Origin of the sequence: Paraburkholderia sp. BR10937 (genome assembly GCF_040965695.1) — a bacterium.
Lineage (GTDB): Bacteria > Pseudomonadota > Gammaproteobacteria > Burkholderiales > Burkholderiaceae > Paraburkholderia.
The window spans coordinates 1-55726 of sequence record NZ_JBFRCL010000042.1; the positions used below are offsets into that span (position 1 = coordinate 1).

The window sequence follows — 55726 nt, forward strand, 5'->3', positions numbered from 1 at the left end:
CGGCGTGGCGGCCGTCTGAACGTTGTTTACGTATGTCACGTTGCCGGTGACGATACCGTAGAGGGTCACGCTGCTCTGGGCATAGGCAGCAAGGGGTGACAGTGCGATCGAAGTCAGGGCGAGAAGTGTTTTTTTCATCGTAAATGGTTTTTCAATACAGGACAGCTGCTGGAGAGCTGTTTCAAAATGGTGCAGAGTTTATTAATTCGATATGGACTACGAATTAGTAAATTGAAGCGATTGAATAGATATTTGTTGCAGGTAATTCGCGCAACGGTGACCATTTTCCGGAGTAGTCGAAGCCGTGGTCAAGGCTAATACATCGTCGCTATCGAACGATTTCTTATACTGTTATTTATCCGTGCAGCGATGCGAATGCGGATTTTGTGTATGACTTGAGCGAGGGTGGTCGCGTCTGCTGAATCAGTGAATGCGCGGCTCGGACACGTCTGCTGCTCGTCCGGGCCGCGTTCCGTATGTGTCCATGTATCTTGTTGAACCGGGGCCGCATTCAGTGCTGCACATTCTGCGTTGCCGCGCAAGAGACTGCTCGATGGCGTGGATGCGGCGATACAACACATTGAGATGACACGTCGCGGGGATTTTCGCGCCGCAAGGCCATGATTTACCGCCTCGTCGGTGATATGCCGGTGGCGCGCAGCGGAGTCGAGGCACGACGTTTGTGCTGCCGGGCTGCTGTGCAGCTCACAGCCGCACGCGCAGGATAGCCTCCGCGAACTCGACGAACCCGGCACCACCGGGGCCACGTGTTATCCATCGCGGCGCGACCGGAAGCTCGGGCAGATAGTCGACCACCGTGCTGACACCCACCGTATGCCTGAAAAAACCGAACATCGGCGCGTCATTTGTCGAGTCACCGGAATAGGCAACAACCCTCGTGGCGGCTTCCGGCGTGGTGCCGAACGATCCGGCGAGAACGCGCAGCGACATCGACAGTTTGTCGTAGCCGCCAAGCCAGCCCAGCACCCATAGATTGTTGACTGTTGCGTCCGCGCCGGCGGCTTTCAGCGCCGCCACGATCCGGTCGTCCAGCGAAGTTCCCGTGCGTTGCCAGGCCAGGCTGGCAAGGCGGAACGCCTGGTCGTCCGCGATGCGGGCCTCGGGGATGGCCGCTTCAATACCTCTTGCGATGGAACTGAGCTGCGATTGCATTGCCGTCACGCTCTCCGCGTGAACCCACCATGAGCGCTCGACGCCATGGCCGTTTGCCTCGCGCCTCATGAAGATGCCGCCGTTCTCCGCAATGACGCCATCCACGGGCCACATGCGGGCCATCTGATCGCACCATCCGGCGGGCGCAGCGGTGACCGGAATCACACGGATGCCTGCCGACTGCAATCGCTCGAGCGCGTTATAGGTTTGTGCGGCCAGCCGTCCACGATATGTCAGCGTTTCGTCCATGTCGGTGAAGACAAACTGGACACCGGAAAACTCGTGAAATGGCGCTGACGATAGCGGTTCCATAAGGGTCCCTGTGGCGACTAAATCTCCGATTATGAGGGACGCTGGACGCCTCGTCCAAAGGCGGATCACGCATTGCTTCGCCGATTGCGTGCTAAGGCACACCTTCCGACGAGTGACAGGCCGTTCTGCGCGCGAAGGCGTTGCCTAGCGACGTCTCTGGGAAAGCTCGTGTACCCCATAGACCGCTGCAATCACGCCCAGAAGTATGGCGGTGACGGCAAGCGACTGACGCGTCTGCCCTGCCGAAGTCGCGGCCGTCGCATGACACCACAGGCCCACGCCAGTTACCGAAAGCAGGAGGCCGAAGGCGAGGGCCCATAACGGAGCCGCCGTACGCGAATGTAGTTTATGTGAGAGTTTCATTTGTCATACCCCATACACCGATGCTTCCTGCCAGTCCCGTCGCTGCAGTTTCCCCCGGCTGACGTTTAATAGCGTACGTGGCGGAACTCCTGTCGACAAGTGGAACAAAATTCTTTCGCACCGTCGCATGGAACGCCGCGCCCATCGGAAACGGAACTTTAGACTATAGAAACCGATTGCGAGCACGCCAAATGATCGATTCGCCAATACAACCCACGTGCGTGCTGAAGAGCGTCCGTCAATTCCTTCGTTGCACGCGTTGTGGTGCGGATGGTTTGATGTTCTCCACCCTTGACCACGGAGGACGCAATGAGCACGGTACTGGAGCAGCCCCAATCGCAAGCCGACGGTCATCAGGACCTGCGCGTGCGTCGCTACAAGCCGTTGATCGGCGCGGTGATCGAGAATGTCGATCTCTCCGGGCCGTTGAGCGAAGCGAATCGGCAAACGCTGCGTCAGGCACTCGTCGATCACGGCGTGATTTTTTTTCGTGAGCAGACGCTGTCGCCCGAACAGCATGTGGCGCTCGCGCGCATTTTTGGCAATCCCATCCGCAAGAACATCTATTTGCCTGCTGTGGCGGGCTTTCCGGAGATCGAGGTCATCGCACACAGCGAGAAGACGCGCTCGGGCGGCACGGACAACTGGCACGTCGATGTCTCCTGGCAGCCTCAGCCACCCAAAGCCACGGTTCTCCACGCTCAGGAAATTCCCGAGGGTGGCGGCGGCGACACGATCTGGTCCTCGGCGGCGGCAGTCTACGACTTGCTGGATGCCGATCTGGCCCGCTACTTCGAGAAGCTGACCGCGGTGAATACCTTCATCGCCTCGCCGAAAAAGGGCGCCCTCGCCGAACTGCTGAGCGGCTACGACATTCCGGAAGGCAGCGAGGAGAACAGCGTGGAAGCGGGGCTTGCGCGCGTGCGCGACGCGGCGCAGAAGTATCCGCCGATCGAGGTATCGGTGATCAAGACCCACCCTGAGAACGGCCGCAAGCTCGTGTTCGTCAACGAAGGCCATACGAGCCACTTGCTCGGTGTTTCAAAAACCGCGAGCCAGAGCTTGCTCAACTATCTGTACGACCTCATCAAGACGCCCGAGGTCCAGGCGCGCTTCGAGTGGCGGCAGGGCGATGTCGCGATCTGGGACAACCGCCAGGTGCAGCACTACGCGGCGCGCGACTACGGGTCGGCACGGCGGCGCATTCATCGCATCACGCTCGAGCACGACGGTATTTTCTAGGAAGCACTGGCCGCGCCTATAAGGAAATCCGCGCATGAACCGCAGCCTCCCCCCTGATAGAAAACGTTTCGCCATCCTTTATATCGCAGCGATGCTGGCGACTGCGGCGTCGGTGCCATCGTTCGCGCAGACGCCGGAGAAGCAGGAGCTGCGTTATCAGGGCTGGGCGAGCAAAGTGCTGTATCCCGAGCTGGCCGAGGACCTCGGCTATCTCGCGCCCATCAAGCTCAAATGGGTAGGTAACACGACGAGCGGACCCCAGGACATTCAGGCGGCTGTGACGGGCGACGTCGATTTCGGCGGTGCGTTTAACGGTTCGATCGTCAAGCTGGTTGCGGCGCACGCGCCCGTGAAAGCTGTGATTTCGTATGTCGGCACCGACAAGGAAACCAATGGCGGGCTGTTCGTGCTCGACGACAGTCCGATCAAGGGGCCACGTGACCTGATCGGGCGCCGCATTGGCGTGAACACGCCCGGCGCTTACGAGCAGTATGCGGTGACCGCGTATCTGCAGAAGGCCGGCGTTTCGCGGGCCGACATCGACAAGGTGGTGTTCGTCGCGGCGCCGCCCGTGAATCTCGCGCAACTGCTCAAGCAGAAGCAGCTCGATGCCGTGTTTCTGGAAGATATCCTGAAGGACAAGGAACTCGCCCAGGGCGGGGCACGCCTGCTCACGACTGACTACCAGCTCTTCGGTTCGTTCGGGTATGCGAGTTATCTCTTCACGGATCGATTCATCGCGCAGAACCCGAATACAGTGCGCAAATTCGTCGAAGGCACGGCGCGCGCCATCGAATGGACGCGGAACACGCCGCGCGCGGAAGTCGTCGCGCGGTTGCACAAGATCATCGAGGCGCGCCATCGCAATGAAGACGTCACCATCGTCAATTACTGGAAGTCGCCGGGCGTGGGCGGCAAGGGCGGCCTGATTGTCTCCGACGACTTCACGACCTATATCGACTGGTACGTGAACAACGGCGTGCTGAAGGCTGGGCAGGTGAAGCCGGGCGACATCTATTCGAATCAGTTCAATCCGTTCAACCAGCGAGTCGCGAGCCAGTGAGGCGGCGTCATCACGCGAGGAAAGCGCAATGAGTGCATCGATTAGCGTGCGCAACGTGGTTAAAGCGTTTCATCTGAACAGGCGCGGGCATTTCGTCGTGCTCGACGATGTTTCGTTCGAGGTAGCGGCTGGCGAGTTCGTCGCACTGGTGGGGCCGAGCGGCTGTGGCAAGACTACGCTGCTCGACCTGATCGGCGGACTCACTCAGGCCGATCGCGGCAAGATACTGATAGGCGGACGCGAGATCGACGGGCCGGGACTCGATCGCGGCATAGTCTTTCAGCAGTACGCGCTCTTTCCCTGGAAAACTGCGCTCGGCAATATCGAATTCGGCCTGGAAGCGAAAGGGATCGCGAGGCGTGAGCGCACCGAGCGCGCGCGGCGCTTTCTCGATCTCGTCGGGCTCGGCGCGTTCGCCGACCGCTATCCCCATGAACTCTCCGGCGGCATGAAGCAGCGCGTGGCGATTGCACGTGCGCTGTCCTACGAACCCGACGTGCTGCTAATGGACGAGCCGTTCGCGGCGCTCGATGCGCAAACGCGCGAAAGCCTGCAGGACGAACTGTTGCGCATCTGGCAGCGCACGGGCACGACCGTCGTCTTTATCACGCATTCGATCGACGAAGCGATCTATCTGGGCCAGCGCGTGCTCGTGATGACAGCAGGACCCGGGCGCGTCACCCACACGCTGCCCGTGCATGTGCCTCGCGGCGATCTTTCGGAGGACATCCGTTCGACGCCGGAATTCGTGCGCCTGCGCCATGAAATCTGGCAACTAATCCGGCAACGTCGCGGCAACGCGCAATGGCAGGTCGCACAAGCGGCGTGAGGAGAATCACCATGAGTACGTTGTCCGTTGAATCGAAGCGGGGCATGTCAGCGTCGACCGTTTGGCTGGCAGCCTGGCGGGCCGTGCGCGGCAGCGTCGCCGTGGTCGCATTTCTCGCGCTCTGGGAAGTGCTGCCGCGTGCGGGATGGGTAGACCCCGTTTTCCTGCCGCCATTCTCGACAGTACTGCATGCATTGTTCGAAATGGCCGTATCGGGCGAACTGGGCGCGAACTTGCTGGCGAGCGCCGTGCGTGCAGCGAGCGGTTTCGCGATCGCGGTGGCGCTCGGCGTGCCGTTGGGCCTCCTGATCGGCTGGTATCGCACGCTCGGGGACCTGCTCAACCCGTTGCTGGAGATTTTTCGCAACACGGCGCCGCTCGCGCTGCTGCCGGTGTTCGTGCTCGTGCTCGGCATGGGCGAGACATCGAAGATTTCGATGGTGGTCTATTCCTGCATCTGGCCCGTCGTGCTCAATACGGTGAGCGGCGTGCGCAACGTCGACGCATTGTTGATCCGCTCGGCGCGATCGATGGGGCTCGGCCCGCTTCGTCTGTTCGTGAAGGTCGTTCTGCCCGCATCGGTGCCTGCCGTATTCACGGGCATTCGCGTGGCGGGCGCGTACTCGATACTCGTGCTGATTGCAGCCGAGATGGTGGGCGCGAAGGCGGGATTGGGCTATCTCGTGAACTACTCCCAATACACGTTCGAGATTCCGAAGATGTACGCGGGCATCGTCACGCTCGCCGTGCTCGGCCTCGCGTTCAATCACGCCGTGGTGTTCGTCGAACGGCGCCTCACAGCGTGGCAAGGTATTCGTTAAGGATGGGGCAATGATGAATCGAAGCGGAGCGGTAACGTCGTCGTCCGCGCAGGCATGGTACGACGCTGACGTTCTCGTGATCGGCGGCGGTCCGGCTGGCGCGTGGGCGACCATAGGCGCGTCGGCGCGCGGCGCGAAGGTGGCGCTCGTCGACAAGGGTTTTTGCGGCACCTCGGGCGCCACCGCGCCGTCCGGAACCGGTGTGTGGCACGTCGCGCCGGAGGAGAGCGCGCGTGAGTTCGCGAAGGCGAGCCGCTTCAAGCTGGGCGGCGAACTCGCCGAGCAGGCGTGGATGGATCGCGTGCTCGAACAGACGTGGATCAACTGCGAACGACTCGCGCAGTGGGGCTATCCGTTTCCTGTCGACAACGCAGGGCTGGAGAAGCGCACGTCCTTGCAAGGCCCCGAATATATGCGGCTGCTGCGCAAGCGGGTGAAAGCCAGCGGCGCGCGCATTCACGACCATAGTCCCGCGCTCGAACTGCTGATCGACGAGCGCGGCGTAGTCGCGGGCGCGAAGGGTGTACATCGTCAAACGGATGAAACGTGGATCGTGAAAGCCGGCAGCGTGATCATTGCGACCGGCGGCTGTGCGTTCCTCAGCAACGCGCTGGGCTGCAACGTCTTGACGGGCGATGGTCAGTTGATGGCGGCCGAGGCGGGCGCATCGTTTTCGGGCATGGAGTTTTCGAACGCCTATGGGCTGGGGCCCGCGTTTGCGTCGGTGACGAAATCGCTGTTCTATACGTGGGCGACGTTCTACGACGAAGCGGGCAGCGTGATCGAAGGCGCGGGCTCCTCGCATGGCCGCGGCGTGATCGCGAAAACGCTCGAAACGCAGCCAGTATACGCGTGCCTCGATCGAGCCGATGAAGATATCCGCGCATGGATGCGTCGTGCCCAGCCTAACTTCTTTCTGCCGTTCGACCGGCGCGGCATCGACCCCTTCACGCAGCATTTTCCCGTGACCCTGCGGCTGGAGGGCACGGTGCGCGGCACAGGCGGCCTGCATCTCGTCGACGAAACGTGCGCGACGTCCGTGGAAGGTCTTTACGCGGCAGGCGACGCGGCCACCCGCGAGCTGATCTGCGGCGGCTTCACGGGCGGCGGCAGTCATAACGCGGCATGGGCAATGTCGTCGGGATTCTGGGCCGGGGCCGGCGCTGCTGATTACGCCCATGAGCGAAGGTCGGCGCGCACCGCACGCCGACTCTATGAGGCGGGAACCGTGGCATTGCGCGATGGCGCGAGCCCGGCCACCTTCGACAGCGAGGCCGTGATCCGCGCGGTCCAGCAGGAGGTCTTTCCCACGCAGCGCAACTGGACGCGCCGCGCCGATCTGCTCGAAGACTCCCTCACGCGGCTCGACGCGCTATGGCGCCACGTGAGCGGCGCCCGCTCGGCGCCTGGCGCGCGCGCGGCCGTGCGTGCGCGCGAAGCCGCGGCAATGCTAGCGAATTCGCGATGGATGTATCGCAGCGCGTTGCAGCGCAAGGAGACGCGGGGCATGCATCGGCGGCACGAGTACGCCGCCGCCGACCCGGCGCAGCGTCACCGGCTGTTGAGCGGCGGGCTCGATGAGGTGTGGGTCGAGCGCGTGTATGGTGTAGCCAGCGTGGGGGTGGCCGCGTGATCGAGATCGTCGATTCGTCGCTTTGCACGGGCTGCAATATCTGCGTGCGCGCGTGCCCGACCAATGTGTTCGATGCCGTGCCGGATGGCGTGCCGCGCATCGCGAGGCAGGAGGACTGCCAGACCTGTTTCATGTGCGAGCTCTATTGCCCCGAAGACGCGCTCTTCGTCGCGCCGGAGCCTGCACCGTGCCCGGAACTCAATGTGGACCGGGCGCTGGTGGGAAGCTATCGCCGCGCGGTGGGATGGGGCCGCGGCCGTCAGGCTACGGCAGCCGAGGACGCGAGTTATGAGCTGTTGGCGCGTGCGCATTGAGCGCCAGAGGCAGCGAAAGACGCGTGCCAAGCAGTGCGCGCGTATGGTGATGCCGTGGGTCGGCGAATAGCGCGTCCGTGCTCGCGTTTTCGACGATCTCCCCGGCGTACATGACGAGCGCTCGTGCGCAGAGGATGCGCACGACGTCGAGATCGTGCGAAATGAACAGCATGGCCATGCCGTGACGCTCTCGCAGCTGGTCGAGCGTGCGCAGGACGCCGGCCTGGACCGACACATCGAGCGCGGCCGTCGGTTCGTCGAGGATGAGCAGGTCCGGCTCGCTCGCAATCGCGCGCGCGATGCCCACGCGGGCGGCTTCGCCGCCCGAAAGCTGATGCGGGCGCAACGCGAGCCGCGAACGCGGCAACTCCACGCTGTGCGCGAGCGCGAGAACGCGTTCGCTTACCTCCGCACACGAGCCAAAGCGTGGCGGCAACGCTGCTACGATGGCGTCGAAGGCGCTGGCTCGCGGATCGATGCTGTCTCGCGCGTCCTGAAACACGAGTTGGATGCGCCGCCGCCACGCGGCGCGCGCGCTGCGTCGCGCCGGCGTCGCGGCGATGTCCTCGCCCTCGAAGCGGATCGTGCCTTCGTCGGGATCGTCGAGACGCGCGAGCAGGTTCGCGAGCGTGGACTTGCCGCTGCCCGACTGCCCGATCAGGCCGAGCGTTTCGCCGCGCGCGAGCTTGAACGAGACGCGCTTGACTGCCGCTTGCGATCGATAGTGTTTGGTCAGGCCGGCAACTTCAAGCATGGCAATCCGTCAGGGGCAGGGTGGAAAGCGCGTCGGCCGGCGCAGGGTGCCAGCATCGAAGGTGTCCGCCGCTGGTCGTTTCGACGACGGGCGGCGCCGCCTCGACGCATTGTGGTGTGGCATTCGCGCAGCGCGCGTGAAAGCGGCAGGCGGCCCGATCAATGTGTGCGAGTTCGGGAAGCTCTCCTGGCAAGCCCCGCAATTGCCCGAGTGTGGAGACGAGCGCCGGCGTTGCGCTGATGAGCGCGCGCGAGTAGGGGTGGCGCGCATTGCGCAAAAAGTCGCGCGACGGCAGCACTTCAACGAGTTGACCCGCGTGCATGACCGCGACGCGATCGCTGTGATGAAGCGCCGCACCCAGATCGTGCGTGATCAGGAGCAGCGCCATGCGGCGTGCGCGCCGCAACTCGCCAATGAGTGTGAGCACCTGGGACTGCGTCACGGCGTCGAGGCCGGTGGTCGGTTCGTCCGCGACGAGTAGCGCGGCCTCGCGTGCGAGCGCGAGGGCAAGCGATACGCGCTGGCACAGGCCGCCCGAAAGCTCGTGCGGCCAGGCACGCAGATAGCGTTGCGCGGGCGACATCGCGACCTGTTCGAGCAGTTGCACCGCACGCTGCGCGCGCGCCCGGCGGGGCACGCGCATGGTTCGCAACACGTGGTCGAATTGCTGCCCGATGCGCCGCACGGGATTGAGCGCGGCGCGCGGATTCTGGAACACCATCGCTGCGGCTGGCGCACCGCCGCGTGCTTCATGCCATCGCAGCGCGCCACCGCTCGCGTGCAGCGCGGGCGGCAGCAGGTTCATCACGGCAAGCGCGGTGAGTGACTTGCCCGAGCCGCTCTCGCCGATCAACGCCACGGCTTCGCCGCGCGCGATACGCAGGTCGATGCCGTCGATCAACGTGTGCGTGCGACCGTGCGAGGCGAGTTCAATCCGCAGGTTGCGAATCTCCAGCAGAGAGTCAGTGACGGTTGATGGATCGGTCATCGTGAACGAGGGTCGAAAGCGTCGCGCAAACTGTCGCCTGCCCCGTTGAGCAAGAACACCGCCAGCGCGAGCGCGAGGCTCGGGAACGTGGCGAGCCACCATTGACCCGTCATCATGTACGGCGCGCCTTCGCCGACGAGCACGCCCCATTCGGCCGCGGGCGGCCGCACACCCATGCCTAGAAACGAGAGGCCCGCGCTATTGGTCATCGCCCAGCCCAGGTTGACGGTCATCTGTGCGCATAGCGCAGGCAGTGCGCCGGGCAGGAGGACGCGCAGCAGGATCTTCGTATCGCTCCAGCCGAAGAGTCGGGCGGCGTGCACGTAGTTTGCCTCGCGGCGTGCGGCGATCTCGGCGCGCGCGAGGCGGGCGTAGAACGGAATATTGATGAGCGCCGTCGCGAGCACCACACTGCTCACCGAATTGCCGAGCACGGCAACGAGCGCTAGCGCGACGACGAACAGGGGAAACGCCATGAACACGTCCACCACACGCTGCAGCAGCCGGTCGATGCGCCCGCCCGCGAGGCCGGACGCGGCGCCAAGCACGCTGCCCGCGAGCGCCGCAATGCCGACGGCGCCGAGCGCGATCGACAGATCGAGCCGCGTGGCGACCACGACCCGTGCGAACAGATCCCGGCCGATCGCATCGGTGCCGAACCAGTGTGCGAGCGAAGGCGGCGCGAGCATATGCGCGACATGGGGCGCGGTCGGATCGGCGACGAACGAGGGGCCCGCGAGTGCGACGGCGAGCAAGGCCGCGGGCGGCACGAGCGCGCGCAGTTTGCGTCCACCCGCGTGGCTCCATCGCTGCGCGAGGAAGCTCAGCTTGACGGCGATGCGCGCCGGTGCGCGACGAACGAGCGTGGCGAACATCAGGCGACCCTCGCGCGCGGGTCGATCCACTGAATCAGCAGATCGACGATGAGATTCAGCACCGCGAATGCGATCGCGACGAACAGTACGAAGCCTTGAAGCGGTGCATAGTCGGCGTTGTTCAGCGCGTCGAGCGCGTAGGAGCCGATGCCCGGCCACGCAAAGATCTTTTCGACGATCACGTTGGCCGCGAGCATGTACGAGAACATCATGCCGGACGCCGTGATGATCGGCGCCGCGACCGGCGCGAGCGCGTAAGTCCACAGCACCTTTGCCCGCGAGAGACCGAGGCTGCGCGCGCTGCGCACCGGGTCGGCGGCGAGGCCTGTGAGCAGCGCCGAGCGTGTGATGCGCACGAGCGGCGGCAAGCCGAAGATGGCCATCGAGATCGCGGGCAACACGAGCCGGCGCAACGCATCGAGGGCGGCTTGCACGTCGCCGCTCAGCCATGCATCGACGAAGACGAAGCCTGTGCGTTCGGGCGGCGGCGCGAGCAATGCGTCGAGGCGGCCGGTCGGCTCGGGCGCCCAGCCGAGGCGGTAATAGAACACATAGACGAGCAGCAATGCAACGAAGAAGGTCGGCAGGCAGCTACCGGCGCTCGAGACGGCGCGGGCAAAGCGGTCGATTGCCGTGTCGCGCGCGCAGGCCGCCGCGACGCCAAGCGGGATGCCCGCGAAGATGGCCAGCAGGAAGCCGCTCACGGTCAATTCGAGCGTTGCCGGCAGGCGCGCCAGCAGTTCGTCGAGCACCGCGCCGCCCGTCGTGAACGAGCGCCCCCAATCGCCGTGCGCGAGTCCGTTCAGCCAGTGCCAAAGCTGCCCGGGCATCGAGGCATCGAGGCCCAGATGGCGGCGGATTTCGGCGAGCCCGCGCGCGTCGGACTGCATGCCTGAGGCGAGCTGCGCGGCGGGATCGCCGGGCAGCAGGCGCACGAGCACGAAGGTGAAGACGGCCGCCGCCAATACCACCGGTACCGTGGCCGCCACGCGGACCGAAACGCGCTTGAAGAAAGCGAAGGACATGGTGCGGCGGCGCTACGCGCGCGAGAGCGTTCGGAAATCCACCTGGCCGTGGATGTAGTAGGTGAAGCCGCGCAGGTCGTCGCGCGTGGCGACGTCGAATGCGGGCTGCCACAGCGGTATCAGCGGTACCTGTTCGGTAACGAGCTTCGCGGCGTCGCGCATCAACTGATCGTAGCGGCTCGTGTCGCTTTCCCATCGCGCGGCGTCGGTGAGGCGCACGAGCGCAGGGCTGTCGAACGATCCGAAGTTCCAGCGCCAGTCGCCTTCGAAGAAGATCCGGTAGTAGTAGTCGGGGGCGTTGAACCAGGCCGACGACGAATCGATGAAGAAACCGAGCCGCTTGTCGGTTTGCAACTCGCCCCATTGCGCGCCCGACGATTTGTCGAGCGCCACCTGCACGCCGATCGCCTTCAGTGCGTCCTGGATCAGCAGCGCAGCGGGCTCGGCAATGGCGGCGTCCGTCGCGTTGTAGCTCAGCGTGGTCTGGAAGCCGTCGGGGTGGCCCGCTTCCTTGAGCAACGCGCGTGCGCGTTCGACATTCGTCGCGTAAGGGTAGCGCTGCGGCCACGCGGCCGACGGCGCTGTACCCGCCGCCGCGCCGAACAGCGGTGCGCCCTTGCCGTGATTGACGCCGTCGAACAGCGATTCATAGGGCAGCGCGTAGGCGATGGCCTGACGCACCTTTACCGAGTCGAACGGGGCCAGCCGGGTATTGAACGCGACGAAGCGGAACGTGTTGGTGACCGGAATCGACAGTGCCGCGACGCCGGCTTTCCCTTCCAGGGAGGCGAATTCACGCGGGGGCAGTTGCAGCACGATGTCCGCATCGCCACGCTGCAGCGCGGCGAGCCGGTTCGAAGCGCTGGGTACGGCCTGGACGATGGCGCGCCGGACGAACGGCAAGTCGCCGCTGCGCCAGCCGTCGAAGCGCTCGTAGGCGACCTGCTGTTGACTCTGCCACGCGGCCAGCCGATACGCACCGCCGCCCGCCGAATGACTGCGCAACCAGTTGGTTCCCCACGGATCGCCGGTCTCGGCATGCGACTTCACCTCCGTCGCGTTCAGCACCGAAGCGAAGGTCAGCGCGAGGTTGGGCAACGCGTAGCGGTCCGCGCGCGGCAGATCGATGCGCAGCGTGTGGGGGTTGACCACGACGAACTGCGCGGGATCGGTGAGCGAGCCGGTTGCAAGCTGGCGCTTCGACGCGGGCAGGCTCACCGCGCGGTCGAGCGACCATTTGACGTCGTCGGCGGTGACGGGGCGGCCGTCGTGGAAGGTCGCATCACGCCGCAAATGAAACGTGAGGCTGCGGCCGTCTTGCGTCGACCGGAACGATTCGGCCAGTTCGCCCTTCAGGTGGTCGTAGTCGTAGCGCCAGGCGTCGAGCTTGCGCGCGCTCGCGGAGTCGAGCGCTTTGCGATCGAAGCTGACGAGGCGGTCATAGACATTCGTGAAAAGCCCGAGCGATTCGCGGGACACGCCGTCGCCGTGCGGGTCGAGCGAATTGCCGACGCCCTCGGCGAGCACGCGGACAATTTCACGGCGCTGCGGCGTCGGCACGGACGTGGGCACGGCGCTGGCGGGCGCGGCCGCGAGCCCGGTGAATCCTGCGCCCGCGGCGAGGCCCGTGCCGATCAGGAAGCGGCGTCTGGTGAGCGTTGTCATGTTCGTCTTGCTGTCGTCGTTTGAAGGGGCTTCACGCGTGTGGCGCGTGCGAAGCGTGCAGGTGATGCGGTGGATACATCAGACCGAAGCGTGGCGGGCGGGCTCGGTGCCGTTGAGCCAGTGCGCGCCGACAACGTTGTATTTCCAGCGCACCGGATCATGCACGGTATGCGTGCGCGCGTTGCGCCAGTGCCGGTCGAGCGCGTAGCTGCGCAATGTCGATTGACTGCCGCCGAACTCGATCAAGGTGGTCGATGCGTCGAGTGCGAGTTCGGTGGTCATGATCTTGGCCTCGGCCACGGCGATGGAGGCCGCGGTGACGGCGGCGGCTTCGCTTGCCGGCGCTGCGCGCGCGGCGTCGAGGGCTTGGCCCGCGCGCGTGAGCAGGCCTTCGGCCGCGTGCAGGCGCACGATCAGCGCGCCTACCTTGTTGAGCGTGAGCGGATCTTCGCTCGCGTGTACGGCGCCGCTATCGGCCCACGGACGCGCCTTATTGCGCAGCCAGAAGCGCAGGTCGCTCAGCGCGGCGCGCGCGATGCCCAGATCGATGGCCGCATGCAGCAACTGCGCGAACGGCCCGTGGATCGTGGGGGGCGAAAAAAGGCGGTCGCGCGGCAACACGTGCAGCGCGTCCACGTGAACGTCATCGAGAAGTACCGTGCCGCTGGCCGTCGTGCGCTGGCCGAAGCCGTCCCAGTCGTCGATCACCTGCAGGCCCGGGCTGTTCCTGGGCACATAGGCGAGCCATTGATGGCCCTCGTCGTCGACGGCGGCAACAGGCACCCAGTGCGCGAAGAGCGCGCCTGTGGAGTAAGCCTTGCGCCCGTTCAGGCGCCATGCGCCGCCGCTGCGCACAAGGCGCGTGTGCATGGTTTTCGAATTGGCGGTGCCCGTTTCGGACACGGCGTTGCCGAAACGCCTGCCGGCCAGGGCCTCGCGAAAGAACAGCGCCTGCTGCGCATCGTTGCCGATGAGGCGCACCGCGTCGACGAGACAATAGTGATTTTGCGGGATCTGTCCGATGGCGGGATCGGCTTCGGACACGACGGCGAGCACCTCGGCGAGCGTGACATGCGAGACGGCCGCGCCGCCGTGGCTGCGCGGCACGGTGATCCCCCACAGGCCGGTGCGCACGAAGGCTTCGATTTCTTCGTGCGGCAACGCGCGCTCGCGGTCGCGATCCGCCGCGCTGCCGGCGATCGAGTCGGCAAAGCGCCGGGCCGCTTCGAGCGCGGCGGTATCGTCGGCGATGACGGTGACTTCGGTTGCGTGCGCAGCGATGCCGTGCCAGGTAATCGTTTCGGTGGTCACAGGAAGTCCATGTCGAGATAAGCGTACCGTCACGCGTCGCTGTGCGCGCGGCCCGGATGATTGGCAGGCAGCCGCGCGCGACCTTGCCCAAACAGTTTTTCGCGGTACGTGCCGGGCGCATAGGCTGTCTTGAAGCGACCGCGCGTTTGCAGCTCCGGAATCACGAGCCGTGCGATGTCCGCAAAGCATTGCGGCGTGACGGTGCGCACCAGATTGAATCCGTCGATGCCGGTGCGATCCGCGAAATCGATCAGCCGGTTCGCGACCTCGGCCGGATCGCCCACGATGGGCTCGAAGCGGCCGCCCAGTGGCGCTTGCGCAAGCAGGCCGCGCACGGTCACGGGCTCGCCCGCGCGTGACAGACCGGCAACGGCCGATTGAATGCCGTTGCCGGCGGCGGCGGTAATGGGTTCGTCGAGTCCGTAGCGCGAAAAGTCGATCCCGGTCGCGCTCGCAAGCTGCACGAGTGCGGCCAGCGGCTGCGCGTGGCGGCGGTAGGACTCGTAGCGCTCGAGCGCCTCGCGGCGCGTTTGCGCAACCACAACGACGACGCTCGTGAAAAGCCGCACGTCCTCGCGCGAGCGTCCGTGGCGCATCAGGTGCGCCTCAAGCGCGCGCGCATGAGCGGCCGTCGCGTCGAGGCCGTGATTGGGCAGGAAGATGCACTCGGCGTGGCGCACGGCGAAGTCCATGCCGCGCGCCGACGCGCCAGCCTGATACAGCACGGGCGAGCGCTGAGGTGATGGTTCGCTCAGATGGATGGCCTCGAACGGATGCCAGGGGCCGTCGTGCCGGATGGTGCGAATCTTCGCGGGATCGGCGAAGCGGCCGGTGGCGCGATCGCGCAGCACGGCGTCGTCGGCCCAACTGGTTTCCCAGAGCCGGTAGAGGCCTGCCAGGTAGTCGTCAGCGCGTTCGTAGCGCTCGTCATGACCGATTGCCCCGCCGGCGCCGCTTGCGCGCGCCGCGCTGTCGAGAAAGCCGGTCACGATGTTCCAGCCAACGCGTCCGCGGCTCAGATGATCGAGTGTTGAGAAGCGCCGCGCCAGCAGGTAGGGCGGCTCGACTCCCGTTTGCGCGGTGAGGCCGAACGAGAGATGCTCGGTGACGGCCGCCATCATGCTCACGACGGGAACCGGATCGTTCACGGGTGTTTGAATGGCGTGTGCGAGCGCGGCTTCGGGGCCACCGCCGTAGACGTCGTACACGCCGAGCGCATCCGCGAGAAAGAGCCCGTCGAACAGGCCTTGTTCGAGCACGCGCGCAAGTTGAAGCCAGTACGCGGCGTCGGTGTAGCGCAGGGCGGTGTCGTTCGGATGCGTCCAGAGTCCGTGCGACAGATGACCCGGCGCGTTCATGTCGAACGCGTTCAACAGCAGGTGACGCGGTTCAGCCTGGCTGCTCAAAACGGACCGCTCCCCGCAAGGCTGATGCGCTTGAGGACGCGCCGTTCGCCGGAGTCGAAATCGTCGCGGCCGTGCAGGGTGGCTTGGTTGTCCCAGAACACAATATCGCCAACGCTCCAGCGGTGCCGGTAGGCGAATCGCGGCGAGAGGATATGGGCCCGCAAGGCCTCGATGAGTTGCGCGCCTGCGCCCGGCTCGTAATCGACAAGCTCGACTTCGGTGCGCGCGCCCAGATAGATCAAGCGGCGGCCGCTTTCGGGGTGGGTACGCACGAGCGGGTGATCGATGAACGGACGCAGCGGCTCAATGCCGGGATGCCGATAAAGCGGAATGCCTTCCGGCAGCGGATGTTTGCGCCGAAGGAACGGGTTGTACGTGATGAGCCGCAGGCCGTTGATCTGCGAGCGAAGATCGGCGGGCAACGCGTCGTACGCCGCCGCGAGGTTGTACCAGGTCGTATCGCCGCCGTTCTCCGGCACTTCGAGCGCATAAAGCAGCGAGCCCGACGAAGGTTGCGGCGTCCAGTGGTGATCAGAATGCGCGGGTAGCTCGATGTTGCCGAGCACGCCGTCGTCGACATTCGAGACGAGCACGATGTCCGGGACAGTGCCGTCGTCATGCGAGCCGAGCACGGGCGCATCGCGGGGCGGCACGTAGACGGAGCCGAACCACGACGCGAGCCGTCTGAAGGCCGTGTCATCGAGTTGCTGGTTCTTGAAGATGAGAATGTGATGGTCGCGCAGCGCCTGCTTGAGCGCAAGGATCTGCGCCGCGCTCGCGGCACTTGCCCCGTCGAAACCGTTCACTTGCGCGCCGAGCGGTGCATCGAGCGGAGCGATCGTGAAGGCGTCCGCCCGTGACTCATTGGTCGAGATGTCTGTCATATCGATGGAATTGGCGCGTCGTTTGTCGATTAGGTATACGACGTAATTTGAGAAAGTCGAGTGTAAGTTCGCGCGAATCGGAACTGGAAATTATTTTTTTGTATAAATAAAGCACGAACAGGGGTGCGCTTACGGCTTATTGGTGTATTCGCCGATATTGCGCGATGCGACGACGCAGGCGTGTTGATATGGATGTTTTTACGCCAATCTGCATTGACGTAAATGAGGGGCTTCGATATATATTTTTGTGGTTGCTCGTGCAACCATATTGAAGAAGCCGTGGTGGCGAAAAGGCGCATCGCGGATGCGCCTTCGGGAACTGTCAGCGAAGCGCGATCGGCGCGTCGATTGCGCGGCGCGCGTTCTCAAGAAGCGGCTTGCCGGGGCCGGCCAGCCATTCGTCGAAGCGAAGAAGCGGACCGAATTCGCGGTCGAGTGCCCGGATATCCGCGTGGCCGGTGAGCCGATCTTCGTCAATCAGGCTCGCCAGTCGGCCAAGGAACGGGTTCTGTTCCAGCAGACTGTCCGCAAAGCGGTGATAGGCGATCGGTGTGCCTGCGGCGCGGCTAAGGCTTTCCCGCAGGCGCGCGGCGGTGAGTTCGTCGCCCGCGATTTCGATGGTCCGTCCAACGTAGCGTTCCGGTGCAGAGAATATCGTGGCGACGATCTTGCCGATGTCCTGAACGGCAATGATCTGTCCGCGTTGCTCCTCGCGAAGGAAGAACGTAAAGATGTCCTTGTCTAGACCCATGCCCGGCAGCATCAGCATTTCCATGAATCCGGCGGGACGCACAATTGTGCTGTTCAGATCAAGACGACGGATGTGCGCTTCTATCTCCGATTTGCTGTCGAAATGACCCATTCCGGTCTTTTCTTCGCCGGCCGCATTGACCGACGTATAAACCAGGTGCTCGACACCCGATTCCAGCGCAATGTCCGCAATGGCCTTGCCGTAGCGGATTTCCTCCTCGTCGGACACCCCGTACACTGCGCCTTGCCCTGAGCTTGGCTGCACGCTGAAAACGCCATAAATGCCTTTCATCGCGCGTCGGATCGACGCGCTGTCCGCCAGGTCGCCCACCGCCATATCCGCGCCTAGCGAAGCCAGCGACTTCGCTCTGGCGCTGGCAGGATCGCGGACGAATGCCCTGACTGCCCATCCATTCGCCCTGAGCGCAGAGGCGACCGCTCCTCCCTGTTGTCCCGTTGCGCCAAAGACGAGCACGGGGTTCCCGCCGACACGGTTCCTGGAGACCGGGCCGCCGGTTTTCGGATTGACTGACATGTTCACTCTCCTCGTTAGCAGAGGTGATTCATGGTATAGATTTGAAACCTGAACGCAATTACGCACCTGAACGCTACCAGGTACCCCGGAGGATCCCATGTCCGCGTCATCCCATGAAGACCTCGAACTGAATCGCTTCGTGCTTGAAGAGATCACGAGCAAGTGGTCGCTGCTGGTTCTCGATTGCCTCTGCAGTGGCCCGATGCGATTCAACGCGCTGCGCAGGGCGAACGAAGGCATTACGCAGAAGTCGCTGACGCAATGCCTGCGCCGCCTGGAATTTAACGGCTTTATCAAGCGGACGGTTCTCAGTACCGCTCCGGTGGCCGTGACCTACGAAATCTCGCAACTGGGACGCTCGCTCGAACCACATCTGCGCGCGATTCTGGAATGGGCAGAGCAGCATCGGCACGCGGTTGAGGCCGCGCGGCAAGCTTTTTCTGCAGCGCAAGGCCCGGTTCAGGCGGAAGGAGGTTTTTCGACGCAGTAGATGCGAAGCGTCATCGCAGGTTTCACCTCGGATGCCCGGCCGTAATGAATCGGCCATGAGGGCGCTGCCTCATGGTCCGGTTCTCGATCCGGACGGCGCGAGGCATCACAGCGCGCCGGGGCGCGGATCGGGCACGAAGCCGTCGCGGTTGGGCATGCATACGCCGGGCAGCGTCTTCGCGTCGAGCCGCGTGTCTTCGGGCACCACCTTGTTCAGGTAGAGGAGATACGCGCTGACGGCATAGACCTCGTCCGCGCTGAGCGACTGCGGTGCGTTGTAGGGCATGGCGCGGCGAATGTAGTCGAAGAGGGTCGTCGCGTACGGCCAGTAGCTGCCGACCGTTTTCTTCGGCTTCGCACTGGAGAGCGTTCCGGCGCCGCCCACGAGCGCATCGCCAATGCCGCCCTGGCCTGCGTCGCCGTGGCACATCGCGCAGCGCGTGGCGAAGAGCTGGCGGCCCTGCGCGACGGTGCCCGATCAAGGCGGCAGGCCGGCGCCGTCGGGGCTGATGTCGATGTCCCATGGCGCGATCGTGGCGTGATCGACGCGCTGGCCGAGATCGTAATGCGCTGCGCAGGCAGGGGCACCGGGCATAAGCGTTGCAACGGCAATGGCCATGACAATCGGGAGCGAGAGGCGCTTACGCATTGCGCACCTCGCCGTCAGTGCCCACACGCCAGTTCTGTATGCCGTTGTAGTGATACTGCGTGTTGAGGCCGCGTGCCGCAACGAGCGCCTCCCGGGTGGGTTGCACGTAGCCGGTCTCGTCGATCGCACGGCTTTGCAGGTCCGCGGGTTCGCCGCGCCAGGTCCAGTCGGCCTCGAAGCGCGTCAGCGCGCGGTCGTGGACGGTGCTGGTGAGCCGCGCCTCCCGCCTCGTCTTGCCGCCGTCGGTCGAGACGTCGACGCGGCGGATGCGTCCGCGGCCGGACCACGCATAGCCGCTGACCGGGTAGTAGCCGTGCGCGCTCAGCCGGTGTCCGGCGGAGGGACGCGTGATGACGGATTTCGCGTCCATCTCGAACACGAACTGCCGCGCGCAGCCGTTCGGCAGCAGGCTCGTGTACTTCGACGTCTCTTCGCGCGTCATCTCCGGCGCGCTCACGAGCTTCAGGCGGCGCAGCCATTTGATGTTCGTGTTGCCCTCGAAGCCGGGCACGATGAGGCGCAGCGGATAGCCGTTTTCGGGGCGCAGGTGCTCCCCGTTTTGAGCGTACACCACGAGCGCCCGGTCGAGTATGCGGTCGAGCGGCAGGCTGCGCGTCATCGCCGCGCCGTCCCCGCCTTCGGCGAGGAGCCAGCGCGCGCACGGGTCAGCGCCCGTTTCGTCGAGCAGCGTGGAGAGCCGCACGCCAGTCCATTCGCAGCACGAGAGGAGGCCGTGCGTGAACTGGACGGGCAGCCCGCTCGGGCCGTTCCATTCGCTTGCGGTGTTGCCAGAGCATTCGAGAAAGTGCACGCGACTCGGACGGACGGTCGCAGCGTGCAGTGGTGAACGGTTGTCTGTCATTGCGTGCCAGGGCTTGCCCGCTGCGTCGTACGGCGTCCAGTAGTGTACGAGATCCAGTGTGTGCAGCGCCGTGTCGAGATACTTCGGCTCGATCCAGCCGTCTACGTCAACGGGTTGGCGGGTCGCCGGTACCTTGCTGCGCGACGCCGATCCGGATGACCGATAGTTTGTCGGCATGGGCGGTGGCAGCAGTGAGCGACACAGTGAGAGCGATCAGCAACGTTCGAAACAGGCGGAGAGCAGGCATGGGTCGATTCGATAGCGGAGATAGACGCCACGGCGCAGGCCATGATGGATCTCGCATTCTCATCGACCGCGCGGCGCGTCACAAGGAACGACTTTAACTATGCTTATCGCGGACCGCCCAAAGGAAGCAGTGCGCTTCGCCATCGATGAGTTTAAAACGGTTGACCGGAAAGAGACATTTGGTGGCGATGCACCAACAGTGACGAGAGTTAGACAGCCTGCTAAGCTGGAAAGCCCGCAGCAACATCATCGGCCTTCGAATGAATCTGACTTTCCTTCCTGTCACCCAATCCGACGCCGATGTGCTGGTCAGCATTCGCATTGCCGCGATGCGCGAAAGCCTGGAGCGTCTCGGGCGCTTTAACGCACAGCGTGCACGGGATCGCTTCCTGGCTTCCTTCGACCCAGACCTGTGCCGCTTCATCGAAGCCGATGGTGTTCGGGTGGGATTTTTTCAGATTCGCCCTCACCAGGACCATTGGCAGCTGGACCATCTGTACGTCGAGCCCGAACATCAGGCCCGGGGGATCGGCGCAGCAGTACTGCGACAGATCATTGCCGATGCCGATTCACAAAACATGTCCATCCGCCTGGGCGCATTGCGTAGCAGCGATTCAAACCGCTTCTACCAACGACACGGTTTCGAGCAGACGGGTGAAACGGAGTGGGATATCTACTACGTGCGCCACATTCGAACGCTGCGACCTGACAACCTTTGACCGATTCGCCGATCGCTGTTCGCGCGGCAAACGGATTGAGACGGCTGCGCACTCGATCAGGCGTCTACATAGAGCCCGGCCAGATTGCCGCAGAGTCCGTCCGCCGTGACCGTGTGTCCATGCACCCGCTTGTTGTACAGCGTAACCTGCTTGAGTGTAATGAGGTTGTAGACCGGCAGATCATCGGCCACCTTCTGCTGAAACGCCTTGAAGATCTCGATACGCCTGGTCCTGTCGACTGCCACCGCGGCCGCTTCCAGAAGCCTGTCCGCGTCCGTATTCTCGTAATGGCTGGCATTGGAGAAAGGCACGCCGGGCTTGAAATTCTTCGACCAGTATATGCGCTGGACACCCACAGTCGGGTCGAAGGTATTGCCCATGAAATTTGCGTCGATATCGAACGCACGATCCGTGAACACACGTTTTACATAAGTCGGGAAGTCTTGCGAGCGAACCGTTGCGTCGATACCGACACGTCTGAGCGACTGCCTGAGAAACTGTGCGAGTAGCTGAAACGACGGATCGTACGGGTTGTAGTCGATTGTCAACGGGAAACGGAACGACCGTCCATCTCCCTTACGCCGATAGCCCGCGTCATCCAGCAGCTTCTCCGCGAGTGCCGGATCGTATGGATAGGACTTTACGGCGGGGTCGTAGAACTGGCTCAGCAAAGGGCTGATCGCCGCCGGCGAGGGCACGCCGTAACCATAGAAGACGGATCGCAGGATCGCCTGGCGATCAATGGCATGACCGATGGCGTGCCGAATGCGTACATCTTTCAGATACGGGTTGTCGAGGTTGAAAACCAGTTGAGTCAATGCGGCATCGTAGCTGTAGCCGCGCGTTTCGAGTTGCAGATGCGGCTCCTTCGTGAGCCTGGAGATGTCCGTCAACGGCACGGGGTTTTCGCCGGCAAGATCGAGCTCTCCGGTTTCGAGCGCGGCAGCGCGTGCGGCGGGATCCGGGATGAACGTCAACCAGAGTTCATCGACATACGGCTTCGGTGCATCCCAGTAGTCGGGGTTGCGCACCAGACGGACATGACTGCCGCGCACCCACTCCTTGAACAAATACGGCCCGGTGCCGATTGGCTTCGTATTGTTAGGATTATTAAGCGGATCGCCTTCGGCATAGAGGTGAGCCGGAACGATCGGCGACTCGGACGCAGCCAGCGCATAGAGCAGATAGGGCGCAGGGCGGGAGAGTCTCAGCACGGCGGTATGAGCATCCGGCGTATCGACACCCAATACGTTCGCGAAGGTGGCGCGGCCACGCGGGTGATACGTCTGCAGGAGCTTGATGGACTGCGCGACATCCTGCGAGGTGAACGGCTTGCCATCGTGCCAGCGCACGTTCTCACGAAGATGAAACGTGTATTGCAGGCCATCGCTGCTGATTTCCCACTTCGTCGCCAGTTGCGGTTGAGGTTGCACGTCGAAGTCGTAAGCGAGCAGACCTTCCGTTATCTTGGGGCTCGCCTTGTCCTCCGCGCCTGCCGTGGTCGCGAAGTTGACCAGCACGTTCGGTTCCGGATTGACCAGCAGCGTCACGCGGCCGCCGCGCTTAGGCGCAGGTGATCCGGATGGTTTGCCGCCGGCCTGCTGCGCGTACGCGGCGAATGGCGTGCCAATTGCTGATGCCAGCACGGTGGCGCCGGCGGCGCTCCCGAGTCCCTGGAGGAAGGCGCGGCGTTTCAGAGCGTGATGGCCGTTCGACGACGCGAGTGCATGTTTGGATGGCGTAGCGGAGGTGGGTTTTCCTGCTTTGCGGCGCATGACGAACCACTCGGTAATTGGGGCGATTTAGTGTAGGCACGCCTCAATTGTGAGGTGAACCATTCGATCATCGGATGCTTATGACGAAGCCGATTACATGCATATGGTTGTGCTGCGACGTCACACTCAAGCACTGCGATTTCAACGTTTTCTCTAACTGAACGTAATGATCATGTCATGACAAAAGCAAAGCGCCGTTGGTTGATCACCGGCTGTTCGACCGGCTTTGGCAGAGTGTTGGCGGAACGTGTCATCGGGCAGCGCGATCATGTATTCGCGACCGCGCGCGATCCCGAGGCGCTCAGCGGGCTCGTACACGGGCAGCCGAATGCAGAAGCATTGCGACCGGATGCGTCGGTGGGCGGCTATGTCGGCAATCCGGCTCGGCGTATTAAGCCGCCACCAAATTCGCGTTGACCGGATATTCCGAAGCGCTGTCGAAAGAAATGACGCCGCATGGCATCAAGGTGACGGTCATCGCGCCGGGGCCGTTCCGAACCGACTGGGCGGGACGCTCGCTGCGCACCTCGAACCGGCGCATCGATGCGTACCGGGACACGGTCCATGCGCGTCTGGAGCAACTCGCAAAGATCAGCGGACACCAGACCGGCGATCCGGTACGCGCGGCGGATGCCATCATCAACGTGGTGCGCAGCGATACGCCGCCGCTCCATCTAGTTCTCGGCGCGGCCGGGTTGAAGTCGGTTCGCGACAAGACGCGCGCGCTCAGCGAGACGCTGGAGAGATGGGAAAGCGTCAGCGTGGGGGCGGATTTTCCGGAATAGGTCGCTCGCAACGCGCGATGCCGATACGTGTCGTTCACCTTGTGTCAAGATTTATTGTTCGTTCAGTGTATGTAAGAACTCTATGTGAAACCCCAACACCATGACATCGCAGCGGCTTGCTCCTCTCTTGCCGCACTCGCAGCCGCGGTGGCTGGTTTGCCGCTGATATCGGCTCAGACGCTGTAGACCTCGCCGCGAGCGGGGCCTCGCTTCGGTCGGCCGGCTGGATGATTCAATTGCTAAAAGATCTCGATCTCCGCGCGCTTGCGTTTCCATAGTCGTACTGTGCGGGCCTCCAGTCGAGGTGTCGAACTCGTGGTTAGACGTTGTGCCAGCGCGCTAACGGATTGCGGGAACCAGCAGGGCGAGCGCTGTTGTCAGCACTATCGTTAGTGTGACTACGGAGCACGCGCCGATTGCGACGCCTGCAAGATGCGCGGCGAGCGCTGTGCTTGCCGCTATTGGTCGCTCGCACGCATCATGGGGCTGGCGAGACCTCGGATTTTTCACGCGGCAACTCCTGTATCGAGGGTATGCGCGAGTGGTTGTGCGAGGTGCAAAATTTTCCAGGCTGTCCCCGCCTGTTTGCCGCGAGGTTCCTCTTCTGAAAGTAGGACACGCGTGAGTGTCCAGCGCTGTGTGTCAAGGCTGACGACCGAGGCGAAGACGCCTTGCTGCGTTGCGGTGTCACGATTTTGGTCGGCTTCGCGGGCGAGCGTGGCATCCAGATCGGCATCGTCGGGTATTGCAAGCGTTTCCCGATACGCGAATCGGGCAGTCGACGACGGGCCTCTGCGCGCGTCCAACGCGCCTTCAACGTAAATCGACGCGCGCCCGAAACTCTTCGTCACGTTCAGGTAGCTTCCATTTGCGATGAATTCGTTGAAGGCCGCGTCATGACGCCAGAGATAGAGCGAAGCATAGTTGTTCTCCGTGGCACCGTAGCGGCCTGACTCGCGCAGCAAGAATGCCTTGTAGTAGAGATCGCGCGCCGTGTCCCACAGTGCGCCGAGCTGGCGGGCACGCGTGTGGAGAGTGCCTGTGTCGTAGTCGGCAGGCAGGCGGTGCATGTAGAAAGCGCTCAGCATGATGGTAGGTTCCTTTCGTAACGGGACGTGAGTGCAGCGAATACGTGAGAAGATCGTAGCAGCGCGTGTCTCGCCAGACAGGGCGCTAGCTGAATATTTCAGTGATTTAATTTCGGAACGGATGCGAATGAAAAGCCTCGACGTGGACGCCGTGCAGGCATTCGTGCTGGTTGCCGAACTGAAGAGTTTTACTCGCGCGGCACAGGCGTTGGACACCACTCAGTCTTCGATCAGTCTGAGAATCAAACGTCTGGAGGAAGCGCTTGGTCGGCATCTTGTCGAGCGCACGCCGCGTCAGGTGTGCCTGTCGGTGGACGGCGTTGCGTTTCTCGAGCCGGCCCGCGCGCTCGTCGCCGCTCACCGCAGCGCTGTTGGCGCATTCGGCAGGGAGCGACGCAGACTCGTGATCGGCATGAGTCATCACGTCGTGGGCGCGCAACTCCCGTTTCTGCTGCGACGCGTGAGCGACGCCAATCCCGATGTGCTGGTGGAGTTGCGCATCGAGGCTTCGAGATATGTGCTCGCTGCGTTTGACGAAGGCAAGCTTGACGCGGCCATCGTTCTGCAGCATGGCAACCGACGTCTCGACGGCGAGACGATCCTCACCGAATCGTTCGGATGGGTTGCCGCGCGTGATTTCGAACATGATCCGGCACGGCCTTTGAGGCTGGCGACGCAACCCGAACCGTGCAGCGTGCGCAGTATGGCGATCGATGCACTCGACGAAGCCGGCATCGCGTGGACGGAAGTTTTCCTGGGCGGCGGTGTGGCGACGATCGGCGCGGCGGTCTCGGCGGGAGTCGCGGTCGCGGCGCTCGGGCTGCGCGTGGCGCCGTCCGACGTGATCGACGTGGGCGGGCGCCTTGGGTTGCCGCCTTTGCCGTCACGCGACGTCGTTTTGTACGCTTCACAAACCGATGTCCAGGCGAGGTGTCTTTTCCGCAGTGTCGCGGAGGCAATCGCTTCGACAGTTTCGGGACTCTGACCGACGATGGGCCTGTCGGCACTCCCTCGCAGGTCTTCACTTATCGGAGGTAGTGGCAGAGATCGATACGTTGAACCTGGCGTCTATTCGAGTTGCAGAAAGGCGTGGCTTGGTACGGCGAGCGGAAGTTTTGAAACACGGCGTCGTTGGACCGCACGAAGCGCCTGGAGACGCTGCGCGTCACATATGTGCAGACTTGCGCGCCAGGCCACACTCGCCGTGGCATAAGACGACTGAGAAGCTCCTGGAAAGAGTTTGGCGATGGCGGCCCTTGTGCACCATGAAGCGGAACTTCTCCTGCACTGACCGCCGAAATCATGTTCAGCGAGAAACGCTTGCCCTTGACTTCCGCCACCAGCATACCGTCTTGCGGTACCCCTGTCGTTGACGGGGGCGAGCCCCAGAACAATCACGCCAGCCGCTCTCCGCGCTGCGTGAAACTCAGCGCCAGCACGGCGAAGATCAGCACGCCGGTTGCGACCTGCTGCCAATAGAAATTCCAGCCAATCAGCAACAGGCCGTTGGCCACGAGGCTGATCAGCAGAACGCCGAGCAGCGTGCCGGTCACGCCTGGTCGTCGGCTCGGCGACAGCGTGGTGCCGATGAAGGTTGCGCCGATCGCGTTCAGCAGATAACCATTGCCTGCCTGCGGGACGTACGCCTTGACCGTCGACGACAGCAACACGCCGACCACGCCATAGATTAACGCACTGGCAATCAGCGTCCACGACACGATCGCGCCGACAGGCAGCCCCGAGTAGCGGGCGACGCCCGGTTGTGCGCCCAACGCGGCGGCCTGCCGTCCAAACACCGAGCGTGCCGAGGCCACGTGAACTGCGCCCGCCAGTATCGCGACCAGCCACAGCGGCACAGGAATTCCGGCGATTGCGCCGTGTGCTAGCTCGCTGAACAACGGCGACAGCGGGACATTGAGCAAATAGACTGGCTGTCCGCCGTCGGTCGCCAACTGCTGCACGGTTTGTCCGATGAACAGCGTGCCGAGCGTGGCGAGAAACGGCGCGATGCCGAAGCCGGCGATCAACACGCTGTTGAGCGCGCCAACCGCCAGCGCTGCCACGAATCCGCCCAGTATGGCGAGCGGCAGCGCCGTCTGATGCGCGCTGAGCAGCACGAACGCGAGGCTCGCAACGTCGATCGACGTGCCCAACGATAGATCGATCGCACCGATTGACAACGCCAGCGTCATCCCCAGCGACGCGATCGCGAGCAACGCGAAGTTGTTTAGGAGCACGTTCGCCAGATTGTCGGCGCGCGCGAAGCCGGGCGCGACCGCCGAGAAAAATGCAAACACGGCGAAGAGTGCGACGATCAACGCGTAGCGCTGCACCCGGGCGATCCGGTTAGTCATTCGCATGGTTCCCAGTGTGGCGTCGGCGAATCACAGCGGTGGTGGCGACGACGAACAGGATCAGCGCGCCCTCGACACCGTTGACCCAATAACTCGACAGATTGTCGAGCTGGAAGCCATTGTTGACGAGGCCGACAAACAGCACGGCAAGCAAGGTGCCCGGAATGGTCGGCACGAGCCGCCGTGAGAATACGACGCCCAATAGTGCCGCCGCGATGACCGCCAGCAGATTCTCGCCCGCGCCTGGCGAACTTCCGCTCAGCAGCGCAGAGGATGCGAGGGCCGCCAGCGCGGCCGAGAGACCGCTGACCACATAGCTCGAAGCGACATACCGGTCTGTGCGGATTCCCGCGGCGCGCGCGGCGTCGCGATGCGCGCCGGTCGCGCGCAGGCGCAAGCCGAATGCGGTGTAGTGGATCAGCAGTGTAAACAGTAAGGCTACGGCTACGAGCGCATACGCGAGATGCGGCACGTCGAACGGGCCGCTGTCCAGCAGGAACGTCATCAGTGGCGAGGTGACCGGGACAGACGTATTCTGCGTCAGCACCAGTTCGAGGCCGGCGGCGATATTCATCGTCGTCAACGTGGCGAGCAACGGGAAGATGCCCAGCGCGATCACCGCGAATGCGTTCAACGCGCCGATCGCGGCACCCGCGGCGAGCGTCAGAACCAGCGCGGTGCTTTCCGGCAGACCGTCGCGCAAACTCACGGCATAGACCGCCGCGCAGCAGCCCATGTTCGCCGCGATCGACAGATCGAGTCCGCCCTTGATCGGATCCGCGCCGCCGCCGATCAGAACGGCGGTCAGCCCAAAGCCGAGAATGCCTACCACGACCGATTGCTGCAATACGTTCGCCAGATTCGCTATGCTCAGGAATAGCGGAGAACTCGCGGCGAAGACCGCGGCCACCAGCGCAAACGCCAGCACGGCACCGCCGCGCAGCCAGAACTGCGCGCTGAACCATGCGGATGGCAACGCGACGCGCGGGCGCTGCCGAGTTTCGTCAAGGACCTTGCTCATATGGCGCGCTCCGTACGCTGCGCGCGGCTCGGCTCGGCTGTCGCCTCCCCGTTGGATCCGGTGCGAGCGCCAGTGGCCCATGCAAGCACCTCCTGACTCGAGGTTTCGCGCGAGATCAATTCCTTGACGATGCGCCCTCGCGTCATGACCAGCACGCGATCGGTCACTTCCAGCAGTTCGATCAGGTCGCTCGAAAACAGCAGCACGGCCGCGCCGTCGTTGGCGAGCCGCTCGAGCATCCGGTAGATCTCGGTCTTTGCACCGATATCGACGCCCACAGTGGGTTCGTCGAGCAGATAGATTCTCGACCCCGGTCCGGCGCCGCGAATCAGCCATTTGCCTAATGCGACCTTCTGCTGATTGCCGCCCGACAGATGACGCACCGGTGCTTCCGGGCCGGGTGCGCGGATGCTGAACGCGTCGATCGCCTGCCGCACGGCCTGGCTCTCGTCGCGTCGCGCCAGCAATCCGAAGCGGCTGAAACGCGCTAGGCTCGACAGCGTGAGGTTTTCGCGCACGCTCAGCGACGGCGCGACACCATGCGCGCGACGGTCTTCGGGCACAAAGGCGATGCCGGCGCGCACCGCGTCGGCGGGGCGGCGCAGTCGCACGGGCTTGCCGTCGAGTGTGATCGCGCCGCGAACCTCGCGTTCGAGACCGAACAGGCTGCGCACCAGTTGCTTGCCGCCCGAGCCCAGTAGCCCGGTCACGCCGACGATCTCGCCGCGCCCGAGTTCGAACGAAACCTGCTCGAAGCGCTTGTCCGCGTGGAGCTCGTGCACCGACAGAAGCGGGGCGCTTGCGGTTCGCGGCGCACGTGCTGTGCGGGTCGTCGCGTCGGTGCCGATCATCGCGCTGACCAACGCTTCGGTCGGGGTTGTGCGAGCGTCGACGTGCGCGACGTCCTTGCCGTCGCGCAAAACCGTGACCCGATCGCAGATCGCCGCGATTTCGTTCAGATGATGAGACACATACAGGATCGTCAGGCCGCGCTGTCGCAGACGATCGATCGTCTGAAGCAGACGCTCAACTTCGCGATTGACGAGCGCGGCAGTCGGTTCGTCGAAGACCAGAATGCGCGGCTCGCGCATCAGCGCACGCGTGATCTGCACGATCTGCTGTTCGGCCACGCTCAACTCGGCGATCAGACGGTTGGGCGCGAGATCGATGCCGAAATGCGTTGCGACCGCTTCGCGCGCCTCACGCTGCATGCGCCGGACGTCGAGTATGCCCAGAGGAGAACTGCGCCGATCGAAGCGCGTGCGGCGCGTGCCGAGAATCGGCTCGTTGCCGCTTAGCAAGGCTTCGGCGACCGTGAAGGTGGCGGGCAGTAGCCGTTCCTGATGAATGAAGCCGATCTGCGATAGCGGCTCACGTGACGCGCTTCCGTTCGGACCCCGGTCCACACCGTCCACCGCGATGGTCCCGCCGTCGGCATGGTGAATACCCGCGAGTATCTTGATCAGCGTCGATTTTCCCGCGCCGTTCTGACCGATCAGACCATGCACGGTGCCGCGCCGCACTTCCAGCGATGCGGCGCGCAGCGCCGGCACACCGTTGAACTGCTTGACGACGTCACGCAGCGCGAGTGCGGGAATGTACTGCGTCATTTCGATGCGATGCTGCCGTTCTGTGCCGTTTGCCCGAGCGTCTGCTGAATGGCGCCGGCGTTATCTTTCGTGACAAGGATCGACGGCACGTAGGTGTACGGCGCCAGATTCTTCTCGCCGGCGAGATAGCGCGCAACGTTGTCGACCGCGGTTTTGCCGATCAGCGCGGGCTGCTGCGCGACCACGGCGGCCGCGCTCGAATTCGGGTCCTTGATGAGGTTGACTACGTCCGGGCTGCCGTCTACCGCATAGGTTTTGATTTCCGTGCGGTGCGCGGCGTCGACAGCCTGCGTCGCGCCGACTTGCGGCACGTCCCACGCGGCCCAGATCGCGGCGATCTGCCCCTTCGGATATTTGGTCAGCAACTGGCTGATCTGCGCATACGCGCTTTGTACGGTGTTCGGAATCACATCGCGCAGTTCGGGCTGGATGATGTGCACCTTCGGGTAGTACTTCAGCACGGCTTTCAACTGGTCATAACGGATTGCGCACACCGGTACGCCATAAAAACCGTTGAACACGAGAATGTTGCCTTCGCCGTGAATGTCGTTGACGAGTTTCAGCGCCAGCTGTTCGCCGATGAAGAAATTATCCGACGTGGTGTCGTTCAGGCTGGACGGCGAGGCCGTATCGATTGTGAAGAGCGGGATGCCTGCCTGGCGGATTTTCTGCAACCAAGGCTCCAGCACGCTCGCCGTGCCCAGTTGTTCGACGATCGCGTCGGGCTTCTGCGCGATCAGTGTCTGGATCTGCGCGATCTGCCGATTGTCGTTGCGGCCCGCATCGAGTGCGATCGGCGTACCGCCCAGCCGTTTGACTTCGTCGACCGCACCCTGATAGGCCTTCAGGTCCCAGTAGTGATCCGTGCCGGCTGCCGCAATGCCGATCCGTTTGCCTTTCAGCGACGGCACGTCCTTGTCGGCCGCGTCCTGCGCGTGTGCGCCGATACCGGCCCCCAGAAGAGAAAGCGTGACGAGTGCCGGAAGAAGCTGCCTCAGTTTGCTCTGGATTTTTTTCATGTCGTCGTGGAGTGGAAGCGGGTGAAGCGATCCCACGACTTTAAACAACATCACGACGCTGGAAACGAACAAATCCCGCTAAGGTTATCAGGGGGATGTTGCGGTGCTTAGTACGAGTGGCACAGATCACTGGACGAGTCCAAGGGATCGAACCGTAGCCAGGCCAAAAAGGCGTTTGCGCGCCACGCCAATCTGACGACAGTCGCGATCGCAGATGCAGCGACGCGAACTCCGTGGACGTCTGCTTGAGGCGTTCCAGATAGGTTGTCGCAGATAACAGCATGTGCACGCGGCCTTGTGAGACTGGAAACGAGCCCTTGCCATGTACCCGGCGGATGAGCCCGGTGGTTTCCAGATCGGCAAGCGCGCTGCGTACGGTCGCTCGCGATACCGAAAACTCCGGGGCCAGCGGCTCTTCGCGGGCTGGATTCCCGCCGATCAGTAACCGACCTCCTCAGTCCAGCGCGGCGCGCAGGGATATTCGTTCCGCTTCTTTCGATCTGACCGATTCTTGGTTCCGTTTCGCGGCCGTGCTTTCTATGCTGGCAGGTTCGATGAGTATGCCGCGGCACACGCGGCCCCTCATGCCACACGCTAAAAAAGGGGAAAGCACATGCAGAACCAAAAGACGAAGACACCGCTGCGGCGGCGTATCGGCCAGTCGCTGCGCGCCTGGCGCAAGCCGGCCGCGCTGTGGCTGCTCGGCCTGGTCGCGATGATCGCCGCGCCGGCATGGGCGGCTGCCGCCGCACCCGCGGAACTCAAGATCGACTACGCATACTACTCGCCGGAAAGTCTGGTGATCAAACGCAATGGCTGGCTCGAACAGGAGTTCGCGCCGGATCATACGCAGGTGCGCTGGGTGCTGAGCCTCGGCAGCAACCGCGCACTGGAGTATCTGAACAGCGGCGCCATCGATATCGGCTCGACCGCGGGCCTCGCGGCCGTGCTCGGCAAGGCGAACGGGAATCCGATCAAGAACGTGTATATCTTCTCGCGCCCGGAGTGGACGGCGCTGGTTGTGCGCAAGGATTCGCCGCTGAAGTCGCTCGCCGACCTCAAGGGCAAGAAGATTGCCGCCACGAAGGGCACCGATCCCTACCTCTTCACGCTGCGCGCACTGCATACCGTGGGCCTGACGAAGGATGACGTCGAGATCGTCAATCTCCAGCATCCGGATGGCCGCACGGCGCTGATCAACGGTCAGGTCGATGCGTGGGCGGGGCTCGATCCCCACATGGCCGCCGCGGAAGTCGACAACGGCGCGCGTCTGCTATACCGCAATGTCAGCTTCAACACGTGGGGCTTCCTGAACGTGCGCGAAGTGTTCCTGAAACAGTACCCGGACACCGTCACGCGCGTGCTGAAGGTTTATGAGCGTGCGCGGGAATGGATTGGCGCGCACCCCGACGAGGCGGCGCAAATCGTTTCCGAAGATTCGAAGGTGTCGCTCGCGGTCGCGAAGCTGCAACTGAGCCGCAACGACTTCAGTCACCCGCAGCCGGGTGCGGAACAGATCAAGGCGCTGGAAGCTGCCGCGCCAATCCTGGTTCAGGAGCAACTGGTCAAGCCGGGCACCGATCTGAACCAGGTGATCGAATCGCTGATCGACGCGCAGGCGGCGCAGCCGGCGCTGGCATCGGCGCAACATTAATAACCGGGCAGGCTGACATGGCAGTGGAAGAAGCGGCAGCACGCTCGCTGGCGCAGTCCGGTGAGGTTACGGCGGGGCGAAGGACTGAGGCTCCCGCGTATGGCGACACGCAACGCACCAGCGCGCCGGTGCGGGAAGCGGGTGCCCCGCAAGAGCGTGCGCCGCGCGCCTGGCGCATGGCGGGCTTGCTGCTGCCGGTCGCCTTCCTGCTTGTCGTGGAAGTGCTCGTGCGTGCGCAGGTGCTGCCGGACAATCTCGTGCCCGCGCCCTCGGAGATCGCGCAGGCGCTCTGGCAGCTCGGCGGCGCAACCCTGCTGAAGCACATCGTGCAGAGCACGGCGCGCGTGGCGGCCGGGTTCGCGTGCGGCGCGCTGTTCGCGGTAATCGTCGGCGCGGCGATGGGCTTGAGCCGCCGGCTCGACGCATTGCTTGATCCGAGTTTTCAGGCGCTGCGTGCGATTCCGTCGCTCGCATGGGTGCCCGTGCTGCTGCTCTGGATGGGCATCGATGAGGCGCCAAAAATCACGCTCGTCGCGATTGGCGCATTCTTTCCGGTGCATCTGAGCGTACTCTCTGGAGTCCGAAACGTCGATCGCAAGCTCGTCGAGCTGGGTGCCGTCTATCGGCTGTCTTCGTGGCGCTTGTTCGTGCGCATTTTGCTCCCGGCCGCGCTGCCTCATATTTTCACGGGGCTGCGCACGGGGCTGGCGGTCTCGTGGATGTTCGTCGTCGCGGCCGAGCTGATCGCCGCCACGCGCGGGCTTGGCTACCTCCTGAGCGACGGCCGCGAGACGGGCCGGCCCGATATCGTGTTTGGCGCCATCATCCTGCTGGGATTGCTCGGCAAGTTGACCGACAGCGCAATGAAGGCGCTCGAGGCACACGTCCTGGCCTGGCGTGATACGAGTGTCGAGGGAGCGCGCACATGACGGCGGCTTCGTTGACCAGCACGGCGCGCGAGACGTATTCGCCCCTCGTCGATATCGACATCCGCCAGAAGCGCTACGGCGAGCGGCCGGTTCTCGACAGCCTGCGGCTCACGCTCGCGCCCGGCGAGATCGTGGCGCTTCTCGGCCCGAGCGGCTGCGGCAAGAGTACGCTGCTGCGCATTGCGGCGGGGCTGGATCGCGACTACGCGGGCACCGTTTCGTACAACGGCGAAGTGCAACGCGGGCCGTCGCCGCTCGCGGGCGTGATCTTTCAGGAGCCGCGCTTGTTGCCGTGGCTGCGCGTGGCCGATAACGTGTGCTTTCCGCAGCGCGCTCGCGGCGACGCGCTCGCACGCGCGCAGTCGCTGCTCGAAGAGGTCGGCTTGCGTCCCGAAGACGGTGCGCTCTGGCCCAAGTTTCTCTCGGGCGGCATGGCCCAGCGCGTGGCGATTGCACGCGGCCTGTTCACGCAGCCGCAGCTGCTGTTGCTCGACGAACCATTCAGCGCCGTCGACGCGATGACGCGTATGCGCCTTCAGGACCTGCTGCTCGCCATCGTGGATGCCCATCGAACGGCCGCGCTCGTCGTCACGCACGATATCGACGAGGCGCTGCACCTGGCCGATCGGATCGTCTTGCTGGAGCCTGCCGGTGGAGCGCGGACACGACCTGCCAGCCGCATTTTTGAAGTGGGCGGCGCGCGTCCGCGCCGGCGCGAGGACACGGCCCGCTCGGCATGGCGCAGGATCCTGTTCGAGGGGCTGGACACATTGGTGCGGTGAAGAACCGTTTCCTCCGCTCACACGTACGCGCGCGTCTGGCGCGACATCGCTGCAATGAAAAATCTGGATCTCGAACTTCTGCGCACCTTCGTTGCGGTGGCCGATGCGCGCAGCTTCGCCAGCGCAGGCGTACGCACGGGCTGCAGCCAGGCGGCGGTGAGCCAGCAGATGCAGCGGCTCGAGACGCTCGTGGGCGTGCCGCTGTTTCGCAAGGACGGACGCAACAAGCTCCTCACGCCTGGCGCGCTTCAATTACTCGGGCACGCTCGCGAACTGTTGCGCATCAATGACGATGCGATTCAATCCGTTGTCTTGAGTGCCGGACGTGGCGCAATCGACATCTGCACCGTCATTTGCATATGCCTCATGCGCGCGCAAGCTTATGGGCTTTTCATCGTTGACCCCACTCGTTCCATTTGATGTTATGGACCCCCTTCAAAAGCGACAGGGCGAAACATGAATCGAGGATCGGGAAAGCCATTGCGCCATGCCGCAACGGCGTTGGTCGTGCTGGGCGCGGTGGTGTCGCTCGCAGCGTGCAAGCAGTCGAATAGCGCGCAGACCGCGCAGCAGAGCGCGGCGGCCAAACCCGTATCGGGCGGCACGCTCACGTGGGGCGTGACCACCGAGCCTGCCTGCTTCGATCCGCATCGCTCGTCGCAGCAGAACGCCTTCTGGGTGATCCGCAATTACGTCGACTCGCTGATCTACAAGCAGCGCGATGGCTCATATTCGCCGTGGCTTGCGAAGTCGTGGAGCGTGTCGGACGACGGCAAGACCTACACGTTCAACCTGCGCGACGACGTGCACTTCAGCGACGGCACGCCATTCGACGCGCAGGCGGTGAAGGCCAATTTCGACTACATCATTGCCAACGTGGCGACGACAGCGTCGTCGGCGGCGTTGCTGGCGCGTCTCGATCATGTCGAAGCGGTTTCGCCTTCCGTCGTGCACATCGTGCTCAAACAGGCGGATTCCACGTTGCTCGCGTCGCTTTCGAGCGTGAGCCTCGGCTTTATTTCCCCGAAGGCGCTCGCATCGAATCACGACCTGTGCGCGGGTGGCCCGGGTATTGTTGGCACAGGGCCGTTCGTATTCAGCGCGTATCAGCGCGGGCAATCGGCTACGTTCACGCGCAACCCCGATTACCGCTGGGCGCCGGCAGCCGCGCAGCACCAGGGTCCGGCATGGCTCGACAAGGTGGTGTACCGCTTCCTGCCGGAAGCTTCGGTGCGTACCGGCGCGCTCAGTTCGGGTCAGGTCGACCTGATCGAAGGCGTGCAGCCTACCGACGCGAGCGTGTTCGATCATGTCGATGGCTTCCAGTTCTTCACCGGGCCTTCCGCGGCGACGACGTCGTTCACGCTCAACGTGAACTACACAGTATGGCCGACCGACGACGTGCGCGTGCGGCGCGCGTTGCGCGACGGCTTCGACGTCGACGGCATCGTCAAGGGTATCTATCTCGGCACCGTGGGGCGCGCGTGGTCGAACATCGGCCCCGACAATCCCGACTACGCGAAGTCGCTGCAAGGTTCGTGGGGCAACAAGACCGCGGAGGCGAACCATCTGCTCGACGAGGCGGGCTGGACCACACGTGACAGCGACGGCTTCCGCATGAAGGACGGCAAGCGCCTGACGATCGAGGTGGGTTACCCGCAGCCCTACGTGCGCGACAGCCGCGACGTGCTGATCCACTCGATCCAGTCGGCGCTGCGCCAGAACGTGGGGCTCGATCTGCGTCTGCGTTTCACGACCGCGGGCGAATTCGAAAACCAGAAGCAAACCGGTCGCTGGAGTGCCTATCCGAATACGGAAAACGCCTCCGATGCGGTGTTCGAGCTGTGGGACAACCTCGGCGATGCCGGCTTCCTCTACCGCGCTGTCACGGCGCGCGACGCGATCCTCGCCGGCAAGATCAACGAGGCGCGCCGCCTGCCGGTGGGCGAACAGCGCCGCAAGCTGCTAGCCGAGATCCAGCAATACGCGGTGGAGCAGGCCTACGTCGTTCCCCTCTATACGCCGCAGTATCACCTCGCCGCGAAGGCGAGCGTGCATGGCGTCGGGTTCGAGCCGTCGCTCGACGGGCCGTCTAGTGCCTATGAGCTCTGGATCGACCGGCAAGGCGTGTCTTGAGTGCGCCGCCGTGCGCGTCCTCTCTCGCGGAATTTGCTTATACCGTGCCGCCCGGCAAGCTTATCGAATCTTCATCGTTGACCCGGGCGGCGCGAACTGATGAATTCGTGTTTTCCACCACTGATTAACTGGTTACGTGATGCTTCGAAGGCCGTATCAATTTGTGTTCCCCGTTTTGTCCGCCATTGCGTTGCCTTGCGCCTTGCTTTCGCTCACGGCGTGCAACCAGACGAATAGCGCGCAGGCCGCGCCGCAGAGCGTGGCGGCCAAACCCGTTTCAGGCGGCACGCTCACGTGGGGCGTGACCACCGAGCCCGCCTGTTTCGATCCGCATCGCTCGTCGCAGCAGAACGCCTTCTGGGTGATCCGCAATTACGTCGACTCGCTGATCTACAAGCAGCGCGACGGCTCGTATTCGCCGTGGCTTGCGAAGTCGTGGAGCGTGTCGGACGACGGCAAGACCTACACGTTCAACCTGCGCGACGACGTGCACTTCAGCGACGGCACGCCGTTCGACGCGCAGGCGGTGAAGGCCAATTTCGATTACATCATCGCCAATGCGGCGACCACGTCGGCTTCCCTTTCGCTGCTCGTGCATCTCGACCGTGTCGAAGTGGTCTCGCCCTCTGTCGTGCGCATCGTGCTCAAGCAGGCGGATTCGACCACGCTTGAATCGCTTTCCAGCGTGAAGCTGGGCTTTATTTCGCCGAAGGCGCTCGCGTCGAATCATGATCTGTGCGGGGGCGGCCCGGGCATCGTCGGCACGGGGCCGTTCGTGTTCAGCGCGTATCAGCGCGGGCAATCGGCTACGTTCACGCGCAACCCCGATTACCGCTGGGCTCCCAAGGCCGCGCAGCACCAGGGCCCGGCATGGCTCGACAAGGTGGTGTACCGCTTCCTGCCGGAAGCTTCAGTGCGTACCGGCGCGCTCAGTTCGGGTCAGGTCGATCTGATCGAAGGCGTGCAGCCCACCGACACGAGCGTGTTCGATCATGTCGAGGGTTTCCAGTTCCTGACCGGGCCGTCCGCCACGACCTCCTTCACCCTCAACGTGAACTACACAGCATGGCCCGCCAACGACGTGCGTGTGCGGCGAGCCTTGCGCGACGGCTTCGATCTGGACGGCATCGTCAAGACCGTCTATCTCGGCACGGTGCGCCGCGCGTGGTCGAACATCGGCCCCGACAACCCGGACTACGCGAAGACGCTGCAAGGTTCGTGGGGCAACAGGATCGCCGAGGCGAACCATCTGCTCGACGAGGCGGGCTGGACCACGCGTGACAGCGACGGCTTCCGCACGAAGGACGGCAAGCGCCTGACGATCGAAGTGGGCTACCCGCAGCCGTATATTCGCGACAGCCGCGACGTGCTGATCCGGGCGATGCAGTCGGCGCTGCGCCAGAACGTGGGGCTCGATCTGCGTTTGCGCGTGACCACGCCGGGCGAATTCGAGAGCGAGAAGCACACCGGCGTCTGGAGCATTTATCCGAATACGGATAACCCGTCCGACGTCGCGATGGAGCTCTGGGACATGCTGGGCGATCAGGGTTTCCTGTACCAGGCGATCCCGAAGTCCGACGCCACGCTCACGCGCAAAATCAACGAAGCGCGCAGGCTGCCGGTGGGCGAGCCGCGCCGCAAGCTGCTTGGCGAGATCCAGCAGTATGCGGTCGACCAGGGCTATATCGTGCCGCTGTACGCGCCGCAATACCATCTGGCCGCGAAGTCGTCGGTGCATGGCATCGGCTTCGAGCCGGAACTCGACGGTCCCGCCAGCGCCTATGAGCTGTGGGTCGACAAGCAAGGGGGGTGAGATGGTGCGCAAAGTGGTGACCCGGCTCCTGACAGGCCTGCTGGTGCTCTGGCTGGCCGCCAGCGCCGCGTTCGTGACGATACACGCGCTGCCCGGCCGCATCGAGGACATCCTCGCGGGGGATCTCTCGTACCCTGGCTTGCGTGAGGCGATCGCCGCGCAATGGGGACTCGACCACAGCCTGCTCTGGCAGTACGGTCAGTTCGTGCTGAGACTCGCCCGCGGCGATCTCGGCACCTCGTTCGTGCTGCAGCAGCCGGTGAGCGCGGTGCTCTTCAGCCAGTTATGGCCAACCGTCCAGCTCGCGTCGGCGGCGGCCGTGCTGGCCGTGCTGCTTGCACTAGGCGTGGCCACGGCCACCTCGGGCGCGGCCGCGCGCGGCGCATGGGCCACGCGCTTCGCCTCGGCGGCGGAACTCGTGTTCACGTCCACGCCGGTGTTCTGGGGCGGGTTGTTGCTGCTCATCGTGTTCTCGTTCCACTGGCGGCTGTTTCCGGTCTCCGGCGCGGCAGGGTGGCGCTCGCTCGTGCTGCCGGCCATCACGCTCGCGCTGCCCACCGCAGGCATGCTCTCGCAGGTCATGCGCGAAGCGCTCGATGCCGCCTTCGAGCGGCCATTCGTGACCACTGTGCGTTCACGCGGCGTTTCCGAAGCCCGGCTGCGCGTGGGCCATCTGCTGCGCCATGCGTTGCTGCCGGTCGTGACGCTCGGCGGATGGCTGATCGGCGGTCTGCTCGGCGGCGCCGTCATCACCGAGAAGCTGTTCGGCCGGCCGGGCCTCGGCAGCATCACGCTCGACGCTGTGACGTCGCAGGATGTGCCCGTGGTGCTGGCGGTCGTGCTGCTGGCCGCCTTCGTGCATGTGGTGATCTCGACCGTGCTCGACATCGCCTATCTGTTCATCGACCCGAGGTTGCGCAGCCAATGAGCGATATTTCCGTTTCTTCCGAGCAAGCTTCCAGCCGCCCGCGCGCGAAGGCAGGCCTGCCGCGGCTCACGCGCGTGCCGCCTTCCGTGCTGCTCGCGGCGGCGTTCCTGGCCCTGCTCGCGTTCGCCATTACGCTGCCCACTGCGATCACGCCTTATGACCCGTTGCTGAGCGACGTCGCGCACGCCATGCAGCCGCCCGACGCGGCGCACTGGCTCGGCACCGACCGCATCGGCCGCGACGTGCTGGCGCGCGTGGTCTATGGCGCACGCTACTCGCTGCTCATCGGCCTCGCGAGCATGCTCGTGAGCCTCGTGATTGGACTCGTGATCGGCCTGTGCGCGGGTCTTGGACGGCGGCTCGTCGACGAGTCGGCGTCGCGCGTGTTCGACGTGCTTTCGGCGTTTCCTCCCGTGCTGCTCTCGCTGTTCGTGGTCTCGTTTCTCGGCCAGGGCATCGTCAATATCGCCGTGGCGGTCGGTATCGCGAGCATTCCTAAATTTGGGCGCGTGCTGCGCGCGCAGACGCTCGTCGTGCGCCGCGCCGACTACGTGACGCAGGCCGTGATCTTCGGCCTGTCGCGCCGCGAGGTGTTCTGGCGGCACGTGCTGCCGAATGTGCTGGCAGTGGTGCCCGTGATCGCGACGATCGACATCGGCAGCGCCATCATCGCGGTTTCGGGGCTCAGCTTTCTCGGGCTCGGCCCGCAGCCACCGACCCCGGAGTGGGGCGTGATGCTCGCCGAAGGGCGCGACGTTCTGCGCGTCGCGTGGTGGCCGAGCGTGTTTCCGGGCCTGGCGATCACGCTGACGGTGATCGCGTTCACGACGATCGGCAAGCACCTGTCGCGTATCTATGGAGTTCGTACCCGATGAGCGAGATTTTGACTTCCTCCGCCACGCCCGCGTCCGCGCATTTGACAGGCCGCACGCTCGTCGACGTAAGGGGCCTGTCGATCGGGTTCGCCGATGTCAACGGCGGCGGCCCGCTCGTGCGTGGCGTCGATCTGACGATACACGCGGGCGAATGCGTCGCGCTCGTCGGCGAATCGGGGTCGGGCAAGAGCCTCACTGCGCGCAGCCTGATCGGCCTCGCGGGCACGCATGCGCGCATCGACGCGCAGCGCTTCGAGATCGACGGCCGCGCGGCGCTCGAGTTTCGCGAGCGCGACTGGCGCGCGGTGCGCGGCGGCTTCGCGGGGCTCGTGATGCAGGACGCGCTGGTTTCGCTCGATCCGCTGCGCACGGTGGGCCGGGAGATCGGCGAGACGCTCGCACGCCACGCGAAGGGGCAATCGCGCGCGCAACGCGCGGCGGCCGTGCATGCGGTGATGCGCGACGTGGGCATTCCTGAACCCGAGCGCCGTGCCGCACAGTATGCGCACGAGCTTTCGGGCGGCCTGCGCCAGCGCGCCCTGATCGCCTCGGCGATCGCCGCATCTCCCGCGCTCGTCATCGCCGACGAACCGACCACGGCGCTCGACGTGACCGTGCAGGCGCAGGTACTCGCGGTGCTGGAGGCGCGTCTGCGAGCGGGCGTGGGCGTGCTGCTCATCAGCCACGATCTTGGCGTGGTCGCGGGCATTGCCGATCGCGTGATTGTGATGCATCGAGGCGACGTCGTGGACAGCGGCGCGACGCGCGACGTGCTCGAACATCCTTCGCACCCCTATACGCGCCAGTTGCTCGCGGCGCAGCCGGACGCGCACTCGCGCGGTTACCGCCTCAGTTCCGCGCGTTTCGTCGAGGAAGACGGGAGCGCCGTCGTGCGCGAGCCGCTGCCCGCGCGTGAGCGTGCGGTGGGCAGCGTCGTCCTGCGCGCGCAAGGCATCGGCAAGCGGTATGCGGGCGGAAAGGTCGCCCCGGCGCACGACGCGAACGCGTTCGTTGCCCTCGACGACGTCTCGTTCGAGGTGAGAGAGGGCGAAGTGCTCGGCATTGTCGGCGAATCGGGGTCGGGCAAAAGCACCTCCGCGAACATCGTGCTGGGTCTGCTCGCGCCGACGAGCGGCTCGGTCGAGTTTCTTGGCCAGCGCTGGAACGGCGCGGGCGTGAGCGAAACGCAGCGCAGCCAGCGGCGACCGCTCCTGCGCTATATCCCGCAGGACCCGCTGAGCGCGTTCGACCCGCGTCACAACGTGGGCCGCTTGCTCGCCGACGGCCTGCACGCGCAGCGTCTCGAGCGGCGTACCGTGCTGAAGCGCAGCGTCACGCTGCTGGAGCAGGTGGGGCTCGACGCCAGTTATCTGGATCGCCTGCCCGTGTCGCTCTCGGGTGGACAGCGTCAGCGCATTGCCATTGCTCGTGCGATTGCTTCGGAACCCGCATTGATAGTTTGCGACGAGCCCGTTTCCGCGCTCGACGTCTATGTGCAGGCGCAGGTGCTCGACCTGCTCGGCGAGTTGCAGGCGCGGCTTGGTACCGCGCTGCTGTTCATCTCGCACGACCTCGACGTTGTTCAGCACGTGAGCGATCGCGTGCTGGTGCTCAAGGACGGCCGCGCGGTCGAGTCCGGCGCGACAGCCGAGGTGTTTTCGGCGCCCCAGGCCGACTACACAAAACTGCTGCTGCGTTCCGCGCCCACCTTGCAGACGCAACGCCGGGCGGCATAACGTCCCGAAGGCGAAAGCGGCGCGGCACAAACTGCTGCCGCGGCTTTCGCCTGACTGTCACACGCAAGCCGCCTTGCCACCTTGGCTGGCCGCGAAAGCTGCCCATTTCGGCCCAGGCGCCCCTTTCCTGTCCCAGCCCCCGCGGCCCGATATCACGCCCGTTCCGCCTCGATCCGCTTCGTCGCCGGGTCAGATACCCCTTTCTGAGCCGCCCACGATATCTGCATCGCATACAAGATTCGTTAGTTTTATTCGTTATCAAAGCGTAAGGGGGCGACTACGATGCTCACATGAATGTCTCAAGAACGATCTGTGAGCAGCTTACGAAAGGCGCGTGCGAGATGAACGAAACCGGCGAAGCAGGCAGACAGCAGGACGCGGGCGGCTCGCCCGCATTGCGCGGCGAGGACGCCTACGGGCGTATACGCCGCGATGTGCTGTCGTGCCGCTTCATGCCCGGCGCGACACTCACCGAAAGCCAGTTGATGGAGCATTACGGGCTCGGCAAGAGCAGTTGCCGCGTCGCGCTCGTGCGGCTCGTCCACGAAGGCTTCATCCGCGCGATGCCGCGGCAGGGGTACCGTGTCGCGCCCATCACGCTGCGCGACGTGGAGGAAGTGTTTGCCCTACGCGTGCAACTGGAGCCGCTTGCCGCGCGCCTTGCGTGCGGGCGCGTCGACGTCGCGCTGTTGCGGCGGCTGGAAGCCGCGTGCCGCGTGCCGTATCCGGAGCGCGAGCTGTCGGATCAGATCGACGTCTTTCTGGACGCGAACCGGGAATTCCATCTGGCGATTGCGCAGGCCAGCGGCAACGTTCGCCTGCACCATACTCTCGCCAACCTGATGGACGAGATGTCGCGCCTCGTTGCGCTTGGCTTTGGCGTGCAGGGCACCAAGCCGGAAATCCGCCACGATCACAATGCCATGATCGATGCGTTCGACAAGAACGACGAGCGGCGTGCGGAAACCATCGCGCGGCGCCATATCGAGACCTTCCGCGACATGACCATGGAGAAGGTCTACGCGAGCCTCTCCAGTTCCGGGGCCTCGCTGCCGGTATTCTCGGTGGCGGAGCTGAGCCGATGAGCGCGGCGGCCATTTCTGTGCGCGGCATCGGAAAGCATTTCGGCATGCTAAAGGTGCTCGACGACATCGGCTTCGAAGTCGGGGAGGGCGAGGTCGTGGCGCTGCTCGGCGCGTCGGGTTGCGGCAAGAGCACGCTGCTCAATATCGTCGCCGGGCTCGCGGCGCCAGACGCGGGAGACCTGTGGCTGCACGGCGAACGCGCGGTGGGGCACGACGAGCGGCGCTCGCTCGCCTACATGTTCCAGGAGGACCGCCTGCTGCCGTGGCGCTCCGTGCGGGCGAACATCGAGTTCGCCCTCGAAGCCATGCGGCCACGCCTGTCAGCGCGCGAGCGGCGCGAACGCGCGGCCACGACGCTTGAAACTGTCGGGCTTGCCGCATTTGCGGAACACCATCCGCATCAGCTTTCGGGCGGCATGCGCAGCCGCGCGGCGCTGGCGCGCAGCCTCGTCGGGCAACCGGGCATCCTGCTCATGGATGAGCCGTTCTCAAAGCTCGACCCACAGACTCGCGCACAGATGCACAGCGAAGTGCTGCGGCTGAAAACGCTGCGCCCCACCACGATCCTGTTCGTCACGCACGACGTGGAAGAGGCGATCGTGCTCGCCGACCGCGTGATCGTGCTGGCGCCGCGACCCGGCCGTGTGCGCGAGATCGTGAACGTAAGCCTGCCGCGCCCCCGCAGCGCGACGGATGCCGATGTGGCGGAGGCGATCCGCCGCTTGCGCCTGCTGGTATGAGCCCTATGGAAATGCTTCGAACACAACGTAACAGTTTCACGATGTCCACCGTGCTTTCCCGCTCCTTAGTTACCGTCGTGGCACAGCGTGCGGCGCTCGTGGTCCTGCTACTGGCAGTCTGGTCGCTGGCCGCGCGGCACATGCCGGCCTTCGTCATGCCGGGCCCGCAGAAGGTTGCGCTGGCGCTCGTCGCACTGGTTCGCTCGCCTTCGTTCTTCAGCGATCTGGGCGCCACACTGTACCGCGTGCTGGCAGGCTTCGCGCTCGCGGCGCTGGTTGGCGCGCCGCTTGGCGTCGCGCTCGGCGCGAGTCCGCGTGCGGCGCGTTTTTTCGAGCCGCTGCTCTCCATCGTGAACACGGTGTCCTCGGCCATCTGGGCCGTGTTCGCGATCATCTGGTTCGGCATCTCGAACGCGACGACCGTGTTCGTGGTCTTCATGACCGCCATGCCGCTGATCCTGACCAACGTTTGGCAGGGCGCGTTGACAGTGGAGGCGCAGCACGTCGAACTCGCGCGTAGCTTCCATTTTTCGCCCGCGCAGATCATGCGCAAGATTTATCTGCCGACCATCCTGCCGCACTTCTTTGCCGGCGCGAGGCTCGCATTCGGTTTCGGCTGGCGCGTGTCGCTCGTGGCCGAGACGATTGGTTCATCCAACGGGATCGGCTACCGGCTGCGCCAGGCGGCGGACCTCGTGCAGACCGACCAGGTGTTTGCCTGGACCGTCACGCTCGTCGTGCTCATGCTGCTGCTCGAAGCGGGCATTCTGAAACCACTCGAAAGGCGCCTGTTTCGCTGGAAACGCGCGGCCTGAATCCATAGCCAATGGGTATAGAAAATGCAAACGATCAGGACTCTTAAGCGGGCCGTCAAGATGGCCCTGGTTGCCGCGGCCACGGCGGGCGCGGTGCAGGCGGCGCACGCCGATACGGTGCGCATCGGCTACTGGACGAGCGGCGTGAGTCTCGGCTTCGGTGCGGTGCTCGAAGCAAAGCCTTTCCTTGAGCAACGCGGCCTCGACGTGCAGTTCGTGCATTTCGCCGACGTGAACGCGCCGAACCGGGCGCTGGCGGCTAACGCCATCGACTTCGCATTCGCCGCGCCGGCCGCCGCCGTGTTCAGCTCGGCCGCCCAGGGGGCACCGCTGCGCATCGTGCTCGCGACCCAGCCTGCGGACGTGGCGTTCGTCGCGCCCGACGATTCGCCGATCCACGCGCTGGCCGACCTGCGCGGCAAGAAGGTTGGCATGTCGCCGCCGGGCAGTTCGGTGGCTTCGATCGCGACCGCCGTGCTGCAAGGGAACTACGGCATTCGCAGCGCGGACTTCTCCATCGTGCCCGGCAACGAAGGGCGCCTCGCGCAGTTTCTCGTGCAGAAGCAGGTCGACGCCGCGGCGCTGCGCACGATCACGGTCGCGCAGTTGAAGGACCTGAAAGTGCGCCAGCTCGGCTCGTTCGGCGACGAGTGGAAGAAGCTCACGAAGAGCGACGCCGTGCCGTATATCGGCGTGAGCGCGGTGCGTGCCGACTGGCTCACGCAGCATCCCGGCGACGCGGCGAAGCTCATAGCGGGCTTGCGCGATGCGCTGCAATGGGGCGCAACGCATCACAACGAGGTCTCGGCGATCCTGCAAAAGAGCGCCAACCTGCCGGCCGCCGATGCGGACGCCTACGCGGCGCGCTGGGCGGAGATCAACCGCGTGACGTTCGAGCCTTCGGACATCGCGACCTTGCAGCGCGAACACAAGATTTTCGTGGATGGCGGCGTGATCGAGGGCGAGTTGCCCGCGGGCCTGTTCGATAGCGCGCCTTACGCCGCGTCGCGATCCATTCACTGAACCTTCACCTTTACTTGATTTCATTCGGAGTTCGATACATGGCAGTTTCCCTCCCATCCACGATGAAAGCGCTCGTGCTGCGCGAACACGGCGATCTGGACCAGCTCGAAGTGGTGAGCAACAAACCGGTGCCCCAGGCGGCGGCCGGTGGCGTGGTGATTCGCGTGCGCGCCTCGTCCTTCAACTATCACGACGTGTTCACCGTGAAGGGCATGCCGGGCATCAAGGTGCCGCTGCCCGTTGTGATTGGCCTCGACATGGCGGGCGAGATCGTCGCGCTGGGCGATGGCGTCGACGACTGGAAGGTGGGCGACCGCGTGCTCGTCAATCCGCTGAACCGCGAAAAAGGCCTGATGGGCGAGATGCTCGACGGCGGCATGGCTCAGTATTGCGCGGTCGCCGCCGAGCAACTCATTGCGCTGCCCGAATCCGTGAGCTTCGAGGCGGCCTCGGCATTGCCGGTTGCCTACGGCACGGCGCACCGCATGCTCATCACGCACGAAACGGTGAAGGCGGGCGACCGCGTGCTGATTCTCGGCGCGAGCGGCGGCGTGGGCACGGCTTCACTGCTGCTTGCGAAACAGCTTGGCGCGGAGGTGATCGCCTGCGCGGGCAGCGACGAAAAAGCGGCGCAACTGAAGGCGCTCGGGGCCGACCATGTCGTCAACTATCGCACGACCGACTTCTCGAAGTGGGCGATCGGGCAGTACGGCAAGCCGCAGCGGCGCAGCCAGGAAGGTGGCGTGGATGTGCTCGTGAACTTCACGGGCGGCGACACATGGGTGCCCTCGCTCAAGTGCGTCAAGCGCGGCGGCACGGTGCTCGTGTGCGGCGCGACGGCGGGCCACGACCCGAAGGAAGACCTGCGCTACATCTGGAGCTTCGAGTTGAAGGTGATCGGCTCGAACAGTTTCTACGACGACAACCTGCGCGCGCTGCTCGACCAGATTGCACGCGGCGAACTTGTACCCGCCATCGACCGCGTGCTGCCACTCGATCAGGCCGCCGAAGGCTTGCGGCTGATCCGCGATCGCGAGGTGCTGGGCAAGGTCGTCGTCAATCCGTAACCGAGGCATGGGAGAACAAATATGAGTCTGGAAGCAAGCACGTCCGCGTTGCCGGCTGCGGCGGAAGTTGAGGCGCGTCTGCGCCGCGGTCCTTATCACGAATGGCTCGGGCTGAAGGTGGTGGCCGTTGCCGAAGGCGAGATCGAACTGACCGCGCAATGGCGCGAGGAATGGGTCGTGAACGCTGAAAAGCGCTACACGCATGGCGGCATTCTCGCGGCGCTGGTCGATCTTGCCGCCGACTGGGCGCTCGTCTCGAAGACGGGGCGCGGCGTGCCGACCATCGATTTGCGCGTCGATTATCACCGCGCGGCGCTGCCCGGCGATTTGCGCGTGAAGGGCAAGGTGATCCGTTTCGGTTCGCAGTTCGCAACAGCCGAAGCGCAGGTGTTCGACGCCGACGGCAAGCTCGTCGCAAGCGGCCGAGGCACTTATTCGACAGCAGCCGCGCAGCCGGCGCGCCCGTGATGCTGACACTCGACCATCTCGTCATCAACTCGCGCTTCGAGACCGACGCCGCCGAAGCGCTGTTTCGCGCGCTGGGCTTCACGGTGACGCCGCGCGGCTACCACACGCTCGGCTCGATCAATCACGCGATCGTGTTCGACGGCCACTACCTGGAGTTGATCGGGCTGCCCGCCGACGGCTCGGCCTCGCGGCCGGAGATCGCGGCGAGCCCGCTCGGCGCGGACGGCCTCGTCTATCGCACCGACGATCCGCAGCGCACGTTCGACGATCTGCGCGCCGCCGGTTTTGAAGCAACGCCGCCGCAGCATTTCTCGCGGCCGGTGGAAGGGCTGGGCGACGCGCGTTTCGTGACCGTGCGCCTCGCGCCGGGTCAGTTGCCGGGTGGGCGCGTGTATTTTTGCCAGCATCTGACGCCCGAGTTCGTGTTCCGCGAGGCGTGGCGCGATCATGCGAACGGGAGCTATGCGCTAGCGGCGCTCCATCTCGTCGACGTGGAAAGGGAAGGCTACGGGCGGCTTGGCGATCCTGCGCCCGGTTTCGACCTCGTCTTTCACAGCCGGGTGGCGTTCGACGCGTATTTCGGCGCGCTGGCCGCGCACGTCCCCTCTGGCGCGGCACGTTACGGCGCGATCACGATCCGTTCGCCGCAATGGCGCGCAATCGGTGAGCTTGCAACGAAAGCGCGGTTGCCGTTCGTCGTGGAGGCGGCGCGTAGCGTCGCGGCGCTGCCGGGCTTCGATACCTTGCTGGAGTTCGTGCCATGAGCGAGCCGCTGAATCTGGGCGACCTGATCGATCACGCCGCCGATCCCGGCGAGCTTGCGCTCATCGAACTCGACGAGGCAGGGGTGCCGGTGCATTACACCTATGGCGAACTGGGTGCGCTGGCGGCCAACGTTGCCGCAGCGCTCGCTGCGCGCTACCGGCGCGGCGAACGTGTAGCGGTGCTGGCCGCGAACTCGGCGCATTACGTGGCGACGGTGCTGGGCATCATGCGGGCGGGTCTCGTCGCCGTGCCCGTCAACTTTCGTTTTCCGCGCGGGCTCATTGCCGATGTGATCGCGGACAGCGGTGCGCGGCTCGTGTTCTGCGACGCAAAGCGTGTGGCCGATGTTCCGCCCGGCCTCGAAGCCATCGTGTTCGATGCGCGGTCAACGACTCCGGCGGCGAGCCTGCCGGACAACGCCACGCTGTTTTCGTCGTTCGTCGCGAGCGAGCGCCCAACGCGTTTCGACGTCTTCGTCCCGCAAGCCGACGAGGCCGCGCTCATTCTCTACACCTCGGGTTCGACGGGGCGGCCGAAGGGCGTGGTGCTTTCGCATCGCAGCCATCTGTGGGTCGTGCGCACGCGGCTGCAATCACAGCCGCTCGCGGGCGAGCGCGTGCTGATCGCCGCGCCGCTCTTTCACATGAACGCGCTCGCGCTGGCGTTTCTCGCGCTCTCCGCGCGTGCGACGACGGTGATGCTGCCGCAGTTCGACGCGAAGCACTACATCCGCGCGATTGCGGGCTGGCGTTGCACGTGGCTCACGGCGGTGCCGCCCATGATCGCGATGATGCTGCAAGAGCGTGAACTGCTGGCGCAAAGCGATCTTTCCTCTGTGCGCTACGTGCGGATGGGCTCCGCGCCCGTAAGCGCCGCGCTCCAGGAGCAGATCCGCGCGCTGCTGCCGAACGCGCGCGTCATCAACGCATACGGCACGACGGAGGGCGGCCCGGTGGTGTTCGGTCAGCATCCGCAGGGCTTGCCGCCGCCGCCGCTCTCGGTCGGCGCCGCGCACCCGCTGGTGGCGTTGCGGCTCATCGACGAAACCGGGGCGGAGTCCGACCACGGCGAGTTGCTGCTGCGCAGCCCCGCGCTGATGAACGGCTACCACAACCGCCCGGAACTGCGCGCATCGCTCACCTCCGACGGCTACTACCGCACGGGCGATGTCTTCCAGCGCGACGCTCAAGGCTTTTATACCTTCATGGGCCGCCGTGACGACATGTTCGTCTGCGGTGGCGAGAACATCTACCCGGGCGAAGTCGAGCGCGTGCTCGAGCGCCACCCCGCCGTCGCACAGGCTTGCGTCGTTCCGGTACCCGACGAGATCAAGGGCGAAAAGCCTGTGGCGTTCATCGTGCTCAAGGCCGGTGCGCAGGCCGACGAGGAGACGCTCAAGCGCCACGCGCTGGAGCAGGCCCCGGCGTTCCAGCATCCGCGCCGGGTGTGGTTCGTGGAAACCGTGCCGGTTGCCTCGACGAACAAGATCGACCGCGCCGCGCTCAAGGCCGTGGCGGCGCGCCGCCTCGCCGCCGTGGCGGCCTCTCACACGGAACAGTGACTTCATGAAAACACGACGTATTGTTGCCGCCTGGCTCGCCGTTGCCGGCACGTCGCTGCTCGTGCTCGCCGCGAGCGACGCGCACGCGCTCGACACCGTGACGGTCGGCCTCGCGATTCCACCCTCCGTCCATGACGGCGCGCCTTATGCGGCCGCCGACAAGCTCGGCCTCTTCAGGAACGAAGGGCTCGACGTGAAGCTCGTCGTGTTCCAGGGCGCGGGTGCGCTCATTCCGCAGGTGGCGAGCAAGCGCATCACGTTCGGCTACCCGACCGCGGAGCCGCTGCTGTCGAGCTACCTGAACGGCGGCACACCCCCGCCGGTGCGCTACTTCTACAACGGGGTGCCTGCCAACACGATGGAATTCGCGGTGCTCGCGAGTTCGCCGGTAACGACGCTCGCCGACTTCAAGGACAAGAAGATCGGTGTCGGCGCGCTCACGTGGGGCACGATTCCGGGCGGCCGCGCGGCGCTGCGCGAGGCCGGGCTCGAGCCGGGCAAGAATGTCGATTACGTTGCCGTCGGTTCGCTCGGCGCAGGATTTCACGCGCTGAAGACGGGCGCTGTCGATGCGCTCAACTTCAACAGCAGTTGGGACGACATGCTCGAACTCTCGGGCACGCGGATCCGCCGCATCCGCTACCCGGCCGTGTTCGACGCAACGGCGGGCAACGGCTTCATTGCCCATCGCGATACATTCGCCGAGCGGCCGGACCTGATCGCGCGCTTCGGCCGCGCTTATACGGAAGCGCAAATCGTCTGCGACGCGAATCCCGCGTACTGCGTGAAGGCGTTCTGGGAGGAGCATCCCGAATCGAAGCCGCAGGGCGACGAGGCGCAGAACCTGCGCGTGGCCGAAGAACTGCTGAAGCGCCGGCTGGACCGCGTGCTGCGCACCGCCGACGGCAAGCCGCGCCAGCCAGGCGCGTATGACCTGCCGGCCGTGCGCGCGAACCTCGCGCAGATGCAGCATGTGGGCGAATTCGCGCAGGGCAATGTGCCGCTCGATCAACTGTTCTCGAACCAGTTCGTAGCCGACTTCAGCCACTTCGACGAGGCCGCGCTGCGCGAACGCGCCCGGCAACTGCCATGAGCGCGCGCATTGAGGTGACGCCGCGCGTCGCGCTGATCGACGTGGCGCGACGCATCGTGCTCGCGGGCTTCGGCCCGCATGCGCAGGTGGAGTTGACCGCGCGGCTCGCCATGCCCGACGGCAGCGAGTGGGTCAGCACGAACCGCTTCACGGCCGACGTAAACGGCCGCGTCGACCTGAGCGAGGCAGCGCCCGTGTCGGGCGATTACGCGGGCAGCGGCGTGCAGGCGATGGGCATCGTCTGGTCGATGCAGTGCGTGAGCCAGCCAACGCGGCCCGAAAGCATCGAGCCCCTCACTATCCAGCTGGAGGCACGCGACACGGCAGGTGCGAGCGCCACGGCGGACTTCGTGCAGCAGTATCTGGCCGAAGGCGTCACACGTCGCGAGATTCGCGAGGCGGGCGTAGTGGGCACGCTGTTCACGCCGGCAACGCCTGGGCCGCATCCGGCTGTGGTCGTGCTGAACGGCTCGGGCGGCGGCATCAACGAGCCGCGTGCGGCGCTCTATGCCGCGCACGGCTACGCCGCGCTCGCTCTCGGCTATTTCAACGCGCCGGGTTTGCCCAGCGCGATCTCGCGCACGCCGCTCGAATACTTCGCGGCCGCGCTCGACTGGCTGCGCGCAAGCGTGCAGCCCGAGAACGGCTTCGTGGCCGTGGCGGGGCAGTCGCGCGGCGGCGAGCTGGCCTTGCTGCTGGCGGCAACGTGGCCTGAGCGTGTCTCGGCCGTGATCGGCTATGTGCCCAGCGCCGTGCTGCACGGCACGCTGCGCGCGGGCGCGCCGGGCGAGCCGCCGGATGCGGTGGCGTGGACGCTCGATGGGCGGCCGCTCGCGCATGTCTGGGAAGACAACGCGCAGGCGGACTGGTCCGCATTCCGGCATCCTCCCACGCCAGGCGCACCGGTGCGCCAGGCGCCGGCCTTCGAATCCGCGCTACGCGACGCCGCAGCCGTGGCGCGTGCGCGGATTCCTGTGGAGCGCATTGCGGGGCCCATCCTGCTCATTTCGGGCACCGACGACGGCTTCTGGCCATCGTCGCGCTACGCCGACACGATTACCGCGGACCTGCGCGCACGCGGCTTCGCGCACCCTGTCGAGCATTTGCGCTACGAAGGCGCGGGCCATTCGATCCTGTTCCCGCATACGCCGACCACGCAGATCGCGCGCGTTCACCCGGTTGCGGGCGTGCCGATCACGGCGGGCGGCACGCCGGCGGCGAATGCCCGCGCAAACGAGGCATCGTGGTCGAGCGTATTGCAGTTTCTCGACGCCGCGAGGCGCACGCGATGACGGCCAGCGCCTTTCAGGCCGAGGGCGTCTCGGTCCGCTACCGCACGCGCACGGGCGCCATCGACGCGCTGCTCGATGTCGACCTGCGTATAGCGGAGGGCGAGTTCGTCGCGCTGCTGGGGCCTTCCGGCTGTGGCAAGTCCACGCTGCTGAAAGTGGCGGCCGCCCTGATCGCGCCGACGTCAGGGCGTGCGAGCGTGGGCGGCGCGCCGCTGGCGAAGCCGTGCCGCCAGGTGGGCGTGGCGTTCCAGAAGCCGAACCTGCTGCCGTGGCGCAACGTGCTCGACAACGTGCTGTTGCCCGCGCACACACTGGGTTTGGCGATGGAGAGTGCGCGGGGAAGGGCGGCCGAACTGTTGAAGCTCGTCGGCCTCGATGCTTTCGCGCACAACTATCCCGCCGAGCTTTCGGGCGGCATGCAGCAGCGCGTGGGCATCGCCCGCATGCTGCTACACGATCCCGAACTCCTGCTGATGGATGAACCGTTTGCCGCGCTCGACGCGCTCACGCGCGAGCGGCTCACGCTGGAGTTGCAGCGCATCTGGCTCGCGCAGCGCAAGTCGGTGCTGTTCATCACGCACAGTATTCCCGAAGCGGTTTTTCTGGCTGACCGCGTGCTCGTCATGTCGGCGCGGCCGGGCCGCATCGTCGACGAACTGGCCGTGCCGCTCGCGCGCCCGCGCGATGCGGATACGCTCAGTTCGGCGGCATTCGTCGAGGCGTGCGCGTATTTGCGGAGGCATTTCCAATGAAGGCGCTACGAACCCGCGGCGGGTTGCCCGCTGTGTGCTACCCGCTCGCGAGCCTTGCGGCGGCCGTGGCCTGCTGGCAGGCCATCGTGGTGGGCTGGTCGATCCCCGACTATGTACTGCCCGCGCCAGCAGAAGTCTGGAAGGCGCTCGCTACGGGCTTCGCGGACGGCACGCTCTGGCCGCACATCGGCGCGACGCTGGGCGAGACCCTGCTCGGCTATGCAATCGGCAGCGTGCTCGCCGTCGTGACCGGCGCGGTGCTGGCGGAATCGCGCGTGTTCGAGCGCTTCGTGTTTCCGCTGCTGGCTGGTTTGCAGGCCATGCCGAAGGTTGCGCTCGGGCCGATCATACTGGTCTGGTGCGGTTACGGCAGTGCCTCGAAAGTGGTCCTCGTCGTGCTGGTCTGCTTTTTTCCGCTGTTCGTGAATACCGTGAACGGCCTGAAACGCGCCGATCCCGACCTGCTCGATGCCTGCCGCGCGTTTTCGGCGTCGCGCGCCTTTTTGTTCTTTCATGTGAAGCTGCCTTGCGCCGCGCCCGAGATTTTCAGTGGCCTGCAGATCGGCGTGTCGCTCGCGCTGATTGGCGCGGTGGTGGGCGAGTTTCTCTCTTCGCAGCGCGGGCTCGGCTATCTGATCAGCTCGGCTTCGGTAAACATGAGCGTCGCGACGATGTTCGCGGGCGTGGTGCTGCTGGCCGTGATAGGCGTGAGCGGCGCGCAGTGCGTGCGCGCCGTGCAGCGCCACGTGGTGTTCTGGGAACGCAGTGACGGCGACGCGCGCGGCTGAATAGAGTGATCGTCGACGCAAAGCGCGGGTTCGTCATGGCTATATGAGCGCCGCGGTTAAGCAAGGCTTTTGCTGGGGGAGATTCCTGGCCGCGGATACAAGCCACGGGGCGCGCTCACCGGGCCTGGAAGGCACGGTCGACCAAGTGGCTCGAATCGGTGACAATCTCCGGGACAACGCAAAAATCCGTCCAACGCGAATGATTACAGATATCAGAGACAGTGCCGCCGAACCTGTCTGGATGCCGTTGGCGATTGCCGAATGTGGCGTCAGACGTTTTCCGGTCGGCGAAACCAATCCACGGATAGTCGAATATAACGACCAGACAAACCTCGTTGGCTACGACGACAAGATCTCCTGGTGTTCCTCATTTATTAACTGGTGCCTGGCAGGTGCAGGAGTTCGGGGGACGCGATCAGCCTTGGCTCGGTCCTGGCTTGATTGGGGCGTCGCCCTTGATGGCCCGGTCTATGGCTGCGTGACTGTGTTGATGCGCGACGATCCGACAAGCTGGAAGGGACATGTAGGCTTCTACCTTCGCCACGACGAAGCGTTCATTTATCTCCTTGGTGGAAACCAGTTGGATGAGGTTCGCGAGCTAGCTTATCCGGTTGCCTCGGTGCTCGGCTATAGGTGGCCAGAGCCTTCCTGATGGTTCCATGCTCGTCGACGAAAAACCGCTTTGGGTCGATGCCTGTGTGCCTTGTGGGTCGGCTGTTGCCGACCGCCGCGGGCGGATGTATTGCCCGTCAAGAGCCCGAAGTGGCAGAGCGATTGCTATCCAACTTCGCTTGCCGATCTCTGGCGCCGGCCAGTGACCGTGGACGACACACAAGCGCTGCCGTGCATCAATTGTGGCTGTCCGTCACCGCGTCGGGATGAGACGTTCGCGCGCGAAATTCCAGAGATCATCAGCTCTCGATGTTTTCGCTCGACTAGATAGCGAGTCACGGCAGATAAGGGGTTCACGCGCGATACTACCGGAAATCGGTTCACGTTTCTTGTGGGCAACCAGTAGATTTCGCGGCTCATGAACTAAGGTTTGCAGTCGCATTCTCAATCACGACCCGATTCAGTTCCGCCAGGGCCGGTGGAGTGTCGCGACGTCCGGCGTGCAGACAGAGCTCCACGGTCGGCAACGGTGGAAGACCGTCTTTTTCGCCGAGTTTTCTCAGCGACGATGACACGCCGGCCGACGTTCTCAATGTGATGCCTAAACCTGCCGCTACCCCGGACCAAAGGCTCTGAAGACTGGCCGTGGTATAGGCCAATCTCCAGGAGATACTTGCGTTCTCAAGCGCCGCAATACCGGCGCGGCGGAAGAAGCAAGGTGGATTGTATAAGGCCAGGTCCAACGGAAGTCCGGGCCTGAGGACGGCCCCCACACTCACTCTAGCGATAATTTAATTTAACATAAATATAATCAGCGAAGTTTTTATACGCAATCCTAACCGAATGATCCACCGCAGTACTACGATTACTGGACCCTGATGCATTTTGCGATGATCAGGCGGCCCCGCGGACTAAGAGATCATCGCTACGACACGGGGCGTGGGCGGAATCAAGGGCGTGGATCAACCACCAAAAATGCGTGAAGGCAGGGACAGACGTCAAAAGGCCAGCGGCCAGCTCGAGATACATAAACGCTAGGATGGCACCACCTACCACGCGAAAGGCGACCAACGGCCATCCGGTCTGTTTAAGGGTACGTTGCATGGACGTCCGTTTCCCTCTATGTGGCAGCAATTTTTATTGCTGTCGGCAACGTCGCAACGATCACTTCATGATGAGACCGCAGTTGAGGGTTTCCATGGCGGATCATGCTTTGCAAGTAGGCAAGTCTCATATGGTCTTCGATAAGCTGATACGGCTCTAGAAACGGCAGATTCGCCTCCCTCGGGTGGCCGTACCGCCCCGCGTCGCGCGCGACGATCATCGGCGCCGGAGTCGTCCCGGTGGTTAACATGGCGCGCCCCAGCCATGTCGTGCGCCTCGCTTTCCCCTCAAAGAGGTCATCGCCCCAGAATCGGAGTGTTTCCGGCCAGCTGCCCACGTGGCTGATCGTCAGGATTTCGCTGGAACTCATCTGCTTTAGTTCGTATGCCCACTCGAGCGGCCGAAGCGGAAGCCACCATTGAAAATCCCGCCAATGACGGTAGATCCAAGTCTCAACGACGCTAGGTGGCACATGGCTGTATTCGGCAGGCCAGCGTTCGAAATACGTCTCGAACGGCTCGACGTCGGATTCGCCGTGACAAATTGGTTCAGGTATTCGCGCTTTGTCCATCACTTGCGATTTTTTCTACGTACTATCCGTTCGTGTTAGCGCGGACGGATCGGCTTAGCGCGTCCTGCCACAATGACGGCATGTGCAATAGCCGGCACCGATATCGTTCAGAACGATCTGGTAATGATGCCCCTCTTCCCATTCGTGCATCCCGATCACGCAGGCCAGGCGTCTCAAACAGGTTTTCAACACGTTGTTCTCCGTTTCGCTGATCCTCTTACCAACTATCGGCAGTGCCGGTCGCTCACTTTATCGTTCAATACGCCCATGCTTGACCAGGCGCGACTTGATCGCCCCGGTGGTGCGACCGTGCGCGGCGGCCAGCTCTTTGACATCGGCCCCGGCGTCGAAACTCTCCAGCAGTCTGTGATCCTCTTCCGGGGGCCAGGATGTGCCTGCTTTCGCCGCTCTCTTCTCGCGTGGCGCTGCGTTGCCCGTCAGCTCTCCGAGTGCCTGCGCGGCCGCAAACAGCGCGCGGATGACGTCCGGCTGGTTGAATGGACTCTGCCCGGACAGGACCTCGCCCGTAAGCGGATCGATGCCGTCCGCGAGGGTGCGGATGATCGGGAGGGCTTCT

54 protein-coding genes and 2 pseudogenes (1 of these 56 cut by a window edge) are annotated in these 55726 nt (G+C 64.5%); 33 read left to right on the forward strand and 23 right to left on the reverse strand.

The annotated features are described in order from the left end of the window. Both AB4Y44_RS28865 and AB4Y44_RS28870 read right to left on the reverse strand, forming a co-directional pair. Positions 1-138 (reverse strand): porin (locus AB4Y44_RS28865; RefSeq protein WP_368701548.1); only part of this gene is annotated, 138 nt, incomplete at its 3' end. Between the two features lie 567 nt (positions 139-705). Then, a complete protein-coding gene (locus AB4Y44_RS28870) occupies positions 706-1485 on the reverse strand; it encodes an HAD-IIB family hydrolase (RefSeq protein WP_368701511.1) in 780 nt (259 codons plus the stop codon). Positions 1486-2157: 672 nt separating this feature from the next. On the opposite strand from AB4Y44_RS28870, the gene AB4Y44_RS28875 reads away from it, so the two are divergent. The 6 genes from AB4Y44_RS28875 to AB4Y44_RS28900 are packed head-to-tail and all read left to right on the forward strand — an operon-like array spanning position 2158 to position 7750. Next, positions 2158-3090, forward strand: a complete 933-nt coding sequence (locus AB4Y44_RS28875; protein WP_342924217.1) for a TauD/TfdA family dioxygenase — start codon at positions 2158-2160, stop codon at positions 3088-3090. Between the two features lie 34 nt (positions 3091-3124). Next, the gene (locus AB4Y44_RS28880) at positions 3125-4153 is read left to right on the forward strand and encodes an ABC transporter substrate-binding protein (protein ID WP_368701512.1); all 1029 of its coding nucleotides are present in this window, start codon (positions 3125-3127) and stop codon (positions 4151-4153) included. 28 nt (positions 4154-4181) lie between these two features. After that, a complete protein-coding gene (locus AB4Y44_RS28885; RefSeq protein ID WP_069261290.1) occupies positions 4182-4982 on the forward strand; it encodes an ABC transporter ATP-binding protein in 801 nt (266 codons plus the stop codon). A gap of 11 nt (positions 4983-4993) precedes the next feature. Then, positions 4994-5803 carry an ABC transporter permease gene (locus AB4Y44_RS28890; RefSeq protein ID WP_368701513.1) on the forward strand — a complete coding sequence of 270 codons (810 nt, stop codon included), beginning with the start codon at positions 4994-4996 and terminating at the stop codon, positions 5801-5803. A gap of 13 nt (positions 5804-5816) precedes the next feature. After that, positions 5817-7436, forward strand: a complete 1620-nt coding sequence (locus AB4Y44_RS28895) for an FAD-dependent oxidoreductase (RefSeq protein WP_368701549.1) — start codon at positions 5817-5819, stop codon at positions 7434-7436. Next, on the forward strand, positions 7433-7750 hold the full coding sequence (locus tag AB4Y44_RS28900) for a ferredoxin family protein (protein WP_342919915.1): 318 nt from the start codon (positions 7433-7435) through the stop codon (positions 7748-7750). Before AB4Y44_RS28895 ends, AB4Y44_RS28900 begins: the two co-directional genes overlap by 4 nt. On the opposite strand, the gene AB4Y44_RS28905 is transcribed toward AB4Y44_RS28900, so the two are convergent. From AB4Y44_RS28905 to AB4Y44_RS28945, 9 genes are all read right to left on the reverse strand, one after another. Beyond that, entirely contained in the window at positions 7701-8504 is an 804-nt protein-coding gene (locus AB4Y44_RS28905; RefSeq protein ID WP_368701514.1) for an ABC transporter ATP-binding protein, read from the reverse strand. The genes AB4Y44_RS28900 and AB4Y44_RS28905 overlap by 50 nt on opposite strands. Further along, positions 8497-9492, reverse strand: a complete 996-nt coding sequence (locus tag AB4Y44_RS28910) for an ABC transporter ATP-binding protein (protein WP_368701515.1) — start codon at positions 9490-9492, stop codon at positions 8497-8499. The genes AB4Y44_RS28905 and AB4Y44_RS28910 overlap by 8 nt, the downstream gene beginning before the upstream one ends. Next, positions 9489-10367 carry an ABC transporter permease gene (locus tag AB4Y44_RS28915; protein ID WP_069261284.1) on the reverse strand — a complete coding sequence of 293 codons (879 nt, stop codon included), beginning with the start codon at positions 10365-10367 and terminating at the stop codon, positions 9489-9491. Before AB4Y44_RS28915 ends, AB4Y44_RS28910 begins: the two co-directional genes overlap by 4 nt. Next, positions 10367-11392, reverse strand: coding sequence for an ABC transporter permease (locus tag AB4Y44_RS28920; RefSeq protein ID WP_368683285.1), 1026 nt, complete (start codon positions 11390-11392; stop codon positions 10367-10369). Before AB4Y44_RS28920 ends, AB4Y44_RS28915 begins: the two co-directional genes overlap by 1 nt. Positions 11393-11404: 12 nt before the next feature. After that, on the reverse strand, positions 11405-13057 hold the full coding sequence (locus tag AB4Y44_RS28925) for an ABC transporter substrate-binding protein (protein ID WP_368701516.1): 1653 nt from the start codon (positions 13055-13057) through the stop codon (positions 11405-11407). 78 nt (positions 13058-13135) lie between these two features. Then, the gene (locus AB4Y44_RS28930; RefSeq protein ID WP_342919920.1) at positions 13136-14368 is read right to left on the reverse strand and encodes an SfnB family sulfur acquisition oxidoreductase; all 1233 of its coding nucleotides are present in this window, start codon (positions 14366-14368) and stop codon (positions 13136-13138) included. 29 nt (positions 14369-14397) lie between these two features. Then, positions 14398-15774, reverse strand: a complete 1377-nt coding sequence (locus AB4Y44_RS28935) for an NtaA/DmoA family FMN-dependent monooxygenase (protein WP_368701517.1) — start codon at positions 15772-15774, stop codon at positions 14398-14400. Then, positions 15771-16658 (reverse strand): TauD/TfdA family dioxygenase, encoded by an 888-nt coding sequence (locus AB4Y44_RS28940; RefSeq protein WP_342919922.1) that lies wholly within the window; start codon positions 16656-16658, stop codon positions 15771-15773. Before AB4Y44_RS28940 ends, AB4Y44_RS28935 begins: the two co-directional genes overlap by 4 nt. A 322-nt stretch (positions 16659-16980) precedes the next feature. Next, positions 16981-17943, reverse strand: coding sequence for an NmrA/HSCARG family protein (locus AB4Y44_RS28945; protein WP_342919923.1), 963 nt, complete (start codon positions 17941-17943; stop codon positions 16981-16983). Positions 17944-18040: 97 nt separating this feature from the next. On the opposite strand from AB4Y44_RS28945, the gene AB4Y44_RS28950 reads away from it, so the two are divergent. After that, positions 18041-18433 (forward strand): helix-turn-helix domain-containing protein, encoded by a 393-nt coding sequence (locus AB4Y44_RS28950; protein ID WP_342919924.1) that lies wholly within the window; start codon positions 18041-18043, stop codon positions 18431-18433. Between the two features lie 105 nt (positions 18434-18538). Here AB4Y44_RS28950 and AB4Y44_RS28955 read toward each other — a convergent pair. Together AB4Y44_RS28955 and soxC are read right to left on the reverse strand one after the other, a co-directional pair. Continuing rightward, positions 18539-19051 (reverse strand): annotated as a pseudogene (locus AB4Y44_RS28955) (c-type cytochrome). Between the two features lie 22 nt (positions 19052-19073). Continuing rightward, positions 19074-20120: a sulfite dehydrogenase gene (gene soxC, locus AB4Y44_RS28960; protein ID WP_342919925.1), complete on the reverse strand. Its 1047-nt coding sequence runs from the start codon at positions 20118-20120 to the stop codon at positions 19074-19076. A 329-nt stretch (positions 20121-20449) separates the two neighbouring features. Between soxC and AB4Y44_RS28965 the strand changes: the two genes are divergently transcribed. Beyond that, positions 20450-20908, forward strand: a complete 459-nt coding sequence (locus AB4Y44_RS28965) for a GNAT family N-acetyltransferase (RefSeq protein ID WP_342919926.1) — start codon at positions 20450-20452, stop codon at positions 20906-20908. 56 nt (positions 20909-20964) lie between these two features. On the opposite strand, the gene AB4Y44_RS28970 is transcribed toward AB4Y44_RS28965, so the two are convergent. Beyond that, positions 20965-22683, reverse strand: coding sequence for an ABC transporter substrate-binding protein (locus AB4Y44_RS28970; RefSeq protein ID WP_368701518.1), 1719 nt, complete (start codon positions 22681-22683; stop codon positions 20965-20967). A 177-nt stretch (positions 22684-22860) separates the two neighbouring features. Between AB4Y44_RS28970 and AB4Y44_RS28975 the strand changes: the two genes are divergently transcribed. Together AB4Y44_RS28975 and AB4Y44_RS28980 are read left to right on the forward strand one after the other, a co-directional pair. After that, positions 22861-23100, forward strand: a complete 240-nt coding sequence (locus tag AB4Y44_RS28975) for a hypothetical protein (RefSeq protein WP_368701519.1) — start codon at positions 22861-22863, stop codon at positions 23098-23100. Continuing rightward, positions 23097-23468 carry a hypothetical protein gene (locus AB4Y44_RS28980; protein WP_368701520.1) on the forward strand — a complete coding sequence of 124 codons (372 nt, stop codon included), beginning with the start codon at positions 23097-23099 and terminating at the stop codon, positions 23466-23468. The genes AB4Y44_RS28975 and AB4Y44_RS28980 overlap by 4 nt, the downstream gene beginning before the upstream one ends. A 506-nt stretch (positions 23469-23974) precedes the next feature. Here the strand turns inward: AB4Y44_RS28980 and AB4Y44_RS28985 are convergent. Next, positions 23975-24556: a DUF4865 family protein gene (locus AB4Y44_RS28985; RefSeq protein WP_368701521.1), complete on the reverse strand. Its 582-nt coding sequence runs from the start codon at positions 24554-24556 to the stop codon at positions 23975-23977. A 127-nt stretch (positions 24557-24683) separates the two neighbouring features. Here AB4Y44_RS28985 and AB4Y44_RS28990 point away from each other — a divergent pair, with 127 nt between their 5' ends. Continuing rightward, complete coding sequence (locus AB4Y44_RS28990; protein ID WP_368701522.1) at positions 24684-25541, forward strand: LysR family transcriptional regulator; 858 nt, start codon at positions 24684-24686, stop codon at positions 25539-25541. Between the two features lie 409 nt (positions 25542-25950). Here AB4Y44_RS28990 and AB4Y44_RS28995 read toward each other — a convergent pair whose 3' ends face one another. Genes AB4Y44_RS28995 through AB4Y44_RS29015 form a run of 5 tightly spaced genes read right to left on the reverse strand, consistent with a single transcriptional unit; the run spans position 25951 to position 31002 of the window. Next, positions 25951-26910 carry an ABC transporter permease gene (locus tag AB4Y44_RS28995; protein WP_342919929.1) on the reverse strand — a complete coding sequence of 320 codons (960 nt, stop codon included), beginning with the start codon at positions 26908-26910 and terminating at the stop codon, positions 25951-25953. Beyond that, entirely contained in the window at positions 26903-28012 is a 1110-nt protein-coding gene (locus AB4Y44_RS29000) for an ABC transporter permease (RefSeq protein ID WP_368701523.1), read from the reverse strand. Before AB4Y44_RS29000 ends, AB4Y44_RS28995 begins: the two co-directional genes overlap by 8 nt. Next, the gene (locus AB4Y44_RS29005) at positions 27928-29541 is read right to left on the reverse strand and encodes a sugar ABC transporter ATP-binding protein (RefSeq protein ID WP_342919931.1); all 1614 of its coding nucleotides are present in this window, start codon (positions 29539-29541) and stop codon (positions 27928-27930) included. The genes AB4Y44_RS29000 and AB4Y44_RS29005 overlap by 85 nt, the downstream gene beginning before the upstream one ends. Then, positions 29538-30560, reverse strand: coding sequence for a sugar ABC transporter substrate-binding protein (locus AB4Y44_RS29010; RefSeq protein ID WP_368701524.1), 1023 nt, complete (start codon positions 30558-30560; stop codon positions 29538-29540). The genes AB4Y44_RS29005 and AB4Y44_RS29010 overlap by 4 nt, the downstream gene beginning before the upstream one ends. 40 nt (positions 30561-30600) lie before the next feature. Further along, the gene (locus tag AB4Y44_RS29015; RefSeq protein WP_342920197.1) at positions 30601-31002 is read right to left on the reverse strand and encodes a GntR family transcriptional regulator; all 402 of its coding nucleotides are present in this window, start codon (positions 31000-31002) and stop codon (positions 30601-30603) included. Between the two features lie 273 nt (positions 31003-31275). Here AB4Y44_RS29015 and AB4Y44_RS29020 point away from each other — a divergent pair, with 273 nt between their 5' ends. The 22 genes from AB4Y44_RS29020 to AB4Y44_RS29125 all read left to right on the forward strand — a co-directional run bounded on the left by AB4Y44_RS29020 (position 31276) and on the right by AB4Y44_RS29125 (position 53514). Next, positions 31276-32214, forward strand: a complete 939-nt coding sequence (locus AB4Y44_RS29020) for an aliphatic sulfonate ABC transporter substrate-binding protein (RefSeq protein WP_368701550.1) — start codon at positions 31276-31278, stop codon at positions 32212-32214. A 17-nt stretch (positions 32215-32231) separates the two neighbouring features. Beyond that, positions 32232-33143, forward strand: coding sequence for an ABC transporter permease (locus AB4Y44_RS29025; protein WP_368701525.1), 912 nt, complete (start codon positions 32232-32234; stop codon positions 33141-33143). Then, positions 33140-33925 (forward strand): ABC transporter ATP-binding protein, encoded by a 786-nt coding sequence (locus AB4Y44_RS29030; RefSeq protein WP_368701526.1) that lies wholly within the window; start codon positions 33140-33142, stop codon positions 33923-33925. Before AB4Y44_RS29025 ends, AB4Y44_RS29030 begins: the two co-directional genes overlap by 4 nt. Positions 33926-33979: 54 nt before the next feature. Beyond that, on the forward strand, positions 33980-34345 hold the full coding sequence (locus AB4Y44_RS29035) for a LysR family transcriptional regulator (RefSeq protein ID WP_342919935.1): 366 nt from the start codon (positions 33980-33982) through the stop codon (positions 34343-34345). 36 nt (positions 34346-34381) lie between these two features. Continuing rightward, a complete protein-coding gene (locus AB4Y44_RS29040) occupies positions 34382-36061 on the forward strand; it encodes an ABC transporter substrate-binding protein (protein ID WP_368701527.1) in 1680 nt (559 codons plus the stop codon). A gap of 163 nt (positions 36062-36224) precedes the next feature. Then, the gene (locus AB4Y44_RS29045; RefSeq protein WP_368701528.1) at positions 36225-37874 is read left to right on the forward strand and encodes an ABC transporter substrate-binding protein; all 1650 of its coding nucleotides are present in this window, start codon (positions 36225-36227) and stop codon (positions 37872-37874) included. A 1-nt stretch (position 37875) separates the two neighbouring features. Continuing rightward, on the forward strand, positions 37876-38802 hold the full coding sequence (locus tag AB4Y44_RS29050; protein WP_368701529.1) for an ABC transporter permease: 927 nt from the start codon (positions 37876-37878) through the stop codon (positions 38800-38802). Continuing rightward, complete coding sequence (locus AB4Y44_RS29055) at positions 38799-39677, forward strand: ABC transporter permease (protein WP_342919939.1); 879 nt, start codon at positions 38799-38801, stop codon at positions 39675-39677. The genes AB4Y44_RS29050 and AB4Y44_RS29055 overlap by 4 nt, the downstream gene beginning before the upstream one ends. Further along, on the forward strand, positions 39674-41413 hold the full coding sequence (locus AB4Y44_RS29060) for an ATP-binding cassette domain-containing protein (protein ID WP_368701530.1): 1740 nt from the start codon (positions 39674-39676) through the stop codon (positions 41411-41413). The genes AB4Y44_RS29055 and AB4Y44_RS29060 overlap by 4 nt, the downstream gene beginning before the upstream one ends. A gap of 341 nt (positions 41414-41754) precedes the next feature. Next, positions 41755-42498, forward strand: coding sequence for a GntR family transcriptional regulator (locus AB4Y44_RS29065; RefSeq protein WP_368701531.1), 744 nt, complete (start codon positions 41755-41757; stop codon positions 42496-42498). Between the two features lie 44 nt (positions 42499-42542). After that, entirely contained in the window at positions 42543-43238 is a 696-nt protein-coding gene (locus AB4Y44_RS29070) for an ABC transporter ATP-binding protein (protein ID WP_368701532.1), read from the forward strand. Positions 43239-43288: 50 nt separating this feature from the next. Continuing rightward, positions 43289-44053: an ABC transporter permease gene (locus tag AB4Y44_RS29075; RefSeq protein ID WP_368701533.1), complete on the forward strand. Its 765-nt coding sequence runs from the start codon at positions 43289-43291 to the stop codon at positions 44051-44053. Between the two features lie 60 nt (positions 44054-44113). Beyond that, positions 44114-45076 (forward strand): ABC transporter substrate-binding protein, encoded by a 963-nt coding sequence (locus AB4Y44_RS29080; protein WP_368701534.1) that lies wholly within the window; start codon positions 44114-44116, stop codon positions 45074-45076. 62 nt (positions 45077-45138) lie between these two features. After that, the gene (locus AB4Y44_RS29085; protein WP_368701551.1) at positions 45139-46143 is read left to right on the forward strand and encodes a zinc-binding dehydrogenase; all 1005 of its coding nucleotides are present in this window, start codon (positions 45139-45141) and stop codon (positions 46141-46143) included. A 21-nt stretch (positions 46144-46164) separates the two neighbouring features. After that, positions 46165-46611 carry a PaaI family thioesterase gene (locus AB4Y44_RS29090; RefSeq protein WP_368701535.1) on the forward strand — a complete coding sequence of 149 codons (447 nt, stop codon included), beginning with the start codon at positions 46165-46167 and terminating at the stop codon, positions 46609-46611. Continuing rightward, positions 46611-47375 (forward strand): VOC family protein, encoded by a 765-nt coding sequence (locus tag AB4Y44_RS29095; RefSeq protein ID WP_368701536.1) that lies wholly within the window; start codon positions 46611-46613, stop codon positions 47373-47375. Before AB4Y44_RS29090 ends, AB4Y44_RS29095 begins: the two co-directional genes overlap by 1 nt. Continuing rightward, on the forward strand, positions 47372-48937 hold the full coding sequence (locus AB4Y44_RS29100) for an AMP-binding protein (protein ID WP_368701537.1): 1566 nt from the start codon (positions 47372-47374) through the stop codon (positions 48935-48937). The genes AB4Y44_RS29095 and AB4Y44_RS29100 overlap by 4 nt, the downstream gene beginning before the upstream one ends. A gap of 4 nt (positions 48938-48941) precedes the next feature. Beyond that, complete coding sequence (locus tag AB4Y44_RS29105) at positions 48942-50030, forward strand: ABC transporter substrate-binding protein (protein ID WP_342919948.1); 1089 nt, start codon at positions 48942-48944, stop codon at positions 50028-50030. Continuing rightward, entirely contained in the window at positions 50027-51322 is a 1296-nt protein-coding gene (locus AB4Y44_RS29110) for an acyl-CoA thioesterase/bile acid-CoA:amino acid N-acyltransferase family protein (protein WP_368701538.1), read from the forward strand. The genes AB4Y44_RS29105 and AB4Y44_RS29110 overlap by 4 nt, the downstream gene beginning before the upstream one ends. Beyond that, positions 51319-52074 carry an ABC transporter ATP-binding protein gene (locus tag AB4Y44_RS29115; protein ID WP_342919950.1) on the forward strand — a complete coding sequence of 252 codons (756 nt, stop codon included), beginning with the start codon at positions 51319-51321 and terminating at the stop codon, positions 52072-52074. The genes AB4Y44_RS29110 and AB4Y44_RS29115 overlap by 4 nt, the downstream gene beginning before the upstream one ends. Next, positions 52071-52862 carry an ABC transporter permease gene (locus tag AB4Y44_RS29120; RefSeq protein ID WP_342919951.1) on the forward strand — a complete coding sequence of 264 codons (792 nt, stop codon included), beginning with the start codon at positions 52071-52073 and terminating at the stop codon, positions 52860-52862. Before AB4Y44_RS29115 ends, AB4Y44_RS29120 begins: the two co-directional genes overlap by 4 nt. Positions 52863-53061: 199 nt before the next feature. Further along, positions 53062-53514, forward strand: a complete 453-nt coding sequence (locus AB4Y44_RS29125) for a TIGR02594 family protein (protein WP_342919952.1) — start codon at positions 53062-53064, stop codon at positions 53512-53514. A 376-nt stretch (positions 53515-53890) separates the two neighbouring features. On the opposite strand, the pseudogene AB4Y44_RS29130 reads toward AB4Y44_RS29125, so the two are convergent. From AB4Y44_RS29130 to AB4Y44_RS29140, 3 genes and pseudogenes are all read right to left on the reverse strand, one after another. Beyond that, positions 53891-54220: pseudogene (locus tag AB4Y44_RS29130) on the reverse strand (LysR substrate-binding domain-containing protein); the annotation flags it as partial. Between the two features lie 374 nt (positions 54221-54594). Continuing rightward, positions 54595-55152: a hypothetical protein gene (locus tag AB4Y44_RS29135; protein ID WP_368701539.1), complete on the reverse strand. Its 558-nt coding sequence runs from the start codon at positions 55150-55152 to the stop codon at positions 54595-54597. A 246-nt stretch (positions 55153-55398) separates the two neighbouring features. Further along, a protein-coding gene (locus tag AB4Y44_RS29140; protein WP_368701540.1) for a hypothetical protein crosses the window boundary here: on the reverse strand, positions 55399-55726 show its 3' portion. 11 nt of this gene lie beyond the right edge of the window; 328 of the gene's 339 nt are visible here — the last part of the coding sequence; its start codon lies beyond the right edge, outside the window; it ends in the stop codon at positions 55399-55401.

Bases quoted from the DNA above. Each gene is read 5' to 3' on its own strand.
- AB4Y44_RS28990 (WP_368701522.1), top strand. From the start codon at position 24,684: ATGAAAAGCCTCGACGTGGACGCCGTGCAGGCATTCGTGCTGGTTGCC.
- AB4Y44_RS29070 (WP_368701532.1), top strand. From the start codon at position 42,543: ATGCTAAAGGTGCTCGACGACATCGGCTTCGAAGTCGGGGAGGGCGAG.
- AB4Y44_RS29125 (WP_342919952.1), top strand. From the start codon at position 53,062: ATGATTACAGATATCAGAGACAGTGCCGCCGAACCTGTCTGGATGCCG.
- AB4Y44_RS28965 (WP_342919926.1), top strand. From the start codon at position 20,450: ATGAATCTGACTTTCCTTCCTGTCACCCAATCCGACGCCGATGTGCTG.
- AB4Y44_RS29090 (WP_368701535.1), top strand. From the start codon at position 46,165: ATGAGTCTGGAAGCAAGCACGTCCGCGTTGCCGGCTGCGGCGGAAGTT.
- AB4Y44_RS29065 (WP_368701531.1), top strand. From the start codon at position 41,755: ATGAACGAAACCGGCGAAGCAGGCAGACAGCAGGACGCGGGCGGCTCG.
- AB4Y44_RS29020 (WP_368701550.1), top strand. From the start codon at position 31,276: ATGATCGCCGCGCCGGCATGGGCGGCTGCCGCCGCACCCGCGGAACTC.
- AB4Y44_RS28985 (WP_368701521.1), bottom strand. From the start codon at position 24,556: ATGCTGAGCGCTTTCTACATGCACCGCCTGCCTGCCGACTACGACACA.
- AB4Y44_RS29060 (WP_368701530.1), top strand. From the start codon at position 39,674: ATGAGCGAGATTTTGACTTCCTCCGCCACGCCCGCGTCCGCGCATTTG.
- AB4Y44_RS29005 (WP_342919931.1), bottom strand. From the start codon at position 29,541: ATGACGCAGTACATTCCCGCACTCGCGCTGCGTGACGTCGTCAAGCAG.
- soxC (WP_342919925.1), bottom strand. From the start codon at position 20,120: ATGCCGACAAACTATCGGTCATCCGGATCGGCGTCGCGCAGCAAGGTA.
- AB4Y44_RS29085 (WP_368701551.1), top strand. From the start codon at position 45,139: ATGAAAGCGCTCGTGCTGCGCGAACACGGCGATCTGGACCAGCTCGAA.
- AB4Y44_RS29120 (WP_342919951.1), top strand. From the start codon at position 52,071: ATGAAGGCGCTACGAACCCGCGGCGGGTTGCCCGCTGTGTGCTACCCG.
- AB4Y44_RS28945 (WP_342919923.1), bottom strand. From the start codon at position 17,943: ATGTCAGTCAATCCGAAAACCGGCGGCCCGGTCTCCAGGAACCGTGTC.
- AB4Y44_RS29080 (WP_368701534.1), top strand. From the start codon at position 44,114: ATGGCCCTGGTTGCCGCGGCCACGGCGGGCGCGGTGCAGGCGGCGCAC.
- AB4Y44_RS28970 (WP_368701518.1), bottom strand. From the start codon at position 22,683: ATGCGCCGCAAAGCAGGAAAACCCACCTCCGCTACGCCATCCAAACAT.
- AB4Y44_RS28885 (WP_069261290.1), top strand. From the start codon at position 4,182: ATGAGTGCATCGATTAGCGTGCGCAACGTGGTTAAAGCGTTTCATCTG.
- AB4Y44_RS29025 (WP_368701525.1), top strand. From the start codon at position 32,232: ATGGCAGTGGAAGAAGCGGCAGCACGCTCGCTGGCGCAGTCCGGTGAG.
- AB4Y44_RS28940 (WP_342919922.1), bottom strand. From the start codon at position 16,658: ATGACAGACATCTCGACCAATGAGTCACGGGCGGACGCCTTCACGATC.
- AB4Y44_RS29010 (WP_368701524.1), bottom strand. From the start codon at position 30,560: ATGAAAAAAATCCAGAGCAAACTGAGGCAGCTTCTTCCGGCACTCGTC.
- AB4Y44_RS29040 (WP_368701527.1), top strand. From the start codon at position 34,382: ATGAATCGAGGATCGGGAAAGCCATTGCGCCATGCCGCAACGGCGTTG.
- AB4Y44_RS28950 (WP_342919924.1), top strand. From the start codon at position 18,041: ATGTCCGCGTCATCCCATGAAGACCTCGAACTGAATCGCTTCGTGCTT.
- AB4Y44_RS28890 (WP_368701513.1), top strand. From the start codon at position 4,994: ATGAGTACGTTGTCCGTTGAATCGAAGCGGGGCATGTCAGCGTCGACC.
- AB4Y44_RS29000 (WP_368701523.1), bottom strand. From the start codon at position 28,012: ATGGGCCACTGGCGCTCGCACCGGATCCAACGGGGAGGCGACAGCCGA.
- AB4Y44_RS29095 (WP_368701536.1), top strand. From the start codon at position 46,611: ATGCTGACACTCGACCATCTCGTCATCAACTCGCGCTTCGAGACCGAC.
- AB4Y44_RS29030 (WP_368701526.1), top strand. From the start codon at position 33,140: ATGACGGCGGCTTCGTTGACCAGCACGGCGCGCGAGACGTATTCGCCC.
- AB4Y44_RS28915 (WP_069261284.1), bottom strand. From the start codon at position 10,367: ATGTTCGCCACGCTCGTTCGTCGCGCACCGGCGCGCATCGCCGTCAAG.
- AB4Y44_RS28895 (WP_368701549.1), top strand. From the start codon at position 5,817: ATGAATCGAAGCGGAGCGGTAACGTCGTCGTCCGCGCAGGCATGGTAC.
- AB4Y44_RS28870 (WP_368701511.1), bottom strand. From the start codon at position 1,485: ATGGAACCGCTATCGTCAGCGCCATTTCACGAGTTTTCCGGTGTCCAG.
- AB4Y44_RS29055 (WP_342919939.1), top strand. From the start codon at position 38,799: ATGAGCGATATTTCCGTTTCTTCCGAGCAAGCTTCCAGCCGCCCGCGC.
- AB4Y44_RS28925 (WP_368701516.1), bottom strand. From the start codon at position 13,057: ATGACAACGCTCACCAGACGCCGCTTCCTGATCGGCACGGGCCTCGCC.
- AB4Y44_RS28910 (WP_368701515.1), bottom strand. From the start codon at position 9,492: ATGACCGATCCATCAACCGTCACTGACTCTCTGCTGGAGATTCGCAAC.
- AB4Y44_RS29050 (WP_368701529.1), top strand. From the start codon at position 37,876: ATGGTGCGCAAAGTGGTGACCCGGCTCCTGACAGGCCTGCTGGTGCTC.
- AB4Y44_RS28880 (WP_368701512.1), top strand. From the start codon at position 3,125: ATGAACCGCAGCCTCCCCCCTGATAGAAAACGTTTCGCCATCCTTTAT.
- AB4Y44_RS28975 (WP_368701519.1), top strand. From the start codon at position 22,861: ATGACAAAAGCAAAGCGCCGTTGGTTGATCACCGGCTGTTCGACCGGC.
- AB4Y44_RS29115 (WP_342919950.1), top strand. From the start codon at position 51,319: ATGACGGCCAGCGCCTTTCAGGCCGAGGGCGTCTCGGTCCGCTACCGC.
- AB4Y44_RS28875 (WP_342924217.1), top strand. From the start codon at position 2,158: ATGAGCACGGTACTGGAGCAGCCCCAATCGCAAGCCGACGGTCATCAG.
- AB4Y44_RS29100 (WP_368701537.1), top strand. From the start codon at position 47,372: ATGAGCGAGCCGCTGAATCTGGGCGACCTGATCGATCACGCCGCCGAT.
- AB4Y44_RS29035 (WP_342919935.1), top strand. From the start codon at position 33,980: ATGAAAAATCTGGATCTCGAACTTCTGCGCACCTTCGTTGCGGTGGCC.
- AB4Y44_RS28905 (WP_368701514.1), bottom strand. From the start codon at position 8,504: ATGCTTGAAGTTGCCGGCCTGACCAAACACTATCGATCGCAAGCGGCA.
- AB4Y44_RS29110 (WP_368701538.1), top strand. From the start codon at position 50,027: ATGAGCGCGCGCATTGAGGTGACGCCGCGCGTCGCGCTGATCGACGTG.
- AB4Y44_RS28995 (WP_342919929.1), bottom strand. From the start codon at position 26,910: ATGACTAACCGGATCGCCCGGGTGCAGCGCTACGCGTTGATCGTCGCA.
- AB4Y44_RS28920 (WP_368683285.1), bottom strand. From the start codon at position 11,392: ATGTCCTTCGCTTTCTTCAAGCGCGTTTCGGTCCGCGTGGCGGCCACG.
- AB4Y44_RS29105 (WP_342919948.1), top strand. From the start codon at position 48,942: ATGAAAACACGACGTATTGTTGCCGCCTGGCTCGCCGTTGCCGGCACG.